The following is a 57,671-nucleotide window of genomic DNA, read 5'->3' as shown; positions in this document are numbered from 1 at the left end:
GCCGTGCGAAGAACCCCGGCAGCACGCTTCCGTAGTCCTCGATCGCGACCTCGCCGGTGACGGCGGCGGCATACGCGTTCTCCTCGTCGCCGGAGGGCCAGTCGTCGCCGAGACCCGACGGGACGGCCGGAAGGGTTGGCGTCGGGAGCGGCGCAATCCGGGTGGATGCGGCATTGTCGGCAGCCGAGGGCCTCGCCGGGCGCGGCGCTTCACGGCTCCGGAACACCTTCGCGACCGGGTTTCCACGCCACGGGGCGGCCAGCGTCTCGAGCAGGCGCATCGGGTCGATAACCCGGTACCTGGACAGCCCGGGGACCAGGGAGGGGACCGCGGCGCATGCGAGGAGCAGGACGACGGTCACCCAGCTTTTCGGAATCTTCGTCAACTTTGGCGTCCCTAGAAGTTGAAGTAGATGAATTGCGAGACGGAGGAGCCCGAGACGCGTGCGACCGCCACCGCCGTTCCCGCCAGCAGCGCGCACTGCACGGGCGATGGAAGGGCGATGAATCGTGCCTGGAGGCGGGGAAACACGGTCTCGGGAAGCCACTGGAGCACGATCCCCGCCAGCGTCAGCCCGGCGATCGGCCAGGTGATGTTGGCTGCGTTTCCGCTCAACCGGCCCAGCCCCTGGAGCACCCCGAAGGCCTGGTCGACCGAATCGCACCGGAAGAAGACCCACGTCAGGCAGACGAAATGGAAAGTGACGAACACGCCCGCGAACTGCCGCCAGCGGGGAACCGGCTTCGCGTTCCGGCCGCGCGGGCGGCGCACGTCGAAGAAGCGCGCCACGGCGAGGCCGGTGCCGTGCAGCGCCCCCCAGGCGAGGAAGGTCCAGGAGGCGCCGTGCCAGAGCCCCCCCAGTGCAAAGGTGACCAACGTGTTGAAGTAAGGCGCCCATTTCGACGAACGGTTCTTCGGAAGGGAGAAGAACAGGTAGTCGCGAAGCCAGGTCGAGAGCGAGATATGCCAACGGCGCCAGAACTCCGGCAGGTCCCTGGACCGGTAGGGCGCGTTGAAATTATCCTTCAGCCCGATCCCGAGCAGGAGCGCCGAGCCGATCGCGATGTCGCTGTACCCGGAGAAGTCGCAGTAGATCTGGGCCGCGTAGCCGTAGATGCCGGCGAGCAGCTCGGCGGACGAGTACATGCCGGGCAGCTCGAAGACCCGGTTGACCAGGTTGACGGCCAGGTAGTCGGCCACGACGATTTTCTTGATGAAGCCAAGCGCGATGAGGAAGAGGGCGCGCCCCCCTTGCTCGGCCGTGATGGGGGGGGCCGGCCGCTCGAGCTGCGGCAGCAGGACGGAGGCGCGCGTGATCGGCCCGGCGAGAAGCGTCGGGAAGAAGGCGACGAACGCCAAGTAGTCGGCGAAGCTGCGGGCGGGCTCGGCGTCGCCCCGGTGGACGTCGATGACATAGCTCATCGACTGGAAGGTGTAGAAGGAGATGCCGACCCCGAACACGACGCGGATCGGCACGGGCGGCAGGGAATAGCCGATGGCCGACGCCAGCGCGACCGCATTGTCGGCCATGAAGTTGAAATACTTGAAGGCCGCGAGAATGCACAGGTTGGCGGCGATGTCCGCGGCCAGGGCAACCCGGGCCGCGCGGCGGCCACGGCGGCGGGACACGTACCGGGCGGTGTTGAAGTCGAGCATCGCCGTGACGGCCAGCGGGACGCAGTAGACGGGATTCCAGGACGCGTAGAAGAGGAACGACAGGAGCAGGATCGTCGCCAGGTGGAAGCGGCGCACGCCCCCGGTCAGCCGGTAGGCCGCGACGGCGATCAGCAGGAACGCGAGGTAGACGGTGCCGGTCGGGCTCATCGAGCCGCGTAGGCCGACATCAGGCGGTCGAACAGCATCTTCCCTTGAAGCTCGTAGCCTTGCTGGGTCAGGTGGACGCCGTCGTTCCGGGCGAGCCCCGCCCGCATCCAGGACAGGATCGCCCCCTCCCCGCCCATCGCCTGCTGCGCGTCCCAGAAGGCGCAGCCCGTCTCGGCCGCCGCCTCCCGCAGCGCCCGGACGACCGGCCGCTCGGCGTCGGCCATCGATATCCGCGCCCTCTTCTTCCGGATCGCCCGGTCGATCGGCCCGGTCACGAGGACGGCCGTCCCCCCGGAATCCTCCCGAAGCGCCCGCAGCACGCGGACGCAGTCGGCCCGGAACGCCTCGAACGTGAAATGCGGTGTGGCGATCTCGTTGGTTCCGTACGACACGATGATGAGCGACGGCTTCGCTTCCTGGAGAAGCTGCTGACGCATCCGGGGGGACCACTTGTCGAGGGCGGTCATCCGCGCGCCGTTCAGCCCCAGCGTGTCCACCACGACCCCGCTGCGGCCGCTGAAGAACTCGGCTCCCAGGAGGCGGATACCGCTGTCGGGGGCCGCCACCACGGACAGTTTTCCATGGGCGTCGGGCAGCGGTTCCCGGTTGGAGATCGTCACGAGGGCGATATCGCTCCCCCCCGAGTTGAGCCAGCGCGTCCGGATTGAAACGTTGTCGAACGGGACGCCGTCCAGAAAGAGCCGGACGGCGGCGCGGTCGGTCTCGGAGGCCAGCAACACGTTGAAGCGGCGCCCGGGCGCCAGCACCGAGGCGGGCGCGTTCCCGCGCGGGGCCATCGCCACGCCCGACAGGCCGAGCACACCGTCCGCGGGCGCGTCCTTCAGCCCGGACGTGTGCCATCCGTCGCCGTCGAGCGACTTGGCCTGCGCGTGGCGGAAATATTTCCAGGGGCGTCCGGGCATGACGATGCCCGCCCCTCCATCGCCGAACCGCTCCTGGAGCCGTCGTCGGATTTCGCCGGTCCAGTAGTCGGCCGCCACGTGGGAATCCCCCAGGTGAAGGATGCGGACCACGCGCACCGCCCCGTTGTCTCCCGCCGGCGTCTCGAGGGCGGACAGGTCGCGGAAGAACGGGTCGAGCGCCCCCCGGGGCATCTCGAGATCCACGGGGGGGATCTTCTCCGCATCGAGCGGGACCAAGGCGATCGCCGGCTTCGGGCGCGGCGCTGTCCGCCGAACGCGGGAGGGCCTGGCCGAACGCTTTGGACGCGCAGGATGCGCGGGGCGTGCAGGGCGATTCGCCTTCCCCTTCTTCGGGTGGACCGCCCCATGGGGCGGCCTGGCCGGCTTCCTTTTCTTGACCGCACCGGCGGCATCCATCCAGAGGACCGGAAGCAGCAGGCACAGCAGAAGCGAAAAGCGGGCAATCGTCGCCCGGGAAAAGATCATGGCGTCTCCGCCTCCCCTTCCGGCAAGCCGGCATTGACGAACTTCCGGAACTCGGCGTCGCTCATCGGGCGCCCGCCCTCCTCGACGCCGCGCTTCGGGTCATCGGTGAGGAGCAGCGAGCCGTCCGGTTTGACGAAATAGAGAATGCGCTTCGCGGCCGGCGGCGGCACGGGCGCCTTCGCGGTCAGCGGCGGCCAGGCGACCCGATCCTCCGCGCGCAGCGACAAGAGCTCCCGGCCGACGATGCGGCCGAGCTGCGCATAGCCCGCTTTCGTGAAGTGCGTCCCGTCCGTCTGCGCCAGCGGCGGCGTAGCCAACCTCCACCGGTCGGCGGTCCCGGCGCCTCCCATCAGCGAAAAGAGGTCGATCAGCGGGAGACCCGCCCGCGCGGCCACGATCCGCTGGATCTCGACGACCTGCGACAGCGCTTGCCGGCTGCGGGCAGCCGTCGCCGGCTGCCGGTCCGACCGGTCGGGGGGCGTCAGGAGGATGACCGCCGCCCGGGGCGCCGCGGAGCGGATCCGGTCGACGACCCGCGCCAGCGTCGTTTCGTAAGCCGCCGGGTCGAATCCGGCGGAAGCGGCCTCGTTGGTTCCGAAGCCGAGGAGAACCAGGTCGGGCGATTCGGCCGCGAGCAGCCGGTCGAAGATCTCGGGACGAATCCTGAGCAGCGACTCGGCCCGGGCTCCCACCACCCCGAGCGGGCTGTAAACGACGCCGGGCGCGCCGTTCTCGGCCGAGACGCCGAGCAACCGCACCTTGCCGCCCCCCGCCGCCCGGATCGTCAGCCGATGGGGTGCGACACCGCCATCGGCGCGGAAGCGGGCGATGGACGCCTCCGGGGCGGCCGATGCCGTCGATTCGCGCCCCGCGAGCCTCCCGTCGACCAGGAAATCGATCGTCCCGCCGCCCGGCTGCCGCAGGAAAGCCACGCGGAAAACAACCGCGTCGGCCCGGATCCAGGCCTCTTCTCCCACGCCCTCCGCCTCGATGAAGCATCCCGAGAGCCCGGCATCCTCCAACCCGCCGGCGGAAGAAGGCACATGGCGCCGCCAGCCATCGGTCGCTCCGGCGGCGACGCCGGGGCGCCGGAATGTCTTCGGCGTCGCCCAAGGCATCATGACGCCCGGCCCGCCGTCCCCGAACGCGCCCGCGAGCGTCTCGCGCGCGGAAGCAGTCAGCGAATCGGAGGCCACATGGGAATCGCCGAAATGGAGGATGCGCAGGGGGGAATCCGAAGCGGGACAGCCGGGGGCAGGCACCAGCAGCGCCAGCACCAGGAGGGCGAAAAGCGCCTTCACCGGCCCGATGCGCCTTCTCCGGTATCGTCGTCGACCTGACGCTCGACAAAACGGGTGGGGCCCCAGTGGTCCTTGTAGCCCTGGCTCCACATCCAGGTCATGACGTGGATGGCATGCTCCGGATTGAACGGGGAAAAGCGGACATTCCGGGGGAGCAGCATCAGCTCCTTCATCTCGCGGACGTTCTGGTAGAAGGTGCTCGGCTTGAACTGGCACATGCCGAGGTACTCGCCCCCCTCGGAGCGCACGTCGTCGGTAAAGCGGCTTTCCTCGAAGATGACCTTGTAGATCTTGGCCGCCTGGTCGGGAATCCGGTATTTCAGGGTGTAGCGCTTGACCAGCTCCCAAAGGAGAACGGTGTCGGCCCCGGCCGCGGCCGGCTCGCGCAGCTCGGGCGGCGGCAGCGCGGTAAAGGGAACGGAGGGAAACACCGGCGCCGGGAGGTGGCTGCCTCCCTGGACCAACAGCAGCGTTCCGATCAGCAGCGTCCCTGATACGGCTTTGCGAACCCTGGTTGTCATGGCAATCTACTCTCCGTCGTCCTTCTGGTCGGGAACCAGGCGGCGTGCGCCGATGTAGCGGCGCAGGAAGTAGGGGGCGTCGAGGCTGTCGATCTTGACCTTGTGGTCGCCCGACGAGGCGTGGATGAACTTGTTGTCGCCCAGATAGATGCCGACGTGCGACGGGAAGCGGGCGTAGGTCTTGAAGAAGACCAGATCGCCGGTCGCAAGCTCCTCTTTCTCGATCTTTTCTCCCTTGGCGAACTGCTCGCGCGCGCTGCGCGGCAAGGGGATGTTGAGGAAGCCGAACACCTTCTGGACGTATCCGGAGCAATCGATGCCGGTCAGCGACGTGCCGCCGAACCGGTAAGGCAGGTCGAGCATGAGCTTGGCGATCTTGATGACGCGGCCGGTGAGGCCGACCGGCTGGTCTTCCTCGATGATGGGGCCCAACATGCCGTTGTCGACCGAGGCCGCGGACAATAGCTCGGGCGCCAGCTCGGCGACTTTTGCGGACGCCGCGGCAGCCCCCGCGGCCGTCATGGAGGCCTCGTTCTGCAGGATCTTCTCGAGCTCGCGCCGGCGATCGGCGGTGATGGAGCCGCCTCTCCCCCTCCCTCCCCCGCCGCCGCGGCGAACCAGCAATTGGCTGCCGGGCTTGAGCTTTTTGGCCTTCTTGACGTGGTTGAGCTGCTTGAGCGACTTGAGCGACAGGCCGTATTTCGAAGCGACCGAAGCGAGCGTATCGCCCTTGCGCACCTTGTGGTAGACCGGGGCTGCCGCGACATCGCAGGCGACAACCGGAGCCGCGACCGGTTCGGCCGGGTGCTTCTCGGCGACCGCGGTCTGGACGGGCGGCTTTGCTGCCATCTTTTCGGGCGTTTTCCCCGAGGCGTGCGCCACGGGCGCCTCGACGGCGGCCCTTGCAAGCGCCGGGGAAGCCGCAGCAGCCGTCTCGGAGGCGGGCTTGACGCGAAGCCGCATCCCGATCTTGAGCCGACGGGCATTTTTCCCGGGGTTGAGCTTTTTCAACGCTTCCAGGGAAAGGTCGTTGGCGTGGGCGATCGTCGCGAGGGTATCGCCCTTGGCGACGGTGTGGTAGCCCGCCCATTCGGTGGTCGAAGCCGACACCTGTGCGGAACGGACCGGTACGGCCGCGGCGGCAGGCGCGGGGACGGGTTCGGGCGCTTCGGCCTTTTCGACCTTGTCGACCTTGTCGACCTTGGCGACCTTCGCGGCCTTGCCCTTGGACGGAAGGGTCAGTTTCATGCCCGGCTTGAGGGCGTCGCCCTCCAGCCCGTTGGTCTCGCGGAGCGCCCCGACGCTGACATGCTGCCGCTTGGCGATGCGCGCAAGGCTGTCGCCCTTGCGGACCTTGTAGGTTGCGGCAGACGCAACTCCGGTTCCCAACGCGATCAGCGCAACGAGCAGCAGGATTATGTGTGATTGTTTTCGCATCGGATAATTGGCCGTGCCCCCCGAATGGCGGGTGCCTATGCTCCCCCACGGAGCGCACCCTCGTTCGGTCAGTTCGATTGGGGCATGATACCACGCGGGTCCATGTCAACCAAGAAAATAACGCCGTAAAATCATTAATAATATCAATTAGTTAGCAGGATATTCCCGTAACAAGCCGTAATATAACGGAAAATTGGGCGGGGCGCCTCCCCCCCCCAACCCTTCAGTCCTCGGCGCGGCGGTTCGGCCCCTTGCCGCGGACCACCCGGTCGATGTCGCGCTTGGCGTCGCGTTCGGCCATGTCCTGGCGCTTGTCGTAGAGTTTCTTGCCCTTGGCCAGCCCGATCTCGACCTTGACGTTGGGCCCCTTGAAATAGAGCTTGAGCGGGACGAGGGTGAGCCCCTGCTCGCGCATCTTCGCGTAGAGCTGATCGATCTGGCGCCGGTGGAGCAGCAGCTTGCGGCTGCGCAGCGGGTCGATCACCCGGGTATCGCCGTGGGAATAAGGGGTGATGTGGAGATTCTCGATGAACAGCTCGTTGCCGCGGACGGTCGCGTAGGCGTCGGACAGGTTGATCCGCCCCTGACGGATCGACTTGACCTCGTAGCCATGCAGCACGATCCCGCACTCGACCGTGTCGAGGATGAAGAACTCGTGCCGCGCGCGCCGGTTGAGCGCGACGGTCTTCTCGGTCATCGTCTTAGCGGGCTGTTCGGCCAAGCGTCTCTTCCTTCTTTAATGTCAGTCTATGGATCCAGTGCGCCGTGGCGGCAGATTCCGCCGACGACCGTCGCCCGGATCTCGCGTCCGCCGGTCGCCTCGATCAGGCGGGTAAGGAGCCCGGCGTCTGGCCCTCCGGGGTCGCCCGCCACGCAGAAATCCGCGGGCATGCCGGCGGCAAGCGCCCCGCCGGGAAGCCCGAGCGCGGCCGAACCGTTCACCGTCGCCGCACGGAAAAGCGCCGCGAGCAGCCCCGGCCCGCCCAGGTCACCCCGGTAGAGGTCGGCGGCCGCGCGGATCTCGTCCCACAGGGAAAGGCCCGGCACGGAGGCCCGGCTGTCGGTGCCCAGCGCGAACGGGATGCCCGAGTCGACGAAGTGCGTGACGTCGGGAGAACCGTTGCCGTGGGCGTCGTTGCTGCGGGGGCACAGGACGAACCGGCTGCCGGCCGCGCGGAGCGCGTCGATCTCGTCGCGCCGCAGCCGGACATTATGCACCATCAGCGCGCCCTCCCGCAAAATGCCCGTGCGTGCCAGGTATTCGGGGAGCGGCATTCCGATGCCGCGGAACCAGGAGACGTCCTGCCCCACCGCCGGAAACAGGGCGGAGGCGATCGGCCCGGTCCCGCTCCGGAGGAATTCGATCTCTTCGGGCGATTCCGCCAGGTGCAGCGCCAGCGGCACGCCTTCCCGCCCGGCCAGCGCGCCCAGCGCCCGCAGCAGCGACCCGCCGACCGTGTACGGGGTGTGGGGAGAGACCCCGGGCAATACGAGGGGATTTCGCCCCGCTGCCTCCCTCAACCGCGAAAGGGAGGCGACGGCCAATTCCCCGGCCCTCTCGGCCGCCTCGGGCGCGAAGCCGATGGACTCGGCGTATACGCGGGCGCGCAGCGGGCTTTGGTCGTAGACGGACAGGTCGGCGCCGGCGATCTCGCCCACGGCGGTCGTACCGAAGGACAGCGCCTCGGCGGCGGCGATCCGGAAATGCAGACCGAAATCGGCGGGGTTCGCGCCCCGCCGCCACGCGATCAGCCGCAGGAGCCAGGCGACGAACGGGGAGCCGGCCGCGGCAGCCTCTTCCTCGTCGGGAAAACCGACCGGCGGGATCTGCAGGTGCGTGTGGGCGTTGACGAGCCCGGGAAGAATGGCGCAGCCGGGCAGGTCGATCCGGCGGAAGCCGCCCGGAAGGGCGTCGGCCGCGTCGGCCGGGCGGCCGGCGGCCAGGACGCGCTCGCCGGAGACGGCGAGCGCCCCCGGCGAGAACACGGTATCGGCTTCGGCGACCAGGCGTGACGCGACGAGCAAAAGCGGTTCGGAGGCGGTCATTTCACGGACGACGAGCCGCGCCAGTTGCCGTGCCACCGCGCCAGGTAGTCCTCGAGCGGCTTCCCGGCCGGCGCCGGGCCGGAAGACTCGTCCTTGTCGGCGGCGGATTCGGGCGCGGCACCCGTTCCCGCCCGGGCCGCCTCGTCCCTTGCGCGCCGCGCCTGCTTTTCCTCCTCGACATCGAGGAGGAAAAGCCCCTTCATCGAAGGCATCCCGGCGGGCTAGTGCTGGCCGCAGCAGGCCGCGACGCGGGGACGCTGGCTTTCGGACTCGACCTTCCGCTTGACGTTCGTGATCGCGTTGTTCTTGTCGACGTAGACGAGCGTGGGCTGGAAGTCGGCCAGCTCCTTCTCGTCGTAACTGGCGTAGTTGGCGATGATGATGAGGTCGCCCTTGCTGACCTGCCGCGCCGCCGCGCCGTTGAGGCAGATGACCCCCGAGTCGCGCTCGCCCTTGATGGCGTAGGTCGAGAAGCGGTTGCCGTTGTCGATGTTGTAGATGTGAACCTGCTCGTACTCGACCAGGCCGGACGCTTCCATCAGCGTCTCGTCGATGGTGATGCTCCCTTCGTAATGCAGCACCGCCTCGGTGACGGTGGCCCGGTGGATCTTGCACTTGAGCATGGTACGGTTCATCTTTCATCCCCCCTGATGAAGCGTGGTGTTGTCGATCAGCCGCGCGGGACCCAACTGTGCGGCCACAAGCAAGGTGATCGCCCCCGACGGAACGGAGAGCGGCGCCAGTGTCTCGGGATCGCGCGCCTCGACGTACTCGAGCGCGGCGCGCGGCTCCCCTTCGATCTCGCGGCGGACGACGGCGACCAGCGCCTGCGGATCGCGCTCGCCCGCGGAATACAGCGCCTGCGCCCGGGACAGCCCGCGCGACAGGCAGAGCGCGGCGATCCGGTCGTCGCCCGCGAGGTACTTGTTCCGGGAGCTCATCGCCAGCCCGTCGGGCTCGCGAACGATGGGCGCCCCCACGACCTCGATGCCGAAGTCGAGGTCGCGCGCCATCCGGCGGAGGACGGCGAGCTGCTGGAAATCCTTCTCGCCGAAGGCGGCGACGTGCGGCCGGACGAGGTTGAACAGCTTGGCGACGATCGTAGCGACCCCCCGGAAATGGCCGGGGCGCCGCTCGCCGCACAGTCCTTGCGAGACGCCGGTCACCTCGACGAACGTCTGGCTGCTCTCGGGGTACATGTCGGCTACGCTCGGCAGGAACACCGCGTGGACCCCGGCCCCGCGCAGCGTTTCGAGGTCGCGCGCCTCGTCGCGCGGATACGTCTCGAAGTCCTCGCCGGGCCCGAACTGGATCGGGTTGACGAAGATCGAGGCGGCGATCGCGTTGCAGCCGTGCGCCCGCAGGACGTCGTAAAGGCTCGTGTGCCCCGCGTGCAGGAAGCCCATCGTGGGGGCGAAGCCGATCCGCCGCCCCAGGCTCCGGCGAACGTCGGTCCAGGCGCGCATCTCGCCCGGTGTGCGCAGGATCTCCATCAGAAAGAATGCTCCTTGTCGGGGAACGCCCCCGAACGCACCGCCTCGGCGTAGGCGGTCACCGCGTCCTTCACCGGGTCCTTAAGCTCGCCGAACCGCTTCACGAACTTCGGCCGGAACGCGTCGAACAGCCCGAGCAAATCGTGCATCACCAGAACCTGCCCGTCGCAGCCCGCTCCCGCGCCGATCCCGATGGTGGGAATCGACAACCGTTCGGTCACAACGGAAGCCAGCCCGGCCGGCATCCCCTCGAGCACGACCGCGAACGCGCCCGCGTCCTGCACGGCCATCGCATCGTCGAGCAAACGAGCCGCCTGGCCTTCGGACTTGCCCTGGACCTTGTAGCCCCCCATGCGGTGGACCGACTGGGGCGTCAGCCCGATGTGCCCCATGACCGGGATGTCGCATGACGCGATCGCACGGATCGTGGCCTCCATCGCACGCCCCCCCTCGAGCTTGACCGCCTCGGCGCCCGCCTGCAGCAGGCGTCCCGCGTTGCGCACAGCATCGGAAGCGCTCGCCTGGTAAGAAAGGAAGGGCATGTCGGCCACGAGGAAGGAACGCTTCCGGCCGCGGGCCGCGGCGCCGGTGTGCCGGATCATGTCGTCCATCGTGACGGAGAGCGTGTCGGGTTGCCCGTAGACGACGATGCCCAGCGAGTCGCCGACGAGGAGCATGTCGACGCCGGCCTCGTCGAAGATGCCGGCGAACGTGGCGTCGTACGCGGTGATCATGACGATCTTGCGCCCGTCGTCCTTCATCTTCGCGAAATCGAGAATAGTCAGCTTGTCGGCCACTTGCCCCTCCGATTCATCCCCAAAGAAAAACGGCCTTCCCGGAACCGAGTCCGGAAAGGCCGTGCGATAAGCGATGCACGGACCCGCAGCCGCTTGAGGGCATAAACCCCGAGGCGACGCGTCTCCATCTTGCGATTCCGTCTTGGTCCGGCTAGCCGGATCCCAGCGGTATGTAGTGTTGCGTGCCGCGCTTCATGCTTTTGACCTCTCTGACGAGATGGTCCAAGTCGCGCGGCTTCCCAACGAAATCGATCTCGCTCGTGTTGACCACCAGGAGCGGCGTCTCGTTGTAATGAAAGAAGTACTCGTTATAAGCATCGCTCAGCGTCTTGAGGTAGTCAAGCGAGATGTTCCGCTCGTAGCCGATGCCCCGCTTCCGAACCCGGTTGAGCAGCACCTCGGGGCGCGCGTTGAGGTAGATCACCAGGTCGGGCTTGGGCACGTTGGGCGAAAGGAGCTTGTAGATCGAATCATAGAGCGAGATCTCGTCCTCCTCGAGGTTGATGAGGGCGAAGATCTTGTCCTTTGCCAGGATGTAGTCGGAGACGACGCTCTGCTCGAACAGGTCGCCCTGGGCCAGCTCGACCTGCTGCTGGCGGTAGCGCGAGATCAGGAAGAACAGCTGCGTCTGGAACGCGAACGTGCGCGGGTCTTCGTAGAAGCGGTCGAGGAAGGGGTTGGACTCGGTCTTTTCCCGGACGAGACGGGCGTTGAACGCGGCCGCCAGGCTTTTGGCAAGCGAGGACTTTCCGACGCCGATGGGACCTTCGATGGCGATGTATCGCGGATGGGTGTTCGTCTCGGTCATCGAAATCTCATTCTATTCGGACGGGACGGCGGATTCCACCGATTTTTCGAACGGGCCCCGGGCGAGCAGTCCTTCGGCCAGTCGACGATAGCCTTCGGGCGGGACCGTTTCGGCGCGGGCCGACGGGTCGATCCCGGCCTCGACCAACAGATGGAGCCAGTCGGCGGCCTCCCCGGGAAGGAAGGTGGAGGGCGCATTGCGGAGCGTCTTGCGCCGCTGCGCGAATGCGGTGCGGACGACCGCCTGAAGCGCACGGACGAACAGGGCGGACGTGCCCGGGAGGAAGCGAAGCGTGAAGACGGCCGAATCGACTTCGGGCGCCGGAGTGAAGCATCCGCGCCTGACGACGAACGCCTGCCGCGCCGAGCCCAGCACGGCGACGTATACCGAAAGGATTCCGTACGCCTTGCACCCGGGCGGCGCGCACAGCCGCTCGACCATCTCCTTTTGCAGCATGAGGACCGCCCTCGGGAAGATCTCGCGCAGCGCGATCAACCGCAGCAGCATCTGGGAGGAGACCGAGTAGGGCAGGTTGCCGACCACCGTTCCGCCGGAAGGAAACCGGCGCCGCAACGCGTCCTCGGGAAGCGCGAGGAAATCGGATTCCAAAATCTCGACGTTACTTTCCGCAAAGCGGTTGCGCAGCCAGCCCGCCAAGCCGCGATCGAGTTCGACGGCCGTCACGGGCGCTCCCGTCTCGGCAAGGAGGTCGGTGAGTCCCGCCAGGCCGGGGCCGATCTCGAGATAGGGGGGCCCCAGCGTTTCGGCCTCGGCCACGATCTTCCGGCAGACGTTGCGGTCGTGCAGGAAATTCTGCCCGAACGCCTTGAGGGGGGCGAACCCCAGGTCGGCGAGCAGCTTGCCCGGATGCTCGGCGGAGCGGCCGGTCATGGGCTAGCTCGAAAATCGAGAGGAGGCATAAGCGGAAAGGTCGAGCCCCGACGCGTGGCCGGAAGCCAGGCGGTGCGCGCCCAGGAGCGCGACCATCGCCGCGTTGTCGGTGCAGAAGACCCGCGCGGGGAGGTAGACGCGGACACCCGCCTTTTCGCCCTCGGACGTCATCCGGTCGCGCAGCCTCGAATTCGCCGAGACGCCGCCCGCCAGCACCACGCGCGGGACCCCCTGGCTGCGCGCCGCTGCGATCGCCCTGGAGACAAGCGCGTCGACGATCGCCTCCTGGAAGGAAGCCGCGACGTCGACCCTGGGCGTCGCCTCGCCCTCGGGCGATTCGAGGAACAGGCGGAGGGCGGTCTTGAGGCCTGAGAAGGAGAAATCGAGCGGCGCGCCCGAAACGCGGGCGCGGGGAAAGCGGATGCGGGCCCGGTCGCCCTCGGACGCCATCCGGTCGATGAGGACGCCCCCGGGATATCCCAGCCCCATCATCTTGGCCGCCTTGTCGAACGCCTCGCCGGCCGCATCGTCGCGGGTGGCCCCGAGGCAGCGCGCCTCGTTCCACGACGAGACCAGGAACAGCGAGGTGTGGCCGCCCGAGACGAGCAGGGAGACGTAGGGGAAGGGGATGTCATGCTCGAGGAAGGCCGCGTAGATGTGCGCCTCGAGGTGATCGACGCCGTAAACCGGCTTTTGCCAGGCGTAGCCCAGCGCCCGCGCGAAGCTCAGCCCCACCAGCACCGCGCCGATGAGCCCGGGCCCTGCCGTGGCCGCAACGCCGTCGATCGAGGACCCCTCGCAGCCCGCCGCGTCGAGCGCCTGCCGGGCCGCGGGCCAGACCGTGCGGATGTGCTCCCGCGACGCGAGCTCGGGCACCACGCCGCCGTAGGGGGCGTGGACCGCGACCTGGGAAGAGACGACGTTCGAGCGGAGCCCCGCCTCGGAGTCGTAGACCGCCGCGGCCGTCTCGTCGCATGAGCTTTCGATGCCGAGGACACGCACGGGAAAACCTCGGCTTCAGCCGTTCACAGGAGGTTGGCCGCCAGCTCGGCGAGCGGGGAGCGCTCGCCCTTGACCAGGAGAACGTGGCCGGCCATCTGCTCGCCCTTGAACCGTTCGACGGCGCACGACAGCCCGTTGCTCGCCGAATCGACAAAAGGATTGTCGATCTGGTACGGGTCGCCGGTGAGGACGACCTTGCTGTTCTCGCCCGCGCGGGTCAGGATCGTCTTGACCTCGTGCAGGGTGAGGTTCTGAGCCTCGTCGATGATGATGAACTGGTTCGGGATCGACCGGCCGCGGATGTAGGTGAGCGCCTCGATCTCGAGGATGCCCATGTTGATCAGCTCCTGGTAGCCGCGGATTCCCTGCGCCTGGCCGCCCTGCCCCTGGCGCGACCGCTTGTCCTTGTTGGAACCGAACAGGTACTCGACGTTGTCGAAGATGGGCTGCATCCAGGGCTTGAGCTTCTCTTCGAGGTCGCCGGGGAGGAAGCCGATGTCCTTGCCCATCGGGAGCACCGGGCGCGAGACCAGCATCCGGGAATAGACTTCCTCGTCGGTGATCTTGCGCAGCCCCGCCGCGATCGCCAGCAGCGTCTTGCCGGTGCCCGCCTTGCCGGCAAGCGTGACCAGCTTGACCGAATCGTCGAGCAGGATGTCGAGCGCGAAGTGCTGTTCCTTGTTCTTGGGCCGGATGCCCCAGATCTCTTCCTTCATCGCCGGCAGAAGCTTGATGCGATTGTTCGGGCCGTCGTACCGCCCGAGCGCCGACGCCTGCGTGACGCTGTCGCGATAGACGACGTATTCGTTGGGAAAGAAGGCGGGCGGTTCGGCAGCAATCTCGCCGCTGGCGTAGAAGGCGTCGATCGTCGACTTGGAAGCCTCGCGCTCCTGGTAGCCCTTGTAGAGCTCCTCGATCTCGACGCGGTCGTTCTCGAAATCTTCGGCCGCCAGCCCGAGGGCGTCGGCCTTGATCCGCAGGTTGGTGTCCTTGGAGATGACCACCACGGGAACGTCCATCTCGAGGCCCCGGACGCTCAGCGCGACCGCGAGGATGTGGTTGTCCTCCTTGGTGCCGTGGAGCTCGGCCGGCAGCAGCGCCTCGCCATCCCCGCCGAACGCGACACGGAGGGTGCCTCCGTTCTCGAGCGGGACCCCGATCGCCAGATTCCCCTCGAGGCGCAGCCGGTCGATGATCTTGGAGACGGTGCGGGCGTTCCGCCCCAGCATGTTGAGATCTTTTTTGAAGTGATCGAGCTCTTCGATCACCATGATCGGAATGATGACCTGGTTATCCTGGAATTTGAAAATGGCGGTGGGGTCGTGCAGCAGGACATTGGTGTCCAGCACGAAATTCTTGATCATCCGGCCTCCCGGGTTATTTGATTTCGGACAGCTTCAGGCGCGCCTTTTCGGCGACGGGCGATTTCGGGTGCTTCGAGAGCAGCAGGTCGAACAGCGTCTTCGCGTTTTTCTTGTCGTTGAGAGCCAGGAATGAAAGCCCCTGCTTGTACATCGCATCGGCCGCCTTCTCGGAGGACGGGAACTTGTCGATGACGTCCTGGAAGGCGATGATCGCGTTCTCGTGGTCTTTCTCGGTGTAGTAGCTCTCGCCCCGCCAGTAATAGACGTTGGGCGTCAGCTTGTGGCCGGGATATTTCGAGAGGAAGGCTTCGAACACGGAACGCGCGCGCCCGGCGTCGCCCCCCTTGAGGGTCCCGAGGGCATAGTCGTACATATCCTCAGCGCTTTTCCATTCCTGCGGGGTCGCGGGCGCCGCCTGCGCCGCGCCGCGACTCGATGGCGGCAGCACCTTCTCGAGGCGCTCCTCGAGCGATGCCAGGCGACGGTCGACCTCACCGATCTTGCCGGCCTTCGCCTTGATCTCCTGGAGGACGATGGCGCCTTCGTCGGTCTTGCCGTTGAGGCGGCTGATCTCCTTTTGGACGTCGACCTTGTTCTCGTCGATCCGGGTGTCGGCGGCGCGCAACTCGGACTTGACGCCGTCGAGCGAGTTGGTGAGGTCGGCGAGGTCCTTGCGGAGCGCCAGGATCTCCTCGGGGTTGGCCCGAAGCACCGCCTGCCCCTCTGGAGGCTGGATGGCGGGAGCGGGCGCCGCTGCGGTCGCGCGCTTGGCGGCGGCCATCTCCTGCTTGAGCCCTTCGACCTCTTCCTGGAGACGGACAAATGAACCCGTGTCTGCGACGGCGCAACCGCCCGCTGCCGCGAAACCCGCAAGGCAGAGGATGGAAGCGATCTTCCGGAGCGTGATCATGGGATCGGTTGCCCCCCTAGGTTATTAGCGCACCAGGAAATGACCGCGGCGGTTCCTGGCCCACGCCTCTTCGGTCTCGCCCTGCACGGCCGGCTTTTCCTTGCCATAAGAGACCGTCTGCAGCGCGGTCGAATTGACCCCGAGCGCCGCGAGGTATTTCTTGGCCGATTCCGCACGCCGCTCGCCGAGCGCCATGTTGTATTCGGCGGTGCCGCGGGAGTCGCAATGCCCCTCGATGATGAGCATCCCCACTTTGTTCTTGGACATGTAGGCGGCGATTCCCGCCAGGATGGGCTTGGCGTCGTCGCGGATGGAGGACTGGTCGAACTCGAACAGGATGTCCTGGAACGGTGAGGCCTTTTCCTGGGTCGCGCCGACGCCGGCCTGGGCTTCGGCCATCGCCAGGCGGTTGTCGGAACCCACGGCGCCGGTGCCGTTCTTCCCGCCGCCGGCCCCGTTGCGCGCGGTCTTGGTGCCGGCCTCGCCCTTCAGCGTCTCGCTCGAGATGGCGTCGGACCCGCCGTTGGCGCCCTGCCCCGCCGCTCCGCCGACGCCCGCCGTGCCGGCCGCCCCGGACGCCTCGTCGCCTCCGCGAACGGTCTGCTTCTTCGCGCAACCGACGGACGCAGCCAGCAATAACGTCAAAAGCAGGATAACCCAGCTGTTTCTCATGACATGCCCTCCGTACGAAATGGTTTTATCTGATAAAAGATTATCGTCGTGGTGACCAGGAAGGTGAGCCGATCCCCGTGAGACCGGAGAACAATTTGCGTTCGTAACGACCATCCAGCGAAATGATTTTCAGGTCAGAGTAGTCTTTTTTCTGAAAGGAGTAAACAACGTAGCGGCCGTCCGGCGAGAAGCACGGGTCAAGGCAATCGCCCGACCCGGAAGCGAGCAGTTTCTGGTCGGATCCGTCGGGCCTGACGGTGTAGATCGAGTACCGCCCCCCGCTGAGCGAGGTGAAGGCGATCAGGTTGCCCTGGGCCGACCAGGAAGGCGAAGTCGAATAGGAGCCCACGTGGGAGACGCGCGTCTCGGCGCCGCCGCCGATATCCTTGACGTAGACCTGGGGAGATCCGCCCCGGTCGGAGACGAACGCCATCCGCTTGCCGTCGGGGGAGACAGAGGGGGAGACATCGATGCCGCCGCCGCCCACTTCCCGGTTCATGGTGCCCGTGGCAAGGTTCATGGAATAGATGTCGGAATCGCCGGAGGCGCTGGCGGAGAAGTAGAGGATGTCGCCCGCCGGAGAAAAGCAGCCCGGCGTCTTGGAGCTGCCGAACTTCACGGCGGTCATCTCCCGGCCGTCCATGAGATTGCGGATGTAGATCAGGGGGAGGCCGGACCGATAGGAGGTGAACGCGAGGCGCTGCCCGTCGGAGGCCCAGCGGGGAAACAGGTTGAAGCTCTTGTTGTCGGTGACCTTGCGCAGGTCCTCGCCGTCGATGCCGATGAGGTAAATCTCTTTGCCCTTGTCGGCGCTGCCCCGGCCCGGATGCGCCGAGAAGGCGATGTCGGTGTCGAAGACGCCCCGGACGCCGGTGAATGCGTTGAGGACTTCATTCGCGAACTTGTGCCCCATCATCCGGATGCGTCGCACCGGACCCGTGTAGCGCTTGCCGATCATCAGCGTGCCCAGCGTCGCGTCGTAGAGCCGCATCTCGAGCGTGACCTGGTCGCCGCGCACGTCGACCTTGCCGATGACGATGGCCTCGGCGCCGATCAGTTTCCAGGAGGGGAACGCAAGCGGCGCCCCGCCGCGCTCGAAATGGGTCGGCAGCACCCGCTCGAGGTAGGCCTCGGAGCCGATGACGTCGAAGATGGAGGTCATGGCGAGGTCGCCGGAGATGACCTTGGGGAGGACCTTGCCGAGCGCCGGGTCGCCCGACGCGACGACGAACGGGGGGATCGCAACCGGCATCCTCCGGCCACCCGACGCGTTGATGTCGATGGAGAGGATCGCCCGTGCGGGCCCGGCGAATGCGGTCATGACCACCAGCGCCACCAGGGCGGCTGCAAGACGGAGCTTCAATAGACCCCTCCTGAACCGTAAAAGTTGAAGGACACCTGAAAATGGGTCTCGCCGAGAATCAGCGCTTCGGGAGGACTGGGAAGCGGGCTCGCCTTCATGATCGCCCGCTTGACCGACTCGTCGAAATAGAAGTTGCCCGACCTCCGGATGATCTCGACGCCGGCCGAGGGAACATAGCCATCGCGCTGAATCATGATGACGACGGTGGCCACCAGCGCCTTCGCGTCGCCGACCGGCTGCGTCCAGTTGGCCCGGATCCTCTCGTCGAGCGCCCGCGCGTACTTGAGCTCCTCGGAATTGGCGTCGGGCTTTCGGCCCGAGACCGGCCCGTACCCCGTGACGGGCCCCATCGCGGCCAGGTTGACCTGGTGGGAGGCCCGGTCGCGCATCTTGCGGAGCATCTCGTTGAGCTCCACCTGTGCCCGCTTTTCCTCGATCGCCTTCCCGGCATTCGCCTCGGCCGTCTTCCGGGCGCGCAACGCATTGACCGCGTCGCGGACCTGGTGCACATCGGGCTTCGCGTCGTGCGTCGCCATGGCGGTGGGGCTGGCGGGCGATGCGGCTTTCTTCGGCGCGGATGCCTTCGGAGCGGCCTTCTTTCCGCGAGGAGGCTCGGCGGGCTTCGGAAGCGCCTCTTCGGCAGGCGCGGGTGCGGGCGCCGCGGGACCCGCAGGGACGAGCCCGACGAGATCGACGACCGTAACTGGCGTGAGGCTGAGGAGCGGGGACGCTCCCCACTTCATCCAGGCGGCGCCGAGGCCGGCCAATGCAAAATGCAGCACGACCGACAGCAGCACCATGAATCCCAGGTTCTGCTCGCGGAAAGGCCTGAATACGGGGGCTTGTACCCGGCGGCCCCTAACGCTCGAGCGGTTCTGTGACCATCCCAAGTTTTTCGATCCCGGAGTTCCGTATCTCGGCGATCACCTTGACCACGAAACCGTATGGCACGCTGCGATCGGCCCGGAAATAGACCTGGCGGTCGACGCGTCGGGATACGACCTCCTTGAGCACGGGACTGAGCCGGTTGAACTCGACCCCCTGCTTTCCGATGAAAATGCGGCTGTTGGCGTCGACGGTGACGACGAGCCGCTCTTCTTCCGCGTGCAACGCCTTGGCGTTGGCCTGCGGCAGGTTGACATCGACCCCCTGCGTCAGCATGGGGGCCGTGACCATGAAGATGATGAGAAGAACAAGCATGACGTCGACGAGCGGCGTCACGTTGATCTCGGACATCGCCCTCGGGATCCGGCGATGGTCGTCGCCGCCTCCTCCTATGCCCATGCCCATGGCGTCAGTTCCGCTCGATCTTGCGTTCGACCAGGTTGACGAAGTCGGCGGCCATGCCGTCGAGCGTCGTGGCGATCAGGCGGACGCGATTGACGAAATAGTTGTAGGCCATGACCGACGGGATAGCGGCCGCGAGGCCGGCCGCGGTGGCGACGAGCGCCTCGGCGATACCGGGGGCGACGGTGGACAGCGTGGCGTTACCGCTAGCGGCGATGCCGGTGAAGGCGTTCATGATGCCCCAGACGGTGCCGAAGAGGCCGATGAACGGGCTGGCGCTGCCGACAGTCGCCAGGAAAGGCAGGTAGCTTTCCATCTGCTCGATCTCTTCGTTGATGGCGATGCGCATGGTCCGGCCGATGTTCTCGAGCGGGAACGGCGACCCCGGCTCGGTGCGGCCTCGCTGAATGCGCGTCAGCTCGACATAGCCGCGGCGGAAAACCTCGCTCATCGGGGTGCGTTCGAACGAGTCGACCTGCTCGTAGAGGGACGACATCTTCGAGTCGTCGAAGCTCTTGCGGAACACGCGCTGCTGGACTTCGATCCCCTTGAACAGCTTGAACTTCATGAAAATGACGGCCCAGGAGACGACGGACGAGAGGACGAGCATCAAGAGGATCAGCTTGACGATAGGCCCCGCGAGCATGACGTGCTTGAACACTTCGGTGTCGAACATGCCGGCCGTCGTGACGGGCATCGCCGCCGCAGCCAAGGTGAAGGAAAACATCTGTCGAGAAACCTCCTCGAGTCGGTAGTAACACATCTGTATAACCGATTCCCGCGAGGGAATCAATGCCCGCCGAAATCATTGACAAGATCGCCAGTGTTTACATAGGATAGGGGCGTGGAACCGAATGCCCTGAAAAAATCACGCAACACTCGGCAGCGGACGGTCATTCTCGATATCCTTCGGCAGACCCGTTCCCATCCTTCCGCCGAGGCAATCTATCGCGAGGCGCGCAAGAAGCTTCCGAACATCAGCCTCGGCACGGTCTACCGCAACCTCGGCTTTCTGCGCGATCAGGGCATGGTCAAGGAGATCCGGGCGGCCATCTCCACCGGCTCCCGCTTCGAGGCGGCGATTCCCCCGCACGCCCATTTCCACTGCTGCCATTGCGACCTCGTGGTCGATATTCCCCTACCCGAAACGCTGTACGATTTCGGATGGGAATGCAGCGAGCACATCTCTTCGATCAACGAACTCGAGCTGCACGTAATCGGCGCCTGCGCCGGCTGCGCTCCCTCCCCGATGCACGCCGGGGCCTGACCCGCAACAGCAAGCTCCCCCGCCAATGCCCTCCTCGTATCCGTCCGTCATCTCGCCCGAATAAGGGGCGACTGGGCACGGGTCACCTCCCTCATCATTCCCCAGCGCGCAGCGGATCCGGGTGTCCCCGGACGGGGGCCTATGCCCCGAGCGGATTTAGCCGCCATGGAAGGCGGCGCGAGGGGTATGGAGTCGCAGGGAGGCCATGGATGGCCCAGCAAGACGTCCCCCGGGAGGGGATACCCGGAGCGCGTCAAGCGACGGGGATTCGCGGGAGAACACAAAACCACAAGTCGGGACAACTGGGCAGCGAACGCAAAAAAAGCCGGGAGCGGTTGCCCGCCCCCGGCTTGGATCGAACCAGATTGCGTGGTTGCTTGCCGGCTTACGCCAGCTTGCGGCCGCCTTCGGCAGCCCACTTCTCGAGCATCGGCGTGGTGACGGACTTCGGGCGCTCGATCGCGTAGCCGAGACCGCGGTCCCACGTGATGTTGGCCATGCAGCCCAACGCGCGGCCGACGCCGAACAGGACGGTGTAGAAGTCCCATTCCTTGAGGCCGTAGTAGTACTGGATGACGCCCGACTGCGCATCGACGTTCGGCCACGGGTTCTTGGTCTTGCCGTGCTCGGTGAGGACGCCCGGGGCGACTTCGAAGATCATGGAAACCAGCTTGAACAGCGCATCGTCCTTGAGGCCGGGGGTGCTGAGGCAGAACTCGCGCTGCGCCATGTAGCGGGGGTCGGTCTTGCGGAGCACGGCGTGGCCGTAGCCCGGGATGACCTGGCCGGCGTTGAGCGTATCCCACAGCGCCTTCGTGATGAGTTCCTTCGTGGGCTCGACGCCCTTGCAGTACTTCTCCTGGAACTTGATGGTCCAGTCGAGCACTTCCTGGTTGGCCAGGCCGTGGAGCGGACCCGCGAGACCGTTGAGGCCGGCCGAGTAGGAATAGTAGGGATCGGAAAGCGCCGAGTGGACCAGGTGGGTCGTGTGGGCGGAAACGTTGCCCGACTCGTGATCGGAGTGGAGGATGAAGTACATCCGGGCCACGTCCTTGTAGGTCTCGCTCTGGCCGATCATGTGGGCGAAGTTGGCGCCCATGTCAAGCGTCGGGTCGATCGCGATCTGCTTGTCGCCACGGTACTTCAGGTTGTAGATGAACGCCGCGAGGATCGGGATGCGGGCAACGATGTCGGTGGCGTCTTCATAGACGGATTCCCACGCGGTCATCTTGTTGAACTTGCCGGAGTTGTAGAAGGCGGCGAACTTGGAATCCTTCTGCATCATCAAGAGGCCGGCGGACAGCATGACCATCGGGTGGCTTTCGGCGGGCATCGCACGGACGGCCTTGAACACGTATTCGGGAACGACCTGGCGCGTCTTGAACTCGGCGACGACTTCTGCGACCTGCGCGGCGGTCGGGATCTCGCCCGTCAGCAGGAAGTACCAGAACGACTCGACGGTCGGGTACTTGGAGCCGGGCGCCTTCGGCAGCGCTTCGAACGTCTCGGGGATGGTCTTGCCGCGGAAGCGGATGCCTTCCTGCGGGTCGAGGTAGGAGATGTCGGTGACCAAACTGCGAATGTCGCGCGCACCACCGATGCACTGGTCGATCGTGACCTCGTCGATCTTGACCTTGCCGAACTCCTTCACCAGCTTCTGTGTGCGGGGACGCCAATCCGTGATCTTCTGTGCCAACGTTTCCTTCAGGCCCATACCGTTAGTACCCCCTTTTCATCCCTTTGGGATGTATATGGTGGAGACAACTGCGCGCAAAACAGGAACAAATCCCGTTTGATTCGAAACTGCGGATTGAATACGGTATACACTCTGTCCGTGGTTATAGCAAGAAAGTTTTGCAATCGTCAAGTGGGAAGAAATGGCGTTTGACTTGTGCCGATTTCCCTTGTAGGATTAGCGGCTTACCTCGATCATGATCGGAAAGGCCAAGACCGGAATGGAGACGTTCGAACAGAAAATAATCGCACGCCGATTCATCGTTACGCTCGAATGCAACCCCCCGAAAGGCGGCGATCTCTCGCCCGTTTTGACCCGACTCGCCCCCTTCGCCGGACGCATCGATGCGATCAACGTGACCGACAGCCCGATGGCGAAGGCCCGGATGAGCGCGATCGCGGCTTCTGCCGTCATCGAGCGCCGGACGGGCATCGAAACCATCTTCAACTTCACCTGCCGCGACCGGAACCTGATCGCGCTTCACGCCGACCTGCTCGGGGCGCATGCGCTTGACTTGCGCAACGTCCTGTGCGTCACGGGCGACCCCACTTCCCTCGGCGACTGGAAAGAGGCGCGGGGGGTGTTCGAGTTCAACTCCGGCGGACTGCTCAAGCTGGTGCGCGCGCTGAACGCCGGCACCGACCATGCGGGGAAGGCGCTACCGGCGGGCGGCTCGATGCTCTTCCCGGGGGCGGTCTGCTGCCCTTCCGCCCTGTCGGTCGAGACCGAGATCCGCGAAACGGTCCGGAAAGCGGAGGCAGGCGCCTGCTACTTCCTCTCTCAGCCCGTCTTCGACGCCCCGGAAGCGCGCGCCTTCCGCGAAGCGACGCTGGCCGCGGGTGTGACGGCCCCGATCGTGTTCGGCGTGATGCCGCTGAAAAGCCTCGCCTTCGCAAGATACCTCGACGAGAACGTCCCCGGGATCCGGATCCCGGCCCCGGTACTCGACCGCCTCTCCTCCGTCCCGGAATCCGAAGCGGCGGCCGAGGGGATCCGGATCGCCTCGGGGCTCGCGCGCGAGCTGGGCGAATTCGCCGCCGGCGTCCACATCATGCCCACCGGCCCCCTCGAATCCGCCGTCGCCATCCTAGACGCCCTGGCGCGCTAACGGAATTCCGCTCCGGACGTGCGGAAACCCTTGGTTGACATCGCCCCTTCCGGTCGTCGAGAATCAATCTCATGGATGATCAAAGCGTTCGGTTTTCCGAAGAGCATGTATGGGTGCTCGACATGGGTGATTGTGCCCGGGTCGGGCTTTCCGACTACGCCCAGGAGCAGTTGGGCGAGATCGTCGCTTTCACGGCGACCGAGGTCGGGCTTCTCCTCGAACCCGGCGATCCGCTGGGCGAGGTCGAGTCCCAGAAGACCGTCGTCGAGTTGCCCTGCCCCGTCACCGGCACGGTGCGGGCGATCAACGACGAAGTCGTCGAGGACCCGTCCATCATCAACGTCGATCCCTACGGCAAGGGATGGCTGATCGAGATCGAACTGAACGACCCCTCCGAGATCGACCACCTGATGACGTCCGAAGAGTACGACGAGTTCAACGAAGACTAGCGACCTCACCGACCGGCTCTCCCGTTCCCCGAACAACTTTTCCTCGGCGATACCCATCCCCGCGCCCGGATATCCCGCATGCCTGTCGACTGACGATTAATTGTCGGCGGGCCCGAAGATCCCCGTCTAGAGCCACGCGGGGGGCGCCCTTCCCGGGGGACGTCTTGCCGGCCCATCCATGGGCCGTCTGCGACTCCCTTCGGCGATCCTCCGCCGTCCATGGCTCCCGGATCGCCTCAGAGGCCCCCGTCCAGGGCCCCCCCGCTTAGGCTTACGCCGGGGATCGGGAGGCCTCGGTCACACCCCCGGACGCAGGGCAACCTGATACATCGTGCATCGTCGGCCTTCACCTTTATGGTTCGAATATTCCCCACCCTAACGGCATCCCACCCCGAGATTTTCGCCTTCGGTGAAACTATCCCTATCGGCGGCCATATGGCCCCGCGGAGACACGGATGTCGTGAGCGGGGACATGGCAGTGAGCCGGAATGGATTCCGGCGAAACGAAGGTTGCGGGAAAGGTTCACCGGAGGCGTCACGGCGGAAGGCGAACCCCGGCGGAGTCGAATCGCGGGGGTGCACTCCGATGGGGCGTATGGCCCGAGCGGTTTGAGCCGCCATGGATGGCGGCGCGAGGGTCATCCGAGGCGCATCCGGCGCATGGATGTGCCGGATGCGCCGTCCCCGAAGGAGAGCGCTCCCGCGATTCGGCGGCAGCGAGGTCAGGATGTCCGAGCGTGAGCCGGCTCTGATGCGGTCCGGGAAGGGAGCCCCCGCGTGGCGCTCGCCGGGAGTCGGCAAGAGATACGATCGCAGCTATCCCCAGGGCGTTCGCCCTCGGTCCCGACAGCGGAAGAAGGTAGGGGGTCTGAGCGAAATGCCCCCTCCGATGACGCCGAGGGACCGAGGGTCTCCGCCCGGCTGCACACTGTCGCATGTTCCCGTCACGAAAAAGGGGCGCCCCCTTACGGGAGCGCCCCTTTCGTTACTGGGCCGTATCAGGCCGGCGATCAGTGGTGCGAGGAGCCGGGCTTCTTGCCCTGGACCTCTTCGAGCTCGAGCGGGTGCTCGTGCTCCATCTGCTCCATCGACAGCTTCCCGTCGAGCCAGGTGAAGGCCATCGGCGAGAAGTCGGGGTTGATGAACACATAGTAGAAGTGCCAGACGATGATGGCCAGCGTGGCCAGGATCGCCTCGTAGTAGTGGATCAGCGTCGCGATGTCGAGTGCCCACATCGGCAGGTGCTTGAGCGCCGCGGTGGCGAACCAGAGCATGAAGCCGGTGACGATCATGACGATGGTGCCCCACAGCAGCGCGAGGTATTCCATCTTCTCGATGTAGCTGAAGCGGCCGCAGCGCGGACCGTGGTCCTTGATGCCGAGGTAGAACTGCATCATGTCGAAGATGTCGCGCAGATCCTTGGGCGCCGGCAGCATCTGGTAGAACTGCTTGCGGCCGCGCTCGGTCGTGATGATGTACCACACGTGCGAAAGCGAGGCGAAGATCATGATGACGGCGGCCGTCCTGTGAAGCAGGCCGCGGCCGATCGAGTTGACCGCGTCGGAGGCGAACGGCAGCGACCACTTGTATTTCAGGGCGAAGCCGGTGATGACCAGCGTGATGAACGTCGACAGCGTCAGGAAATGCTGCAGCCGCTCGGGCTTGTTGAGCCGCTCGAAGTAGCCGGGGGCGTTGCGCCGGGCCAGGTAGCGGATGCGCATCTTGCGGAAGAAGTCGAGGCCGTTGTGCGCCGCCATGCCGCCGATGGTGCCGAGGATCAGCACGAAGTAGAGCTTCTTGACGAAGTCCTTGATCCAGGCGCCGGTGCCGCCGGGGCCGACGTGGATGTTGCCCTGGGCGACGAAGTCGTTGACGCCGGGGTGGCACTTCCCGCAGGTGACCTTGAGGTTGTTGTCGTTGATCGAGGAACGGGCGTCGCTCTCGGGATAGACCTTGTGGCCGGTGTGGCAGTCGGCGCAGGTGGCGACGCGGGCGTCGCCGAGCGCTTCGGAAAGGCCGTGGAAGCTGTCCTGGTAGCCCTTGACCTTCTCGACCGATACGCCGTACTTGGCGGCCATCTTGTCGGCGCCGTGGCACGAGGGGCAAGCCTTCTCGGAGACGATGGCGGCGATGGTGACCTTGCCTTCCTTGCCCCTGATGTTGTGGTCGCCGTGGCAGTCGATGCAGCCCGGCGCGTCGGGAACGCCGCGTTCGAACGAGGTGCCGTGGATGCTCTGGGCCCAGTCGCCGGTGTCGTGGCACTGGCCGCACGTCTTGGGAACGTTGGAGCGGAAGACCGGCGAGGCCGGGTCGAGGCGGTCCTTCACGTCATGGGACCCGTGGCACGACACGCAGGTGGGAACCGAGGTGTCGCCCGCGAGCAGCTTCTTGTAATGGACACTCTGCGCGTACATCTTGCCGGCGCCCGGGATCGGGATGCCGGAGCGCCGCGCCGCCTCGGTGGCGCCGTGGCAACGCATGCAGGTCTTGGACACGTTCTTGAAGCTGACGTGCGAATTGTCGTCCTTGGCCTTGAGGATGTCGTGGGCGCCGTGGCAGTCGGCGCAGCGCGGCGGGTTGGCTGCGTTGACGCCGGCGTGCAGCACGACGTGACGGCTCTGGGAGAACACCTTCGCGGCTTCGGCATGGCAGCCGGAGCAGTCGACCTGCTTGAGGTGCGCCGTGTGGGGCAGCGCGCCGCCGATGTCGGTGTGGCAGTCGGTGCACGACATGCCGGCGTGGACGGACTTGGCGAACTTGTCCTTGTCGACCTGGAAGGTGATGACGGGGCTCTCGGGGACGTCGCGCTTGATCGCCGCGGGCCCGCCCTCCTTCAGCCCCGCATCGGAAGCCGACATGCTCTTTTCGCTGTGGCAGCCGAAACAATCGTCGTTGCTGACCGCCATCGCGACGGCGGGCAGCATGGCCAGGCCGAACGCGAGCAGGGCGGCCAGTCCGATGCGACGCGTTGCGCGCCTCGTGTTACTGGGGGACATTGCTTCTCCCTTCTCCTTAAGAATATGTTGGGTTAGGTATCGATGAGGATTTTCGAACAGTAATAAATACAGCACAATCACCGGGCGAATCAAGTCGAAATTTCCGCGGGCGCCGCAGGACGGCATCGGACAGGGGGGTCCGGCGAACTTTCCGTGGAGTTCCGTGCGGTTAACCGATCCGGCCCCTGCCGGTCCACAGGGATTTCCACCGCTCTCCACAGCCGTCGCACCCCGGGGCCTGCGTCAAAATAGGCGGGAATCCGCAGGGTTATAAATTTCCTCGGCGGGCGATTTCCTTTCCCTTGACAGCGCCGGACAGCCCCCATATCTTGTATCCCTGTCATCGAAGACCACAATATAGGCGATAATATCCAATATAATAAGATCAGGGGCCGGTTCCCGCAGGAACCGCCCGGATGGAGCGAACCATGGAGATGAACCTTTCCCTTTCCACGTCGCCGGTGTCCGTCGCCGGCGCGGAAATATCGCATCGCGCCGCCGGCTTGGGGGGGCACGACCAGCCGCCCGCCGAGTGGGTGGCGGCCATGGCCGCCAAGTACGGCCCCATGCCGATCAGCGACAACGCACGCACCGTGCTCGAGCGGCGCTACCTCAAGAAAGACAACCATGGCACGCCGGTCGAGACGCCCGAGGAGATGGTCGCCCGCGTCGCCTACAACATCGCGCTCGCCGACGGCCTCTATTACGGCGCCATCCCCGAGGTCGTGCTGCGCGGGGCCGAGACGTTCTATGCCATGATCTCGTCGCTCGCGTTCCTGCCCAACTCCCCCACGCTGATGAACGCCGGGCGCGAGCTGCAGCAGCTCTCGGCCTGCTTCGTCCTGCCGGTCGAAGACTCGATGGACTCGATCTTCGACGCGGTCAAGCACACCGCCCTCATCCACAAGAGCGGCGGGGGCACCGGCTTCTCGTTCTCGCGGCTGCGTCCCAAGAACGACGTCGTCAAGTCCACCAAGGGTATCTCCTCGGGCCCCATCTCGTTCATGACCGTCTTCGACGCGGCCACCGAGACCATCAAGCAGGGCGGCACGCGGCGCGGCGCCAACATGGGCATCCTGCGCGTCGACCATCCCGACGTCATGGAATTCATCTCCTGCAAGGCCAAGAACGACCGGCTCAACAACTTCAACATCTCGATCGCGCTGACCGAGGATTTCATGAAGGCGGTCGAGGCCGACAGCGAGTACAGCCTGGTCAACCCGCACTCGAAGCAGGCCGAGGGCACGCTCAAGGCGCGCGAGGTGTTCGAGAAGATGGTCGACTCGGCCTGGAAGAACGGCGAGCCGGGCATGATCTTCATCGACCGGATCAACCGCGACAACCCCACGCCCAAGATCGGCGCCATCGAGAGCACCAACCCGTGCGGCGAGCAGCCGCTGCTCCCCTACGAAAGCTGCAACCTGGGCTCGATCAACCTGCTCGCGATGCTGGCCGGCGAGAACGGCTCCACCCGCATCGACTACGACAAGCTGAAGAATACGGTCCACGATTCCGTCCATTTCCTCGACAACGTCATCGACATGAACAACTACCCCCTGCCCGAGATCCGGCAGATGACGGTGGGCAACCGCAAGATCGGCCTGGGCGTCATGGGCTTCGCCGACATGCTGATCCGGCTGGGCATCCCCTACGACTCCGACGAGGCGCTCGCCATCGGCCAGGAACTGATGAGCTTCATCCAGGAGGAATCGCAGGCCGCGTCGGCCAACCTCGCGCGCGAGCGGGGGGCGTTCCCCAACTACCCGGTCAGCGTCTTCCCCGAGCGGTCCGACGTGCCGCGCCGCAACGCCACCACGACGACGATCGCGCCGACCGGCACGATCAGCATCATCGCCGGCGTCTCCAGCGGCATCGAGCCGGTCTTCGCCCTGTCCTATATCCGCAACGTAATGGACAAGGACCACCTGGTCGAGGGGCACCCGCTCTTCGAGGCCGAGATGAAGCGGCGCGGGCTCTACACGCTCGACCTGATGCGCAAGGTGTCCGAGGCGGGCACGCTCCACGGCCTCGAAGACATCCCCGAGGAATTGCAGCGCGTCTACGTCACCGCGCACGACATCTCGCCCGAGGCGCACCTGCGGATGCAGGCGGCCTACCAGAAATACGTCGACAACGCCGTCTCCAAGACCGTCAACTTTCCTGCCGACGCCACGCGCGACGACATCCGCAAGGTGTTCGTCCTCGCCTACAAGCTGGGGTGCAAGGGCGTCACGGTCTACCGCGACAAGAGCCGCGACGAGCAGGTGCTCAACATCGGCGGCGTCAACAAGAAGGAAGCCGGCGAGGACGTCGCGGCAATCGCGCCCGCAACCGACGACGGAGGCATCTACGTCTCCCCCCGCCCCCGCCCCGACACGCTGATCGGGGTCACGCGCGAGATCGCCACGAGCTGCGGGAAGCTCTACGTCACGATCAACCGCGACGAAAAGGGCATCTTCGAGGTGTTCAACCAGATGGGCAAGGCGGGCGGCTGCGCGGCCTCCCAGTCCGAGGCGATCGGCCGGCTGGTGTCGCTGGCGCTGCGCTCCGGCGTCCAGCCCGACACGATCATCAAGCAGCTCAAGGGCATCTCGTGCCACCTGCCGTCGTGGGGCGGCAACGGCGACAAGATCCTCTCCTGCGCCGACGCGGTCGCCAAGGCCATCGAGTGGTACGTCGAAAGCGTCGACAAGCTGTTCGCGGGCGCCGCCGCGATGTCCCCCGGCGAAGTGGCCGCGGCCGCCGCGAGCGCCACGTCTCCCCGCAAGCGCAACGCCAGCGACGAGATCGCGCGCGGCGCCTGCCCCGACTGCGGCAGCCAGGTCGAGCGGCAGGAGGGCTGCCTCAAGTGCCGCTCCTGCGGCTTCTCCGAATGCTAATATAGGGAAAGCGCACCGATCGACCCGACGAAGCACCGGGGGGACGCCGCAGCGTCCCCCTTTTTTTATCCCCCGAAAGAGGACCCATTGGCCGACACGCCGTTCGTCACGTTCGAAGGAATCGAGGGCTCGGGAAAAAGCACGCAGTTGGCGCGCTTGTCGCAACACCTGACCCGTCGCGGCATCGTCCACCGGACCACGCGCGAACCGGGCGGCACCCCGCTCGCCGACCAGATCCGGTCGCTGCTGCTCTCCCCGCGCGAGGAAGAGGTCTGTTCCGAGACCGAGCTGTTGCTCTACGCCGCGTCGCGCGCCCAACACGTCCGCAGCGTCGTCCTGCCGGCGCTGGCAGGCCGGTTGCCCGTGCTGTGCGACCGCTTCCTCGATGCGACCTGCGCTTACCAGGGCGCGGCCCGGGGACTCGACCGCGCGGCGATCGACTGGCTCAACGCCTATGCGGCCGGCGAGGCGAAACCCGCGCTCACGCTGCTGTTCGACGTGCCGGTCGCGGTCGGCTTCGCCCGCGTCTCGGCACGCGGCGGCGCCCCCGACCGCCTCGAAAGCGAATCGCACCGATTCCACGAGCGGGTCCGCGAGGGCTATCTCGAGCTCGCAGCGCGCGAGCCCGGCCGCATCGTCGTCATCGACGCCACGCCCTCCCCCGACCGGGTGCATGACGCCGTGCTCGCCGTGGTCGCGGAGCGTTTCGCGTGGTGACGGCTTTTTCCGCAATCCTCGGGCAGGAGCGCGCAATGGGACTGCTGCGCCGATACGCCGCGGCCGACGGGAAAGCGGCCGGCTTCCTGTTCCACGGCGAGGAGGGGATCGGCAAGGAGATGGCCGCGCGCGCCTTCGCCGAGGCGCTGATCTGCCGGGAGCCCGGCGACGACGGCGCCTGCGGGCATTGCCGCGACTGCATGCTGCTCGCCGGCGGGGGGCATCCCAGCCTGTTCTTCGTCACACGCCCCGAGGACAAGGCCTCCATCCCGATCGACAGCATCCGGTCGCTTTGGGAAGAGCTGTCGCTCAAGGCGTTCTCCGACCGGCCCCGCGTCATCCTTTTCCTGCCCGCCGACGACCTGCAGCTTCCGGCCGCCAATGCACTGCTCAAGACGCTCGAGGAGCCGCCCCCCAACACCCACCTGCTGCTGGTCGCGCACCGGCTGTCCAAGGTGCCGGCGACGATCCTCTCGCGCTGCCAGAAGATCCCTTTCTCGCCGCTTTCGCCCGATATCGTCGAGCGAATCCTGCTCGCTTCCGGCGAGATCGAAGGGAAATACCCCGAGGAAGCGTTGCGCACCGCGGTGGCCTGCTCGGGCGGCAGCCCGGGACGCGCGCTCGCCATGCTTTCCGCCGGCGACGAAAACCGGAAGGACTGGCTTCGGCTGCTCTACAAGTTCGACCCGGCCGCCACTTTCAAGTTCACCGACCTCTGGAAGAAGGCCGAGGAGCGCGACGACGCCTTCGCCGTGCCGCTGTCGCTCCTGCGAGACCTGCTCCTCTTATCTTCCGGGGCGAACGGGGTTATAATGAATCAGGATCTGCTTGGTGAGCTCGACTCGGTCGCAAGGCGAAAGCCGGCCTCGGCTTGGGCGCGGGCCATGAAGATGCTGCTCGAAACATCCCGCATGCCCCCCAAACAGTTCCAGCGGCGGCTCGCCATCGAGTCGCTGATCTTTCGTTCCCACGGAAAGGAATGACCCAGTCTATGGAGCTCGCCGGAGTCAAGCTGCGCGGCGTTTGCAAGATATACCATTTCGACTGCACCGACGTTCCGCTCGAAAAGGGCGATTTCGCGGTGGTGTCGACCGAGCGGGGCGTCGCCTTGGGCGAAGTCGACCGGCGCCTCCGCGACTTCACCCCGACGGGGGAGAAAACCACGTGGCCCCGCGTCCTGCGCGTCGCCACGGCCGACGACCTGCGCATCCACAAGGAAAACGAGAAGCGCGAGAGCGACGCACACGACGTCTGCGTCGACCGGATCGCGGCCCGCGGTCTCGACATGAAGCTCGTACGCACCGAGATCCTGCTCGACCGGAGCAAGGCCATCTTCTACTTCACGGCCGACGGCCGGATCGACTTCCGGGAGCTGGTCAAGGATCTTGCCCACGAGCTCCGGACCCGCATCGAGATGCGGCAGATCGGCGTCCGCGACGAGGCGCGCGTCATCGGCGGTATCGGTCCGTGCGGCAAGGAGCTTTGCTGCGCCTCGTTTTTGACCGACTTCGAGCCGATCACGGTCAAGATGGCGAAGGACCAGCGGCTGTCGCTCAACCCCGCCAAGCTGTCGGGCGTGTGCGGCCGCCTCATGTGCTGCCTGATCTACGAACACGAATCGTACGGGTGCAAGGGCGGTGCTTGTGGCGGCAAGGGCGGACGCCGCGACACCGGCGGCAAGCCGGGCCCGCAGGGCCGGCCGCGGGAAGCCGCACCCGCCGACAAGGCGAATCCTTCCAGGACGGCTCCCCCGCAAGAGGCCGCGACGGCGACCGTTGCGGCGCCGGAAATTCCCCCCGACGCCGGCACGACTTCGGCACCGGCCACCCCCGGCCCCGAGGTGACGGAGTGAGCGACACGTTCTACATCACCACGCCCATCTACTACGTCAACGACGTGCCGCACATCGGTCACGCCTACACGACGGTCGCGGCCGATACGCTTGCGCGCTATAACCGGCTCAAAGGGCGCCAGGTGTTTTTCCTGACCGGCACCGACGAGCACGGCGAGAAGGTGCAGAAGAGCGCCGCGAAGCTGGGACTCCAGCCGCGGGAACTGGCCGACCGGGTCGTCACCCGCTTCCAGGGGCTCACTCCCGCACTCGAGATCACCAACGACGACTTCATCCGCACCTCCGAGCCCCGCCACTACGCGGCGGTTTCGAAGCTGTTCGAGATCTCCCTCGCGAACGGCGACATCTACCTCGGCGCCTACGAGGGCTGGTACTGCACGCCTTGCGAGTCGTTCTGGACCGAGCTCCAGCTGCTCGACGGGGGGCTATGCCCCGATTGCAAGCGGCCGGCCGAGAAGCGCTCCGAGCCGTCCTACTTCTTCCGCCTGTCGAAATACCAGGACCGGCTGCTCGCGTATTACAAGGCGAACCCGAAGTTCATCCGCCCCGAGGCGCGGCGCAACGAGATCGTCTCGTTCGTCGAGGGGGGCCTGAACGACCTGTCCATCTCGCGCACCTCGCTGTCCTGGGGCATCCCGGTGCCCGGCGACCCGGCGCACGTCATCTACGTCTGGTACGACGCGCTCACCAATTACCTTACAGGCCTGGGCTACCCCGACGCGAACCCCGCTCAGGTCGACACGTTCTGGCCGGCCGACATCCACCTCGTCGGCAAGGACATCATCAAGTTCCATTGCGTCTACTGGCCCGCGTTCCTGATGTCAGCGGGGATCGCACCGCCCAAGGGCGTCTTCGCCCACGGGTGGTGGACCGTCGAGGGCCAGAAGATGAGCAAGTCGCTGGGGAATGTCGTCGACCCCTACGAGATGGTCGAAGCCTACGGCGCCGACGCCTTCCGCTATTTCCTTTTGCGCGAGGTGCCGTTCGGCAAGGACGGCGACTTCTCGAAGAAGTCGATGGTGCACCGGATCAACGCCGACCTCTCGAACGCCTTCGGCAACCTGCTCAACCGGACGCTGGGCATGCTCGGCAAGAATTTCGGCGGCGTCGTGCAGGCGCCGGCGCCCGAGGGCGACCTCGACGCGGCGCTGGCCGCGAAGGCGGCCTCGGTCGTCTCGTCCGTCGACGCGCACATGAACGAGCTCGAGTTCAGCCGGGCGCTCGAGTCGATCTGGGAGCTGGTCGACGCCGCAAACAAGTATATCGACACGACCGAGCCATGGAAGCTGGCCAAGGACCCGGCCATGAAGGGGCGTCTCGGCACCGTGCTCTACAACGCGCTCGAGGCGGCGCGCATCTGCGTGCTGCTCACCTCCCCCGTCATCCCGGCCGCCGCGCAAAAGATGTGGGCCGCGCTGGGATGCGACACCCCCGTGGCCGGGACGACGCTTGCGGCCTCCGGCGCGTGGGGCGGCCTTGAAGCCGGCGTCACGCTCGAGAAGTCCGCGATCGCCTTCCCACGCATCGAAGAGGAGCCGGCGTAACGCCCCTTCCGCCCATGTTCTTCGACACGCACGCCCACCTCGACATCTCCCCGCTGCGCGAAACCGAAAGCGATGTGGTCGCCCGGGCCCGCGCCGCGGGCGTCGGACACATCCTCGCCGTCGGCATCGACCTCGAGAGCAGCGCAGCCGCCATCGAGATCGCCCACCGGCACGAGGGCGTCTACGCGGCCGTCGGCGTCCACCCGCACGACGCGGCGACGCTTACGCCCGACGCGCTCGTCGAGCTCGAACGACTCGCCTCGTGCGACAAGGTGGTGGCGATCGGCGAGATCGGGCTCGACTACTATCGGGACCGCTGCCCGCGCGACCTCCAGCAGGCCGCCTTCCGCGCGCAGATCCGGCTGGCGCGCCGCTGCGGCCTGCCCGTGCTCATCCACGACCGCGACGCCCACGACGATGTCCTCGCCATTCTGAAAGACGAGGGCGCACCCGAGGTCGGCGGCGTCCTCCACTGCTTCTCCGGCGACCTCGCGATGGCGTTCGAGGTCGTCTCGATGAACTTCCTCGTCTCGATCCCCGGCACCGTCACCTACAAGAACGCCGACACGCTGGCCGAAGTGGTCCGCAGCCTGCCGCTCGAGAAGCTGCTGATCGAGACCGACTCCCCCTACCTCGCACCTATCCCGCATCGGGGCAAGCCAAACGAGCCGTCGTATGTTCCCCTGGTCGCGGCCAAGATCGCCGCGCTCAAGAGCGTCACGGCCGAGGATGTCGGGCGGGTGACGAGCCTCAACGCGAAGCGGCTGTTTCGGCTGCCGGTCGACGAGGCGGTTCGCATCTCCTACAAGATCCGCAATTCGCTCTACCTCAACCTGACGAACCGCTGCACCAACGCCTGCGTCTTCTGCGCGAAACGGCACGATTTCCACGTCAAGGGGCACCTGCTGCAACTGGCCGACGAGCCGACGGTCCGGGCGGTCCTCGACGAAGTGGGCGATCCGACCCGCTATGACGAGGTGGTTTTCTGCGGTTTCGGCGAGCCGCTGCTTCGGCTCGAAGAGGTGAAGTCGATCGCGAAGGTTTTGAAGGAAAAGGGGGCGACGATCCGGATCAACACCGACGGGCTGGCGTCGCTCGTCCACGGGCGCAACGTGCTGCCTGAGTTGTCGGGCCTCGTCGATGCCCTGTCGGTCTCGATGAACGCGGGCGACGCCGAGACCTACGCGAAGATCTGCCCCAACCGGTACGGCGCCGCCTCGTTCCCCGCGCTGATCGACTTCCTGCGCGAGGCCCCGAAACACGTCCCTTCGGTCACGGCGACCGTCGTCGCGCTGCCCGGCCTCGACACCGACGCGGCCCGCCGCCTGGCCGAATCGATCCCCGGCGTCACCTACCGTCTCCGCCCCTACGACGAAGTGGGGTAAAACCGCATCCTTCGGGATGGAAAGGTCTCCCTATGACCTCCCGGGAACGCAGGATCCTTGTCGTGGCCCTGGTTCTGCCCGTTGTCGCCTTCGGGGCCGGCTACCTTGCCGGAAACCGGTCTCATCCTCTGAACAAACGCCCCGCCTACCACGACATGCAGGTCAATCACACCCGGGATCTCATGGCCCTCGTCGATCCGTCGGACAAGCAGATCCGCGCACTCGCCGCGCAGCTTGGAACCCCGGAAGCCGCCTACAATTGCGTCCGGGACCGGATCCGCTTCGTCCCCTCCTCCCCCAATGCCTCCGCGGCCAGGGTCTTGCGGGACGGCGAGGGAAGCTGCCTCGGGAAGGCCGCCCTCCTCTGCAGCCTTTACCGGGCGATGAAACTTCCCCATACCGCGGTCCGCGTCGTCACCGGGAACGTCGCCATCTCCGATTACATGACCGACCACGCTTGGATCGACCTGGAATACAAGGGAAGGTGTTTCCAGCAGGATCCCTCGGGGATGCTGGGCAAGTTCGAGTTCGATCAATTCCCCGGTCTCGAGTACAGCCGGGCCTTCGTGCGGGAAGAGGATTTCTGCTTCAACGACAAGGGATTCGCCGTCGTCTCGCAGCTGAATCTGTTCCGGGACGGCACCGTCGGGGCCATGCACCAGTCCGTGAGATAAGCAGAGCGGCTAGGGATGTCGGAAGCAGTCGGCCAGGTGGTCGTTCACCATGCCCGTGGCCTGCATGAAGGCGTAGCAGATCGTGGGGCCCACGAACCAGAGAAAATCCGATAGCGAACCCCGCTCCTCGACCAGCGCCAGCGTCGCGCGCGCGTTGCGGACCGCACCTTTGACCTTGAGGCGATTGCGCACGATGCCGGGATCGGCAAGCAGCCGAAGCATATCGGCGTCCGCGTACCGGGCGATTTTCTCCGGGTCGAACCCCGAGAACGCGCGGCGGTAGGCCTCGCGCTTGCGCAGGATCGTGGACCAGGAAAGCCCGGTTCCGTCGCCGTCCCTACGACGAAGTGGGGTAAGCGCGGAGGGCGGGTTGACTTCCCGCCTGGAAACTGCCTGATATAGACCGTCAGCTGTCATTCCCCCGGAGGCCTATATCATGAAACCGGCCGCCGCACCCCATCCTGCCTTCACCGACCCGATCGCCGAAAACAGCGGCGACCCGCTGGTGGTCATATCCCCGGATCGGAAACTCGTCTACGCCAACCAGGCCGCCCGCACTCTTTTCGAACTCGACGAATGGCCGGACCACGATCCGCCCCGCTGCTGCGACAAGTTGAAAATGAGCATCTGCGCCAGCCGCTGCGCGGATCGGGTGATTCCAGAGGGCAACCCGGTCGTTCATGACTATTTCGTCAAGCGCGAGGGGCACGACGCCGCGGTCTACTGCGTCAGCACGAGCTCCCTCTACGACGAACAGGGGGCACGCTCGGGAACGATCCATTCGATCAAGGATATGGCGATGGTCCAGCGGATCATCGACGAACAGAAGCGGACGCAGACGGCGCTTCAGCAAGGCAAGGAGAAGTTGCGGGCCGTCCTCGATGCAATGGCGGACGGGGTTTTCACCGTAGACAGGGAAGGGCGGATCGGCCACTTCAGTCCCAGCATGGAACGGATTACGGGCTGGCGCGCCGACGAGGCCGACGGGAAGCCGTGCCGGGAGGTGCTGAGAGGGAGCGGCTGCGATGCCGACTGCCCGATCGCCTGGACATTCCGTGAAAAGAAGCGGGTCGAACGGTTTTCGGAAACGCTGATTTCCCGAACCGGGACCGCCGTCCCGGTCTTCGTCACGACCGCCGTCATCCGGGGGAAGGATGAAGACGAAATCGAGGGCGCCGTCTGCTCGGTTATCGACCGGACCGAGGTTGAGGCGCTACGGAAGGCGCTTTCGGAGAAGCTACCCTTCCCTGAATTCGTGGGAAGAAGCCCGGCCATGCTGAAGCTGTTCGACCTGATCGCGAGCGTCTGCGACACGGACGCCACGGTATTGATTCAGGGGGAGACGGGCACCGGCAAGGAGCTGGTCGCCCGCGCGATCCACCAGCGCAGCGAGCGGAGGGCGAAACCGTTCATCGCCGTCAACTGCTCGGCACTGACGTCCACGCTTCTCGAGAGCGAGCTGTTCGGCCACGCGCGCGGCTCCTTTACCGGGGCGATCAAGGACAAGAAGGGAAAGTTCGAGGCGGCCGAAGGGGGCACCCTCTTTCTCGACGAGATCTCCGAGATCCCCCTCGATATGCAGGTCAAGCTTCTACGCTTCCTCCAATCGAGGGAATTCGAGCGGGTGGGAGAAACGACGTCGCGGCAGGTCGATGTGAGGATCGTCGCGGCGACCAACCGGCTGCTCGAGGCGATGGTGCGAAGCGGGGCATTCCGCGAGGACCTTTTCTACCGCCTCCACGTGATCCCGGTTCACGTGCCGCCCCTGCGGGAGCGCCGGGAGGACATTCCGCTGCTCGTGGAGCACTTCATCGCAAAGCACGCAGGCGTCCGGAAAAACGTCGAGGGGATATCGACGCGCGCGCTCCAGTGTTTCATCGCGTACGCCTGGCCCGGCAACGTCCGGGAGCTCGAAAACGCCGTGCTCTGCGCCACGGCCTCCTGCGCAGGCCGTCGGATCGAACGGAGCGGGCTTCCACCCGGAATCAGGGATGGCGTCTCCCACACCACCAAAAGAAGCGGAACGAGGATCGAGGACACGGACCTCCGGTCCATCGAACGCACCCGGATCGTGCGCCGGCTCGAGGCGAACAACTGGCATGTCGGCGCGACCGCGAGCGACCTCGGGTACAGCCGAAGCACCCTGTGGCGCCGGATGAAACAGCTCGCGATCCGCCTGCCCGGACGAGGTGATTGACCCGGATCGCTTCCCTCTCCCGGCCGCCCGGAGCAGCTTGTTTCATCCGGTTTCAATCCCCGTCCCATCCGTGGGGCGGGCATCTGCCCGTTTTCCCTTGAAGCACGGCGGCACGCGCCGCTTTCCTGACGACCGGCCCGCCCGGGACCAGGGACTTCCGGTTCCCACCCGCGTCTCCTTGAACCATCCTGAAACATCGGCCGGCACGATACTTTCAAAATACCCAAATAGAATCGACAACTTGCGAATATACACGCGGGAACGGAAATTGCGACATGCGGAGTAACCATTCCAGGAGGTGTTGCATGCGTAAAGGCAAGTACAAGCTCCAGTCGTGCCTCGCCGTACCGCTCCTGATCACCGTTCTGCTGTTCCCGGCCCTGGCATCGGCCGGGGGGAAGACGGCCCCGCCCAGTTACGGGGGAGTCGATCACACGAGGAAGTTCTCCGTGTACAACGGCCCCTCGACCTGCCTCGGTTGCCACACCACGTCGAAGATGGGCTCCAACCTCGCTACAGACGTCTACAACTCGGCCCACTTCCAGTTCCGCACCTTCAGCACGTTCATCGACATGCCCGGCGGGGGTGCCCACGGGATGGTCGACCGCGCCTGCGGCCTGCCCGGCAGCACGATGATGGCGAACAACTATGCCTACATTGCCGTCGGCCCGACCGGCTACACGCAGGAAGACGGCTGCGGCAAGTGCCACATCGCCTACAAGCTTCCTATCATGTACCCGACGGCCGACAGCGCCATTCCCGACATCGACTGCCTACGCTGCCACGCCGAATACTACGGCGCCGAGTGGGACAACGCCGTTGTCATCGCCACCTACGGCGCCAACACAGAAGCGCACGTCCGGAAGGTTGTCCCGCTGCCCGACAATTCAGGCCTCACCTGGTCGCAGGACCGCAGCCTCAAGACCGCCGGGTCGGTCGGCAACCTGCCGAAGACCAAGTACTGCCTGCGCTGCCACGAGCACGGCTACACCGGCTACAAACGCGCCACGCCGTTCGAACCCGAGTATGACGCCCATGCCAAGGCCGCCGTCAACTGCAGCCAGTGCCACCAAATGCAGCAGCACAAGATCGCCCGCGGCAACTTCGTCACCGACATGGTGGCCAACGACCTGCCCAACGTCGACCTCTCCTGCGCTTCGGCGACGTGCCACGGCACGGTGCCCCACACGCTGACCAACGCCGCGGATCTCAACAAGCACACCACCAACGTCCGTTGCGAGGCGTGCCACATGCCGGTCCTGCCGGCCGACAACAACATCGCCGCCCGCGCTTGGGCGCCGTTTACCATGAACCCGGTGACGGGCGCCTGGGACATCACCCCGGCCACCACGACCGGCACCCAGTACCCCGGCCTGTGGGATGCCTACGTAGAGCTTTACGATCATCGCGACACGACCTTCAAATACTCCCAGATCCTCGACAACGTGCCGGCGATCCGCTGGTTCGACGGAAAAGCGTCCATGCTGGCGCAGCCTTCCGGCGCGTACGGCGCCCGGAAGAGCGTCGGCGGCTGCTCCATGCTCTTCGCCCTCAAGCCGTTCATCAGCGGCATGCTGTTCGACGGCGGCTGGCTCGCAAACGCGAAAGACAACGTCACCGGCACGCGCATGTACTCGATGAAGTGGTTCTACGAGAAAAACTGGAAGATATTCCAGAGCATGAACTTCAACGACCCGCAGTACGCCGATGCGGCAGCCTACTGGGTCGCGCGCCCGGACATGGCGGCCATGCTCGACAACTTCCCGATGATGCTGATGTTCGACCGGAAGATCTACCTGTCCGAGGCCGGCACCGTCGTCGGCACCCCGATTCCCGGCCCGCAGACCGGCGCCACTTACCCCGGCATCAAAAAGGCCATCGACTCCGGGATGGCGGCAATGGGCGCGGCATGGTCCGGGGAAAGCTTCTTCGGAATGTGGGTGCCTCCCAACATGGTGGACCCGGCAGATCCGGGCAAGGGCGCCGACCCGCGCTTTCCTGTCGGTTCCTTCATCACTCCGAGCCACGCCATCAAGGGCGGAGCGGAAATGGGCGAGCCGTGCTACACCTGCCACATGACGGATGACGAGTACGCGGGCCGAGTTCCCGTCGGACCGAAGCGGGTCGACTTCGGCTACCTCGGCTATCCCGACAAGGACGGCAACGGTCGCGTCGATCCCAAGCACGGCGACATCGAGGCGCCGGTGGTCACGCCGGGCCTCGGCAATATCGCCATGACGTTCACGAGCACGCGGAAAAACCAGACGCTCACGACCGTCGTGACGGCCGTGAACTCGACCACGCAGGCAGTACTTCCAAACGTGACCGTCACCGGGTCGCTGACAATCCCGGGTACCGCCACTCCGGTGGCCTTCTCCGGCACGACCGGCAACGCCGGAACCGTCTCGTTCCCGTACACGAAGACGTCGCTGCCCACGGGCACCTACGTCTTCAAGGTCACGCAGTTGACGTACAACGGCACGACCTATCCCCAGAACTGCAGCAAGAGCATCGTGAAATAAGCAGCCGCACAAACGAGAAGGGGGGCTGCGACACGCGTCGCAGCCCCCCTTGCTTTTATTCTCCCTCGCGAAGCTTATGGACCTACGGGTATCCGCCTAACGGCTCGGCGGATGGCGGAAGCAGTCGACCAGGTGGTCGTTCACCATGCCCGTGGCCTGCATGAAGGCATAGCAGATCGTGGGGCCCACGAAGGTGAAGTTGCGGCGCAAAAGTTCGCGGCTCATCGCCCGGGATGCGTCGGTCTGGGCGGGCACCTCGCTCATCGACCGCCATGCGTTGACGACCGGCTCCCCCCCGACGAATTCCCAGAGAAAATCCGATAGCGAACCCCGCTCCTCGACCAGCGACAGCGTCGCGCGCGCGTTGCGGACCGCCCCCTTGACCTTGAGACGATTGCGCACGATGCCGGGATCGGCAAGCAGCCGAAGCATATCGGCGTCCGCATACCGGGCGATCTTCTCCGGGTCGAACCCCAAGAACGCCCGGCGGTAGGCCTCGCGCTTGCGCAGGATCGTGGACCAGGAAAGCCCGGCCTGCGCCCCCTCGAGAATCAGGAACTCGAACAGCGCCCGGTCGTCGCGCTGGGGCGTCCCCCACTCCTCGTCGTGATAGCGGACCATCCCCGGATCTTCGCCCGCCCAGGGGCAGCGGATCAACGCCCCTCCAGGGAGGCCCGGACGTTCTCGAGAAAATCCCCGACCGTGAACGGCTTCTTCAGGAAGCGGACCCCCCTCCCGAGCTGGGCGTCCGGGATCGAGGCGTCCTGGGTATAGCCGGAGATGAAGAGCGCCGGCAGCGACGGGCGGGTTGCCCGGATCAGGTCATACACCTGCCGGCCGTTCATCTCGGGCATGATCATGTCGGAGATCAGCAGGTCGATCTTCCGGCCCGTCTCTCCGGCGATCCGGATCGCATCCCGGGGCGACCCGGTTTCGGTCACCTTGTAGCCGAACGTGCCCAGCATGCCGACGATCAACGCCCGGACCATCTCGTTGTCCTCGACGACAAGCACCTCGCAGTTCCCGGGAAGCGCCTTCGGCGGCTCGTTTTGGGCCGCTGCAGCGGGTCGGCGATCCTCCTCCGCGCTGCACGCCGGGAAATAGATCACAAAGGTCGTGCCCTCGCCCAAACGGCTATCGACGCGGACGTAGCCCTCGTGCTGCTTCACGATCCCGTAGACGGTCGCCAGCCCCAAGCCCGTGCCCTGGCCGACCGCTTTCGTGGTGAAGAACGGCTCGAACACATGCGCCACCACGTCCGCTTCCATGCCGCAACCGGTGTCGGAGAAGGAGAGGAAGACGTGGGGACCCGTCCGCATTCCGGGATTGCGCTCCGCTAACGCGTCGTCGATCGTCACCCGGCCGGTCTCGATGGCGATGCGGCCGTGCCCCGCGATGGCGTCCTGCGCATTGACCGCCAGGTTCAGCAGGATCTGCTCGATCTGCCCTTGATCGCCCAGGATGGAGGCCGTCCCCGGAGACAGGCGCATGTCGATTTCGATCTCCTCCCGGATCGTGCGCCGGAGGATCTCTCGGAGATCGGACACCACACGGTTAAGGTCGATCGGCGCCATGGAGAGCATCTGGCGGCGGGCGACGGAGAGCAGTTTCTGCGTCAGATCCTTCGCCTTGTGGGCAGCGGAGAGGATGCCCTCCATCCGCCCATTCAGCGGATCGCCCGGGGAAATCGCGCTGCGGGCCAGCTCGGCGGAAACGATGATCGGCGTCAACAGGTTGTTGAAGTCGTGCGCCACCCCGCCGGCCAACTGCCCGACCGCCTCGATTTTCTGGATGTGGCGGAGCTGCTCCTCGAGCCGGTGCTGCCGCTCCTGCTGCTCCGCGAGCGTCGCCTGCGCCTCCCGCAACCGGTCGAGGTGCTGAAACATGATGCGGGTCAGGAGCAGGATGACGAGGCACAGGCCGATCGTCAGCGCGCCCTGGGTCAACGCTCGTTTCCGCCAGGGGGCGAGCACGTCCTCCTCGGCGAGCGAGATCATCGCGACTACGGGGAAGCGGGCGACCCGTTGCCAGGAGACGATCCGGGCGGAGTTGTCCGACAGGCCTCGGGCCACCCGGTAGGTACCGCTAAGAACTCCCGGCGGCAACGCCCGGAAAAACATCGAGTCGCGGAAATTCCGCTGGTACGCGTTGTCGACGTAGGGCGTGAAGACCAGCGGCGCGCCGTCGTTGCGGACGAGAATCACGCGCCCGTGCGGCCCGAGACTGTCGGCGTCGAAGAACTTCTTGAAATAGTCGACTTCGAAGGCGACCGCGGCCAGGCCGTCGAACGGCGCCCCGGGCGCGTTGAGCGGCCGCATCAGGTTGAAACGCCACCGCCCGACCAGCCGGCTCATCACCGGCTTCCCGAGCGTCAGGTCGGCGCCCGGGGTATCGACGTAATGGCGGAAGTAGTCCCGATCCCCGACGTTGACCGGCTTCGGGGGATATTCGCCCGAGTTGGAGAACATCACCCCATGCCGGTCGGCAAGAAATATGACGCCCACCTGGGACGCGCCGGCGGCCTCGGCCCCCATCTCCTGAAACAGCGTCCGCGGGTTTATCCGGTCCGCGCCGCCCTCCCGGCGGATCTCCCGCAGCAGGTCGCGCAGCAGCCGGTCGGACTCGGCGAACGCACTCTCGCTGTGCTCCGCCAGCGCCCGGGCATAACCGGACGCCCGTCGTTCGGCCCGGTCGATCGTGTCCAGCCGCTCGGTGACGACGGTCCAGGACGACACCGCGACGACGCCGGCGAGGATCAGCCCGACGAAGACGCCGAGACGCGCCTTGAGCTGTTCGACACTTACCCCCGTCATCGGGCCCTATTCGAACTTTCCGGAGAACAGGTACCGCTCGAACATCCGCTGGTAGTCGGTCCAGCGGGCGCCCTCGCGCATCTCTTCCATCGCGTCGGAGAAGGCCGCAGCCTTCGCGTCCATGTTCTCGACGTAGTGGAGCAGGATCGCCTCGAGCGTCTTGGGCCGCTTGGGCGAGCCGTATTCCAGCTCGCCGTGGTGGGAGAGGATCATGTGCTTGAGGAGGATCCGCTTGTCCTGGGGGAACCCGGGGATGGCGTCGCACTGCCGGGAAACCCACTCGGCGCCCATGTAGAGGTGCCCGAGCAGCCGCCCCTCGTCGGTGTAGTCGAACGCGCCCGCGTACGAGAGCTCCTCGACCTTGCCGATGTCGTGGAGCAGCGCGCCCGCGACGAGCAGGTCGCCGTTCAACCCCTCGTAGTGGCCGGTGAGGAAGCGGCAGATCGTCGCCGCCGAGACCGTGTGCTCCATCAGCCCGCCGATATAGTCGTGGTGCATCGTCTTCCCGCCGGGCGCCTGCCGGAAGCGGCGCGCCATGTCGGTCTCGGGCGGATCGGGGAAAACCGCACGGAGCAGCGTCGACAGGTCCGGGTCCGTGACGCCCGCGACCAGCTCCTGGAGCTTCGTCCACAACGGCTCGATCCCCTGCCGCGTCACCGGGAGGAATTCGCCCAGGTCGACCTTCTCGAGGTCGGCCTTGCGGACGTCGTTCACCTTCATCTGCATGCGCCCCTGGTAGACGATCGCCATGCCGGACGCCTCGACGATGTCGTCGCGCTCGAAGCGCTTCGAGATCTCGTCGGCGCGGTCCCACACGCGGCACTCGAGCTGTCCCGTCCGGTCGCGCAGCGTCAGGCTCATGTACGGTTTCCCGTTGCTGCTGGACAACAGCGCCTTGTTCCCGACCAGGAACAGGTCCTTGACGTATTCGCCTTCCTTGATGTCCTTGACGTACTTCTCCTTCAATGCCATTTCCTTCGTTGCCCCTTGTCGCATTATTTGTTTGAGAGTGTTTCGAGGATGCGAAGCGCGGCGCGGATCCCGTCGACGGCCGACGAAACGATGCCCCCCGCGTGTCCGGCGCCTTCCCCTACAGGATACAACCCTTTGATCGTGATCGACTCGTAATTTTCCCGCGCAAACCGGACCGGGGCGGACGTGCGCGACTCGACGGCGTAGAGCGTGGCCCCTTCCGTGGCGAAGCCGCGCACCGACTGGCCGAATTTCCGGAGGCCGGCGCGCAGGTCGTCCTCGATCGGCGCCGGGAGGATGCCGCGCAGATCGGAGGGCACGACGGATGCCGCCTGCGCGCCCGTGCGCGTCAGGGGGATGTCGCGCCCATGGATGAACGCCATCAGGTTGGCTGCCGGGATGCCGTAGCCCCCGCCGCCCGCCCGGAAAGCCGCCTGTTCGATCCGTTCCTGGAATGCGAGGCCCGCAAGCGCCCCCCCGTCGACGCCGAAATCCTCGGGGCCGACCGAGGCCACGATGCCGCTGTTGGCGAACCCGGAATCGCGTCGGTTCGCGCTCATCCCGTTGATCGGCAGCCCCCCCGCTTCCGAGGACGCCGCGATCACCCGGCCGCCCGGACACATGCAGAACGAGTAGACGCTGCGGCCCGATGGGGCGGTGGCGGCCAGCCGGTAGTCCGCCGGCGGGAGCGCCGGGTGCCCCGCGGAATCGCCGTACTGGATCCGGTCGATCAGCGGCTGCTTGTGCTCGACCCGGAATCCCACCGCGAAGGGCTTGGCGGCCATCGCGATGCCATGCCCGTGCAGCATCCGGAGGGTGTCGCGCGCCGAATGGCCTACCGCCAGCACGAGCGCCTCGCACGGGATCTCCTCCCCCGAGGCGAGACGGACCGCGCGCACCCGCCCGCCGTCCGCCAGCAGGTCGTCGACCCGCGCCCCGAAACGGATCTCGGCGCCCAGCTCCGAAAGCTCGGCGCGCATCTTTCCGCAGAAGCGGAGCAGCCGGTCGGTGCCCACGTGCGGCTTCGCGTCGATCGACAACCCGGGCAACCCGGCCATGTCCTCGAACGTGTCGAGGACGTGCCCGACCAGCGGATCACCGATGCGCGTGGTCAGCTTCCCGTCCGAGAAGGTCCCCGCTCCCCCCTCGCCGAACTGGACGTTGCTCTCGGGATCGAGCGCCCCGGAGGACCAGAAGGCGCTGACGTCGCGCGAGCGCTGCCCGACGGCGCGCCCCCGCTCGAGCAGCAGCGGACGCGCCCCGAACCGGGCGAGCGTCAGCGCCGCAAAAAGGCCGGCGGGGCCGGCGCCGACGACCACGGGCCGGACGGCCGGCGGCGGTACGGACCGGGCGGGGAACGGGTCGGGCTCAGGCTCGAACCGGCGGGCGGCGGGAACCGCGGCGCACACCCGCGCCTCGAGCGCCTCGGAGGCCAGCTCGCACTCGACCGCGTAGACGCGGCGCACGCCCCCTTTCCCGCGCGCGTCGAATCCGCGGCGGACGATGGAAAATCGCGTCAACTCGTGCATGGGAACGCTTATAATCGTGAGGAAGCGCGACGCCAGCGCCTTTTCCGAAAAATCCAGCGGTACCCGGATGTCAGACATGCGAATGGCCAAATCAGTAGTCCTCCTGTGGATCCTGCTGCTCGTCATCCTGCCGGCAACGGGCTGCCGCCAGATGGTGAAGCAAGTGTTCGAGACGCCCAAGGTCGAGCTGGTCGACGTCACGCTCGACTCCGACCCCACGAAGAATCCCCTGTCGGCTTGGCGCTTCATGGTCACGCTGAAGGTCGACAACCCCAATCCCTACGCGCTCAACGCCGCGCGCATCGCTTATTCCGGCATGATCGGCAACGAGGTGGTGGCCGAGGGGGAGAATGCCGAGGACATCCATATCGCCTCGTCCGGCGTCACGACCGTCCGGGTGCCCATCTCGCTGAAGCCCGGAGCGTTCGAGGCGGCTGCGCGGCAGGTACTCACGAAGAAATCGCTCTCGTGGGGATTCGACGGCTCGGTCGGGCTGCGTACGCCGATCGGGAGCGTGATCCGCATCCCCTTCTCGAAAACCGGCAGCTACGACCTGTTCTACATCCTGAAGCGGATGGGGATCGGCCTAAATTGACCTTCATGTTATTATAAGAGTATAATTTCGTCTTTTCGACTCAATATCCATTCAGCGGGGGAATCTCGTCATGGCTCTCAAAATGGCAATCAACGGCTTCGGCCGCATCGGGCGCAACCTGTTCCGCGCGGCGTGCATCGATCCTTCGATCGACATCGTCGCCATCAACGACCTGACCGATGCCAAAACGCTGGCGCACCTCCTGAAATACGATTCCGTCCACGGCCGCTTCCAGGGCACGGTGACGCCCGCCGACGGCGCGATCGTCGTCAACGGCAAGACCATCAAGGTGTTCGCCCTCCGCGACCCGGCCGAGCTCCCCTGGAGCGCGCTGGGCGTCGACGTCGTCATCGAGTCCACCGGCCATTTCGTCGACCGGGCCGGCGCGGGCAAGCACATCGCGGCGGGCGCCAAGCGGGTCATCATCTCGGCCCCGGCCAAAGATCCCGACGCCACCTTCGTCATGGGCGTCAACGAGAAGTCGTTCGACCCGTCGAAGCACTTCATCCTGTCCAACGCTTCCTGCACCACCAACTGCCTCGCGCCGGTGGCCAAGGTGCTGCTCGATTCGTTCGGCATCGAGAGCGGGCTGATGACCACGGTCCACTCCTACACCAACGACCAGGTGATCCTCGACTTCCCGCACAAGGACCTGCGCCGGGCGCGTGCGGCCGCCATGTCGATGATCCCGACCACGACGGGCGCCGCCAAGGCGGTCGCCCTGGTCCTCCCCGAACTCAAGGGCAAGCTCGACGGCGGCGCCATCCGCGTCCCGACCCCCAACGTCTCGGTGGTCGACCTGACCGTCATCCTGTCGAAGGACGCCACTGCCGATGCGGTCAACGCAGCCATGAAGGCAGCGGCCGAGGGGCCGCTCAAGGGAATCCTCGACTACGTCGACGAGCCGCTCGTCTCCACCGACTTCAACCACACGTCGGTTTCCTCCTCGTTCGACGCGCTGTCCACCAAGGTGATCGGCGGGAAGCTGCTGAAGATCCTCTCCTGGTACGACAACGAGTGGGGCTACTCCTGCCGCCTGCTCGACCTCGCGAGATACACCGCGTCGAAGAGCTAGGAAAGGGACCGTCTTGCGCACGCCCGTCATCGCCGGCAACTGGAAGATGTACAAGACTGCGGCCGAGGCCGTGGCCTTCGTCCGCGCCTTCCTGCCGATGATCGTCGATGCCGCCGGCGTCGAGGTCGTCCTCGCGCCGACGTTCACCTCGCTGTCCACCGTCGCCGCGCTGACGTCCGGCACGCGCATCGCCGTCGCGGCCCAGAATCTCCACTTCGAGGCCGAGGGTGCGTTCACCGGCGAGGTGTCCGCGAAGATGCTCCGCGAGGCTGGCGCCACTCACGCCATCATCGGCCACTCCGAGCGGCGCCAGTACTTCGCCGAGACCGACGCCTCGGTCAACCGCAAGGTCAAGACGGCGCTCGCCGCCCCGCTCACCCCCATCCTGTGCCTCGGCGAGACGCTGGCCGAGCGCGAGGGTGGCCAGACGTTTGAAGTCGTCGAGCGGCAGCTTTACGGCGGGCTCGACGGCATTCCCGCCTCCGAAGCTTCCCGCATCATCGTCGCCTACGAACCGGTGTGGGCCATCGGCACCGGCCGGACCGCGACCCCCGAGCAGGCCCAGGAAGTGCATGCCCGGCTCCGCACCCTGCTTTCCGGGTTGTGGGGCGCCGAAGCCGCGGCATCCGTCCGCATCATTTACGGCGGCTCGGTCAATCCCGGCAACATCCGGGCGCTCATGTCGCAGCCCGACATCGACGGCGGCCTGGTCGGAGGCGCCAGCCTCAAACCCGATTCGTTCGCAGACATCGTGAAGTTCATATAACGGAGGATCCGCCAAGCCCATGCCTTCTTTCATCTATCCGATCGTCGTCACGTTCCACGTCATCGTATCGATCGCCCTCATCCTGATCATCCTTCTCCAGACCGGGAAGGGCGCCGACATCGGCGCAGTCTTCGGCGGCGGCAGCTCCAACACGCTCTTCGGCTCGAGCGGCCCCACAAGCTTCCTCAGTCGGCTGACCGCGGGCGCGGCCGTCATCTTCATGTTCACGTCGCTCTTCCTCGCCTACTCCACGGGCAACCGCCCCTCGAGCAGCCTCATGAAGGGCGCCGTCCCGATGCGCCAGCAGATGCCCCAGGGCATGCCGGGCGGGATGCCTCCGGGGGCGGCGGGCGGCCAGCCCGGCGGCCCGGTTCCCAACCCGTTCCAGAAGGGCGGCGCGGCGCCCTCCGCGCCTGCACAGCCCGCGGGAACGCCCGCTCCGGCGGCCCCCGCGAAATAGAGCGTCGCACCTTTTTCGTGCCCCTTTCGGGCGGCTCGCGCATTCGCCGCGGGCCGCCCTTTTTTCGCCCCGGGAAACCATGCCTGAACAACCGCCCATGACCCCTCGCAGATATTCGCTCCGCCCGGTTCCGGATCCCGGGGCGGGCATCGACTACGCGAAGGCGCTCAACGAGCGCCAGCTCGAGGCCGTGATGCACGGCGACGGGCCGCTGCTGATCGTCGCCGGGGCGGGCACGGGCAAGACGCGAACGCTCATCTACCGGGTGGCCCGCCTCGTCGAGCAGGGCGTCGCACCCTCTTCGATCCTGCTCCTCACCTTCACGCGCCGCTCCGCCTCCGAGATGCTGCAGCGCGCCGCCGTGCTGCTCGATCGCCGCTGCGAGAAGGTGTCCGGGGGCACCTTCCACTCCTTCGCCAACCTCATGCTCCGGCGGCACGCTGCCGCGATCGGGTTCGGCGATAATTTCACGATCCTCGACCGGGCCGATTCCAGCGAGCTTGTCGGGCTGATGCGTCACGAGATCGACGTCTCCCACAAGACGCTGCGCTTCCCGAAGAAGGAGACGCTGGCCGACCTGTTCAGCCGAGCCGCCAACCGTGAGGAATCGGTCGGGGAGGTCGTGACTCGGGATGCCCCCCACTTTCTCTATTGCGTTGACGACATCGTCCGGATCGCCGAGCTGTACCGCGTTGCCAAGCGCGAGCGGAACCTGATGGACTACGATGACCTTCTTCTGCACCTGGCGACGCTCTTGCGGGAAAATCCCGGAATCCGGCGGACGATCTCCGGGACGTATCGCCATATCCTGGTCGACGAATACCAGGACACCAACCGGATCCAGGCCGAGATCCTCCGGCTTCTGGCCGACGCGCACGACAACATCACCGTGGTCGGCGACGACGCCCAGAGCATCTATTCCTTCCGGGGCGCCCGCTTCCGCAACATCATGGACTTCACCTCCGACTTCCCCGGCGCCCGCACGATCTGGCTCGAGGAGAACTATCGCAGCCGGCAGCCGATCCTCGACGTCACGAACGAAGTCATCGCGCACGCGTCCGAGAAATTCCCTAAGCGCCTGTTCTCCAACCGCGTCGACGGCGACCGGCCCGCCCTCATCTCCGCCCCCAACGAGCGGACGCAGTCGCTCTTCGTCGCCGACCGGATCGTCGAGCTGATCGAGGACCAGGGCCTCGCGCTCTCCGAGATCGCCGTGCTGTTCCGCGCCGCCTACCTGTCCTTCGACCTCGAGGTCGAGCTCGCGAAGCGGCACATCCCCTACCGGAAGTTCGGCGGATTCAAATTCCTCGAGACCGCACACGTCAAGGATGTCGTGGCCCACCTGCGCGCCATCGACAACCCGCGCGACTCGCTGAGCGTGTCGCGCATCCTGTCGCTGTTGCCGGGGATCGGGAAGAAGAAGAGCGCCGATCTGGCGCGGGCGGCATACGAGCAGGCGTCGCTCGCGCCGGTGATCGAGGGGTTGTCCCGGATGAGCAAGTCCGAGGAGGCGGCGAAGCTGGCGGCGCTGCTATCGGGACTCTCGGGGGAGCACGGGATCGCGGTGACCGAGGTGGTAGCGCGCGTGCTGGCGCATTACCGGCCGATCCTCGAGGCGCGCTTCGACGATTTTCCGCGCCGGCTCAAGGACCTGGAGCACATGGAATCGCTGTGCGCCCGGCACGGGTCGCTGCCCGAGTTCCTCGCCGAGATCACCCTCGAGCCGCCAACGGCCTCGGTAGGCGACATGGCGGCACCCGATACCGAGGAGGAATACCTGACGCTTTCGACGATCCACTCGGCCAAGGGGCTCGAATGGAAGGCGGTCTTCATCATCTGGGTGCTCGATGGGAAGCTGCCGTCGATGCGGGCTGCGGAGAATGAGGACGAGATGGAGGAGGAACGGCGGCTGTTCTATGTCGCCGCGACGCGAGCCAAGGACATCCTGGCGATGACCTACCCCGTGAACATCTTCGAGCGCGCGACGGGCACGGTACTCTCGCTGCCCTCCCGCTTCGCCGACGAGGTCCCCGCGCAGCTGCTTCCGCGCTACGCGCTGTTCGACTAGCCCCGGCGGGGCGGCTCCTTCTTCTCGGGGAACGGACGGCAGCACCAGGCGCAGTAGGGCGCGTCGGAAGGGACGTAACGCTGGCAGTTCGGGCATTGCCGCTCGGCCGGCTCGGGCTTGCTGCCCTCTTCTTCGGCTTCGTCCAGCGAATCCTCGTCGTACATCCAGTCGTCGCGTCCCACGGTTCCCACCCCATGCCTGCCGGCTAATGGTTCTTTTTCTATCGTAGCACGGCGGGAATCGAAAACCGGATCGCTCAGCGGAAAAGCGTTTCGACCCGCTTCCGCTCGACATAGATCCGGCCCGGCGTCCCGAACGCCGCCTGGACGCGGTCGCCCTCGTCGATGTTGAACATCCGGAGGCCGCCATCGGCCGAGCCGACGAAGAGTTTCCGGCCGTCGGCGCCGAACCCCAGCGACCGGATCGGATTGCCGATCTGCGCCGACCAGACGGAATCGCCTCCCGAGGCGGGAAACACCCGGGCCGTGTAGCCTGCGCCTCCCGCGGCCAACAGCCGTCCGGAGGGGTCGAAGCGGACCGCTCGCACCTCGCCCTCGGTCTTTGCGTTCCAGAGTTCGGTCCCGTCGGCTTCGCGCAGCATCAGGAGCTCTTTCCCGCCGCCCCCCACGACGACGAGGCCTCCCGAAGGACTCGCCGCGACCGCGTAGGCAGGCCACTCGATCTTCTTTCGCCAGGCGAAACGCTCGGTTCCCATGTCCCACAGCAGGACGTGCTCCCCCTCGCCCCCGACGACGATCCCCCGGCCCCCCTTCGTGAAATCGACCGCGCGGACGGGCATGCCCGCTTCGGCCTTGATTCGCTCCTCCCCCGTTTCGGCGTTCCGGATGCGCAGGAAGCCGGCGTCGTCTCCCGTGGCGATGTAGCGGCCATCCGGGCTGTACGCCACCGCCATGATCATCCCTTTCTGCTGCACCTTCCAGATCTCGCGGCCGTCCGTCGCGCTTCGGACGCGCAGCGCCGAGTCGGCGCCGCCGGTTGCGAACGTCATGCCGTCGGGGCTATAGGCGAGCGCCAGCGCCATCTCCACCTTCACGAGTTGGAACAGCGGGTTCCCGCTTTCGGCATCGCGGCAATCGATCAGGCCGTCGGCACCCGCCGAAAGCACCTGCGACCCGTCGGCCCGGACCGCGACCGCCGTCACCCAGGAGGCATGCGCCGCCTGCCAGGCCAGGCGAGGCCCCGGCGGGGCGACATAGACCTCCTGGGCATCGGTATCCCACCGTCTCTCGATCGACAGGAGCTGAACCTCGCCCTGCTCGTTGACCCGGAACGTGGCGGGAAGCGTCGCGGGAAATTGCGCCTCGAACGCCGCCCGCTCCCGTTCGGGAATCCGCAGGTTGACCGACAGGCCGGACGGCCAGCCGAAGCCGAGCAGCAGCGGAAACAGCTTCCGGTCGCCGTCGTACGGCCCCAGCTTCACCGCCAGCGGCTCTTCGATCTCGGCGGCCAGGGCGCGATCCCATTCTTTCGCGAGCCACTCCTTGCGATCCGTGCGCAGCCTGGACTTCACGTCGGACATCGCCATCCGCACCTTCATCTGCCGTTCCTTGAACGCCTCCGGCGTCTCGTTCGCCCCCTTTTCCGGAGCGCGCGACAACTCGGGGTTGCTCCGGTCGAATTCGGTCCCCCAGTTCCACTCGACCCAGGCGTCGACCGTTACGAGCGATTCCCGGAGGAAGCGGATTCTTTGCCTCGCATCCTCGATCTCGGCGGGTGGCGGCAAGGGAGCATCCTTGGCGGCGAAGGACGGGAGTGAAAGTGCGAGGAAGAGGATTATCGCGGTCAGGCCCTTGCGGTCGGCAATCGGCATCATGGTTCCCGGCTCCGGTTATCAGGTGTAATTCAACCCCGTAAGGTAGCACACGAAAAGGGTATTCGGGAACGAATCCGTAGCGGGCCTAGCGGCACCTAATGGGCGGATATGCAGATAACCGGGAGGGAAGGATAATGAAGGTCCGAATGGCGATCCTGATGGCTTTAGTGGCGATGCTCGCCGTCAACCATTACGCCTGGAGCGCGGATACGCTTCAGGATGTACGAAGCCGGGGCGTCCTGATCGTCGGAGTCCGCGACGACGCGCCTCCGTTCGGCTTCATCAACCGGGACACGGGCGAAACGGTCGGCGTGGATATCGACTTGGCGACGGCGATCGCGAAGCGGCTCGACGTCAAGTTGCGCCTGAAGACCGTCACCTCCACCAGTTGGATTCCTGAGTTGCTCGACGGAAACGTCGACCTCGTCGCCGCCACGGTCACCGCGACACCGGACCGTGGAAAGCTCGCCGACTTCAGCCAGCCCTATTTCCGCATGTCGCAACGGGTCCTCGCGAAGACCGGGACGGTTTCGACGATCAAGGCGCTGGAAGGCAAGAAGGTCGGCGTCGGCCCGGGATCGGCAGCCGAGCGCGAGATCAAGGCGCAGGTTCCGGGCGCGGTCTGCTATTTCTTTACCGATTCCAGAAAGGCGACGGAAGCGCTTCAGAAGGGAGAGGTCGATGCACTGTCCGCTTCCGGATCCAACCTGTACGGGTGCCTGTCCGGCCTGCCGAAAGGGGAGTACGAGATCCCCGAAGCGGTCAAGCTTTCCGAGGAAGGCTACCGGATGGCGGTCCGGCGTGGGGATGCCCGCCTCCTCGAGTTCGTGAACGCGACGCTGACCGAACTGAACGGCAACGACGGGCTCCGCAAGATCCTCGACAGATGGTTCCAGGGCAAGGGGAACGAGCAGGGTACGATCGCCGCATCCCGTTCGGTCCAGTCTGCCGGCGTGGTGACGCGGGTGGCCCAGACCAACAAGCGGTTCCTGGTCCTTCCGATCAGCGGGCGTTTCCGCCCGGCGGCCGAGGTCTCGATCTTCGACCCCAGCGGCAACCTCGTGGGGCACGGGAAAGTTAGCGGAATCTATGAGGAAGAGACCTATATCGACGCCGGCGACGTCGGCAACGGCGTGATACAGCCCGGATTCGTCGTAGCCATGAACATCTCGGACGACGAGGTGAATAAGGTCATCGCGAGCCACAAGGGCGTGATCGACCAGATTCGCATCGACGCCAAGGCGGAGGAAGAACGGATCACCCGGGAAGCCGGAAACGAGTTCGAGCGCGCCAAGAAGGAGCGCGAGCAATACCAGACCGACATCACCAAAACGAAGATGATGCTCGACTACCAGTATTCGGATCAGTACTACGGATATTACGGGTATCCGTTCCGGTAGAAAAGCGCCGGTCGTCTCTCGAACGCCATCGCTCGCCGTGGCCGGATACCGGTTGCGGCGAGCATTTCATGTCGGGTTCCCTCCTGTCGAGTTTCCCCCTTGCTCCCCGGGGGAAGACCTGCAATGCTACATCATTCGGGATATTTCAATCGTATACGTTTCGGCGGAAGGAGGCGGAGCATGGTCATGTACGCCTGGAAAGAAAGCTTTCGCATGGGGATCGACCACATCGACAACCAGCATCGACAATTCTTCTACCTCCTCAACGAGCTCGACCAGGCGATCGAGCAACGCCGTGAAGAAGACTTCCTGGACCCGCTGCTGCGCGAGCTCGACCGCTATATCCGGATCCACTTCGCCGACGAGGAAAAGTTGATGGAGGGCATCGGCTTTCCCGAGATCGCCCGACAGCGCAGCGAACACGCGTATTTCGCCTCGCAGCTCGGTCTCCTGCAGTCCCGCCATAAGAGCGGGGACGCCCGCATCGGCGCCAGCGCCCTCGAATTCATGCGGGACTGGTTCATGAACCACATCATCACCGAAGACAAGCAATACGCCGAGTTCCTGTTCGCGGGGCGGACGCTCCTCGCCTGACCGCAGCACCGGCTCCAACGGAAACGGCCCGCCGAGATCGATCTCGGCGGGCCGTTTCCGTTGCGAAGGGATGCCTATTTGTACTCGGGCATCTCGTCGAACTGCAGGTACTTGTAGATCTTGTCGCTGTTGGGCGCGATCTTTTCCTTGTAGACGGCCAGGTACTCGGCCGGCTTGGGCAGCTTGCCCATTAGCGCGGTCACCGCGCCGAGCTCGGCGGACCCCAGATAGACTCGGGCGCCGTCGCCGATGCGATCGTCGAAGTTGCGGGTCGAGGTCGAGAACATGTTGACCCCGGCCGGAACGCGCGCCTGGTTGCCCATGCAGAGCGAGCAGCCGGCGATCTCGATGCGGGCGCCGAAGGCGCTGTAGACCGAGAAGACGGCCTCTTCCTTGAGCTGCTTCTGGTCCATCCGGGTCGGCGGGCAGATCCAGGTGCGGACATCGGCGTTGAACTTCTGTCCCTTCCAGATCTCGGCCGCGGCGCGGAAGTGGCCGATGTTGGTCATGCAGGAGCCGAGGAACACGTCCTGGATCTTCTCGCCGGCGACCTGCGACAGCAGCTTGACGTCGTCGGGGTCGTTGGGGCACGCCAGGATCGGCTCCTTGATGTCCTTCAGGTCGATCTCGAGCACGGCCGCATACTCGACGTTCTTCGTGTCGGCCTTGAGCAGCTCGGGCTTCTTGAGCCACTTCTCGACGGCCTTGATCCGGTTCGCGAGCGTCTGCGGGTCGGAGTAGCCGTCCTTGATCATCTTCTTCATCAGGGCGACGTTGGAGCGCAGGTAAGTCGAGACCGACTTCTCGGAGAGCTGGATGCAGCCGGCAGCCGCGGAGCGCTCGGCCGCCGCGTCGGTGAGCTCGAACGCCTGCTCGACGGTGAGGTCGGGGAGCCCTTCCATCTCGAGGATGCGGCCGTTGAAGATGTTGACCTTGTTCTTCTTGGGGACCGTCAGCAGCTTCTTCTTGATGGCGAAGTAGGGGATGGCGTTGACGACGTCACGCAGCGTCATGCCGGGGTTGAGCTTGCCCTTGAAGCGGACGAGCACGGACTCGGGCATGTCGAGCGGCATGAAGCCCATGGCGCCCGCGAAGGCGACGAGGCCGGACCCGGCCGGGAAGGAGATGCCCATCGGGAAGCGGGTGTGCGAGTCGCCGCCGGTACCGACCGTGTCGGGGAGCAGCAGGCGGTTGAGCCACGAGTGGATGACGCCGTCGCCGGGCTTGAGCGCAACGCCGCCACGCTCGGAGACGAAGCCGGGCAGGTTCTTGTGCATCTTGACGTCGGCCGCCTTGGGATAGGCCGCCGTGTGGCAGAACGACTGCATGAACATGGGCGCCTGGAACTTGAGGCACGCCAGCTCCTTCAGCTCGTCGGCGGTCATCGGGCCGGTCGTGTCCTGGGAGCCGACCGTGGTCATCCTGGGGTCGCAGGCGGTGCCGGGCAGGACGCCCGCGCCTTTCTTCAGGCCGCACGCCGCGCCGACCATCTTCTGGGCAAGCGAGTAGCCCTGGCCGGCCTTGGCCTTCGGGTTGACGGGCAGCGTGAAGACGGTGGTGGGCTTGAGGCCCAGCGCCTTCCTCGCCTTGTCGGTGACGGCGCGGCCGATGATGAGCGGGATGCGGCCGCCGGCGCGGAATTCGTCGGCCAGCGTGTTGGGGGCGATCTTGAACTTCGAGAGTTCCTTCCCCTTCTCGTCGGTGATGACACCCTTCTTCGTGTCGATCACGATGACGTCGCCGGTCTTCATGTTGCCGACGTCGGCCTTCAGGGGAAGCGCGCCCGAGTCCTGAGCCGTATTGAAGAAGATCGGGGCGATGACGCCGCCGATGATGACGCCGCGCGTCTTCTTGTTGGGAACGCACGGGATCTCTTCGCCGATGTGCCACAGCACGCTGTTGCACGCCGACTTGCGGGAGGAGCCGGTGCCGACGACGTCGCCGACGAAGGCGACCCGGTAGCCGTCCTTGCGGAACTTGGCGATCGTCTCGAGGCCGCCCTTGAAGCGCGTCTTGCCCATGGCCAGCGCGTGGAGCGGGATGTCGGGACGGCTGAACGCGTCGCCCGCCGGGGAGAAGTCGTCGGTATTGATCTCGCCGTCGACCTTGAAGACCTTGACCTTGATCGTCTCGGGGACGCCGGGGCGGTTCGTGAACCACTCGGCTTCGGCCCACGACTTGAGCACGACCGCGGCGGCGGCGTTCTTGGCCTTGGCCAACGCTAAAACCTCGTCGAACGCGTCGTAGACGAGCGTGATGCCGGACAGCGCCTTCGCTGCGTCATCGGCCAGTTTCTTGTCCTTGAGGGCAGCGACGAGCGGCGCCACGTTGTATCCGCCGATCATGGTGCCGAGCATCGCGATCGCGGCCTTCGCGTCGACCAGCGGAGACTTGACCTTGCCGGAAACGATGCCCGCGAGGAACTCGGCCTTGACCTTGGCGGCAGGATCGACGCCGGGGGAGACGCGGTCCTTGAGGAGCGAGAGCAGGAACTTCTCTTTCCCCTTGGGCGGCTTCTGGAGCAGCTTGCACAGGTCGGCGGTCTGGTCGGGCGTCAGCGGCAGGGCGGGAATGCCCAGCTTGGCACGTTCTTTCTCATGCTGCAGGTACGCTTCGATCATCGGAGTTCCTCCTGAGTAAGTGGGTGGCAATGCGTATGCGGTTCCAACGATGAGGACGATCGGGCTGCGGTCACGTAAATCCTCCATATCATACGTGCAATCGCCGGCGTTGGCAAAGAATGATGGGCCGCCTTCCGGGCGCCGCCGAGACCGTTCTCGACTTGCGCCGAAAATAGGACTGAATATTTCAGGCCGAAATGCCGATAGGTAGCAAACGCATTTCGGCACATGTATACTGTGTGCGAACAATGATTCCTGTTACCTGTAAGGCCCAAGCACTTTTTCGCACGTGACCGTCAATTCAAGAGAAAGGAGGCACTATGCAATGAAGAGGTCCACAGCAGTACTTTTGTCGGCCCTCCTCGTCCTGTGCGGTCTTTCGTCGACCGCCGGCGCCATGACGCTCTCGGGGCGCAGTTCGTCCCAGGCGTCCTGGTTCAAGGATGAGGCCGGCGCCGGCCATTTCGACCTCGCCGAATACCTGCGCGTCAGCA

At 65.9% G+C, this 57,671-nt stretch carries 51 protein-coding genes (1 of these 51 running past the window's edge); 19 read left to right on the top strand and 32 right to left on the bottom strand.

What is annotated here, in order from left to right; all coding sequences use genetic code 11:
• The 22 genes from VGK27_04950 to tolQ all read right to left on the bottom strand — a co-directional run.
• Positions 1-385: the start of a GDSL-type esterase/lipase family protein gene (locus VGK27_04950; GenBank protein HEY3489456.1), read on the bottom strand. It extends 1,118 nt beyond the left edge of the window; the window shows 385 of its 1,503 coding nt (coding positions 1-385); its start codon is at positions 383-385; its stop codon lies off the left edge, out of view.
• Positions 386-396: 11 nt separating this feature from the next.
• Complete coding sequence (locus VGK27_04945) at positions 397-1,824, bottom strand: MBOAT family O-acyltransferase (protein ID HEY3489455.1); 1,428 nt, start codon at positions 1,822-1,824, stop codon at positions 397-399.
• Complete coding sequence (locus tag VGK27_04940) at positions 1,821-3,233, bottom strand: GDSL-type esterase/lipase family protein (protein ID HEY3489454.1); 1,413 nt, start codon at positions 3,231-3,233, stop codon at positions 1,821-1,823. Before VGK27_04940 ends, VGK27_04945 begins: the two co-directional genes overlap by 4 nt.
• A complete protein-coding gene (locus VGK27_04935; GenBank protein ID HEY3489453.1) occupies positions 3,230-4,534 on the bottom strand; it encodes a GDSL-type esterase/lipase family protein in 1,305 nt (434 codons plus the stop codon). Before VGK27_04935 ends, VGK27_04940 begins: the two co-directional genes overlap by 4 nt.
• A complete protein-coding gene (locus VGK27_04930) occupies positions 4,531-5,055 on the bottom strand; it encodes a transglycosylase SLT domain-containing protein (GenBank protein HEY3489452.1) in 525 nt (174 codons plus the stop codon). The genes VGK27_04935 and VGK27_04930 overlap by 4 nt, the downstream gene beginning before the upstream one ends.
• A gap of 6 nt (positions 5,056-5,061) precedes the next feature.
• Positions 5,062-6,492 (bottom strand): LysM peptidoglycan-binding domain-containing protein, encoded by a 1,431-nt coding sequence (locus VGK27_04925; GenBank protein HEY3489451.1) that lies wholly within the window; start codon positions 6,490-6,492, stop codon positions 5,062-5,064.
• Between the two features lie 223 nt (positions 6,493-6,715).
• The gene (gene smpB, locus VGK27_04920) at positions 6,716-7,213 is read right to left on the bottom strand and encodes an SsrA-binding protein SmpB (GenBank protein ID HEY3489450.1); all 498 of its coding nucleotides are present in this window, start codon (positions 7,211-7,213) and stop codon (positions 6,716-6,718) included.
• A 26-nt stretch (positions 7,214-7,239) separates the two neighbouring features.
• Positions 7,240-8,574 (bottom strand): amidohydrolase family protein, encoded by a 1,335-nt coding sequence (locus tag VGK27_04915; protein HEY3489449.1) that lies wholly within the window; start codon positions 8,572-8,574, stop codon positions 7,240-7,242.
• Entirely contained in the window at positions 8,535-8,741 is a 207-nt protein-coding gene (locus VGK27_04910) for a hypothetical protein (protein HEY3489448.1), read from the bottom strand. Before VGK27_04910 ends, VGK27_04915 begins: the two co-directional genes overlap by 40 nt.
• 18 nt (positions 8,742-8,759) lie before the next feature.
• Positions 8,760-9,173, bottom strand: coding sequence for an aspartate 1-decarboxylase (gene panD, locus VGK27_04905; GenBank protein ID HEY3489447.1), 414 nt, complete (start codon positions 9,171-9,173; stop codon positions 8,760-8,762).
• Positions 9,174-9,176: 3 nt separating this feature from the next.
• On the bottom strand, positions 9,177-10,031 hold the full coding sequence (gene panC / locus VGK27_04900; protein HEY3489446.1) for a pantoate--beta-alanine ligase: 855 nt from the start codon (positions 10,029-10,031) through the stop codon (positions 9,177-9,179).
• On the bottom strand, positions 10,031-10,828 hold the full coding sequence (gene panB / locus VGK27_04895; protein ID HEY3489445.1) for a 3-methyl-2-oxobutanoate hydroxymethyltransferase: 798 nt from the start codon (positions 10,826-10,828) through the stop codon (positions 10,031-10,033). Before panB ends, panC begins: the two co-directional genes overlap by 1 nt.
• A gap of 151 nt (positions 10,829-10,979) precedes the next feature.
• Positions 10,980-11,636, bottom strand: coding sequence for a deoxynucleoside kinase (locus tag VGK27_04890; GenBank protein ID HEY3489444.1), 657 nt, complete (start codon positions 11,634-11,636; stop codon positions 10,980-10,982).
• A 12-nt stretch (positions 11,637-11,648) separates the two neighbouring features.
• Positions 11,649-12,527, bottom strand: coding sequence for a 16S rRNA (adenine(1518)-N(6)/adenine(1519)-N(6))-dimethyltransferase RsmA (rsmA, locus tag VGK27_04885; protein HEY3489443.1), 879 nt, complete (start codon positions 12,525-12,527; stop codon positions 11,649-11,651).
• Positions 12,528-12,530: 3 nt separating this feature from the next.
• Complete coding sequence (tsaD, locus tag VGK27_04880) at positions 12,531-13,529, bottom strand: tRNA (adenosine(37)-N6)-threonylcarbamoyltransferase complex transferase subunit TsaD (protein ID HEY3489442.1); 999 nt, start codon at positions 13,527-13,529, stop codon at positions 12,531-12,533.
• A gap of 23 nt (positions 13,530-13,552) precedes the next feature.
• Positions 13,553-14,893: a PhoH family protein gene (locus tag VGK27_04875; GenBank protein ID HEY3489441.1), complete on the bottom strand. Its 1,341-nt coding sequence runs from the start codon at positions 14,891-14,893 to the stop codon at positions 13,553-13,555.
• A 13-nt stretch (positions 14,894-14,906) separates the two neighbouring features.
• Positions 14,907-15,803, bottom strand: a complete 897-nt coding sequence (gene ybgF, locus VGK27_04870) for a tol-pal system protein YbgF (protein HEY3489440.1) — start codon at positions 15,801-15,803, stop codon at positions 14,907-14,909.
• 24 nt (positions 15,804-15,827) lie between these two features.
• Positions 15,828-16,475: a peptidoglycan-associated lipoprotein Pal gene (gene pal, locus VGK27_04865; protein ID HEY3489439.1), complete on the bottom strand. Its 648-nt coding sequence runs from the start codon at positions 16,473-16,475 to the stop codon at positions 15,828-15,830.
• Between the two features lie 40 nt (positions 16,476-16,515).
• On the bottom strand, positions 16,516-17,838 hold the full coding sequence (locus VGK27_04860) for a hypothetical protein (GenBank protein HEY3489438.1): 1,323 nt from the start codon (positions 17,836-17,838) through the stop codon (positions 16,516-16,518).
• Entirely contained in the window at positions 17,835-18,638 is an 804-nt protein-coding gene (locus VGK27_04855; protein HEY3489437.1) for a cell envelope integrity protein TolA, read from the bottom strand. Before VGK27_04855 ends, VGK27_04860 begins: the two co-directional genes overlap by 4 nt.
• 58 nt (positions 18,639-18,696) lie before the next feature.
• Positions 18,697-19,128: a protein TolR gene (gene tolR / locus VGK27_04850; GenBank protein HEY3489436.1), complete on the bottom strand. Its 432-nt coding sequence runs from the start codon at positions 19,126-19,128 to the stop codon at positions 18,697-18,699.
• A gap of 4 nt (positions 19,129-19,132) precedes the next feature.
• Entirely contained in the window at positions 19,133-19,852 is a 720-nt protein-coding gene (tolQ, locus tag VGK27_04845) for a protein TolQ (protein HEY3489435.1), read from the bottom strand.
• 117 nt (positions 19,853-19,969) lie between these two features.
• Between tolQ and VGK27_04840 the strand changes: the two genes are divergently transcribed.
• Positions 19,970-20,392 carry a transcriptional repressor gene (locus VGK27_04840; GenBank protein HEY3489434.1) on the top strand — a complete coding sequence of 141 codons (423 nt, stop codon included), beginning with the start codon at positions 19,970-19,972 and terminating at the stop codon, positions 20,390-20,392.
• A 385-nt stretch (positions 20,393-20,777) separates the two neighbouring features.
• On the opposite strand, the gene VGK27_04835 is transcribed toward VGK27_04840, so the two are convergent.
• Entirely contained in the window at positions 20,778-22,106 is a 1,329-nt protein-coding gene (locus VGK27_04835) for a citrate (Si)-synthase (GenBank protein HEY3489433.1), read from the bottom strand.
• A gap of 217 nt (positions 22,107-22,323) precedes the next feature.
• Here VGK27_04835 and VGK27_04830 point away from each other — a divergent pair, with 217 nt between their 5' ends.
• Positions 22,324-23,235: a methylenetetrahydrofolate reductase gene (locus VGK27_04830; GenBank protein ID HEY3489432.1), complete on the top strand. Its 912-nt coding sequence runs from the start codon at positions 22,324-22,326 to the stop codon at positions 23,233-23,235.
• Positions 23,236-23,306: 71 nt separating this feature from the next.
• Positions 23,307-23,684 carry a glycine cleavage system protein GcvH gene (gcvH, locus tag VGK27_04825; protein HEY3489431.1) on the top strand — a complete coding sequence of 126 codons (378 nt, stop codon included), beginning with the start codon at positions 23,307-23,309 and terminating at the stop codon, positions 23,682-23,684.
• A 1,010-nt stretch (positions 23,685-24,694) separates the two neighbouring features.
• Here gcvH and VGK27_04820 read toward each other — a convergent pair.
• Complete coding sequence (locus tag VGK27_04820; GenBank protein ID HEY3489430.1) at positions 24,695-26,680, bottom strand: cytochrome c3 family protein; 1,986 nt, start codon at positions 26,678-26,680, stop codon at positions 24,695-24,697.
• Between the two features lie 416 nt (positions 26,681-27,096).
• Between VGK27_04820 and VGK27_04815 the strand changes: the two genes are divergently transcribed.
• From VGK27_04815 to VGK27_04785, 7 genes are all read left to right on the top strand, one after another.
• Positions 27,097-29,559, top strand: coding sequence for a vitamin B12-dependent ribonucleotide reductase (locus tag VGK27_04815; GenBank protein ID HEY3489429.1), 2,463 nt, complete (start codon positions 27,097-27,099; stop codon positions 29,557-29,559).
• Between the two features lie 87 nt (positions 29,560-29,646).
• Complete coding sequence (gene tmk, locus VGK27_04810) at positions 29,647-30,276, top strand: dTMP kinase (GenBank protein HEY3489428.1); 630 nt, start codon at positions 29,647-29,649, stop codon at positions 30,274-30,276.
• Positions 30,270-31,259, top strand: coding sequence for a DNA polymerase III subunit (locus VGK27_04805; protein ID HEY3489427.1), 990 nt, complete (start codon positions 30,270-30,272; stop codon positions 31,257-31,259). The genes tmk and VGK27_04805 overlap by 7 nt, the downstream gene beginning before the upstream one ends.
• A gap of 8 nt (positions 31,260-31,267) precedes the next feature.
• Positions 31,268-32,128, top strand: coding sequence for a stage 0 sporulation family protein (locus VGK27_04800; GenBank protein HEY3489426.1), 861 nt, complete (start codon positions 31,268-31,270; stop codon positions 32,126-32,128).
• Positions 32,125-33,672, top strand: coding sequence for a methionine--tRNA ligase (gene metG / locus VGK27_04795; protein HEY3489425.1), 1,548 nt, complete (start codon positions 32,125-32,127; stop codon positions 33,670-33,672). The genes VGK27_04800 and metG overlap by 4 nt, the downstream gene beginning before the upstream one ends.
• Before the next feature lie 14 nt (positions 33,673-33,686).
• A complete protein-coding gene (locus tag VGK27_04790) occupies positions 33,687-35,057 on the top strand; it encodes a TatD family hydrolase (GenBank protein HEY3489424.1) in 1,371 nt (456 codons plus the stop codon).
• A gap of 62 nt (positions 35,058-35,119) precedes the next feature.
• A complete protein-coding gene (locus tag VGK27_04785; protein ID HEY3489423.1) occupies positions 35,120-35,731 on the top strand; it encodes a transglutaminase family protein in 612 nt (203 codons plus the stop codon).
• A gap of 9 nt (positions 35,732-35,740) precedes the next feature.
• On the opposite strand, the gene VGK27_04780 is transcribed toward VGK27_04785, so the two are convergent.
• Positions 35,741-36,148: a DNA-3-methyladenine glycosylase I gene (locus VGK27_04780; protein ID HEY3489422.1), complete on the bottom strand. Its 408-nt coding sequence runs from the start codon at positions 36,146-36,148 to the stop codon at positions 35,741-35,743.
• A 19-nt stretch (positions 36,149-36,167) separates the two neighbouring features.
• Between VGK27_04780 and VGK27_04775 the strand changes: the two genes are divergently transcribed.
• Positions 36,168-37,928 (top strand): sigma 54-interacting transcriptional regulator, encoded by a 1,761-nt coding sequence (locus tag VGK27_04775; protein ID HEY3489421.1) that lies wholly within the window; start codon positions 36,168-36,170, stop codon positions 37,926-37,928.
• Between the two features lie 305 nt (positions 37,929-38,233).
• The gene (locus tag VGK27_04770) at positions 38,234-40,450 is read left to right on the top strand and encodes a multiheme c-type cytochrome (protein ID HEY3489420.1); all 2,217 of its coding nucleotides are present in this window, start codon (positions 38,234-38,236) and stop codon (positions 40,448-40,450) included.
• A 96-nt stretch (positions 40,451-40,546) separates the two neighbouring features.
• Here the strand turns inward: VGK27_04770 and VGK27_04765 are convergent, their stop codons facing one another.
• From VGK27_04765 to VGK27_04750, 4 genes are read right to left on the bottom strand one after another with little or no spacing between them, the layout of a single operon-like run.
• Positions 40,547-41,107, bottom strand: coding sequence for a DNA-3-methyladenine glycosylase I (locus tag VGK27_04765; GenBank protein HEY3489419.1), 561 nt, complete (start codon positions 41,105-41,107; stop codon positions 40,547-40,549).
• The gene (locus VGK27_04760) at positions 41,104-43,263 is read right to left on the bottom strand and encodes an ATP-binding protein (GenBank protein HEY3489418.1); all 2,160 of its coding nucleotides are present in this window, start codon (positions 43,261-43,263) and stop codon (positions 41,104-41,106) included. The genes VGK27_04765 and VGK27_04760 overlap by 4 nt, the downstream gene beginning before the upstream one ends.
• Before the next feature lie 6 nt (positions 43,264-43,269).
• Positions 43,270-44,235: an OB-fold nucleic acid binding domain-containing protein gene (locus tag VGK27_04755; protein HEY3489417.1), complete on the bottom strand. Its 966-nt coding sequence runs from the start codon at positions 44,233-44,235 to the stop codon at positions 43,270-43,272.
• A 23-nt stretch (positions 44,236-44,258) separates the two neighbouring features.
• The gene (locus tag VGK27_04750; GenBank protein HEY3489416.1) at positions 44,259-45,854 is read right to left on the bottom strand and encodes an FAD-dependent oxidoreductase; all 1,596 of its coding nucleotides are present in this window, start codon (positions 45,852-45,854) and stop codon (positions 44,259-44,261) included.
• Here VGK27_04750 and VGK27_04745 point away from each other — a divergent pair.
• The 5 genes from VGK27_04745 (at position 45,847) to VGK27_04725 (ending at position 50,728) form a co-directional block, all read left to right on the top strand.
• Entirely contained in the window at positions 45,847-46,359 is a 513-nt protein-coding gene (locus tag VGK27_04745) for an LEA type 2 family protein (GenBank protein ID HEY3489415.1), read from the top strand. The two genes, VGK27_04750 and VGK27_04745, sit on opposite strands and share 8 nt — an antisense overlap.
• A gap of 70 nt (positions 46,360-46,429) precedes the next feature.
• On the top strand, positions 46,430-47,434 hold the full coding sequence (gene gap, locus VGK27_04740) for a type I glyceraldehyde-3-phosphate dehydrogenase (GenBank protein ID HEY3489414.1): 1,005 nt from the start codon (positions 46,430-46,432) through the stop codon (positions 47,432-47,434).
• Between the two features lie 13 nt (positions 47,435-47,447).
• Positions 47,448-48,200: a triose-phosphate isomerase gene (tpiA, locus tag VGK27_04735; GenBank protein ID HEY3489413.1), complete on the top strand. Its 753-nt coding sequence runs from the start codon at positions 47,448-47,450 to the stop codon at positions 48,198-48,200.
• A 19-nt stretch (positions 48,201-48,219) separates the two neighbouring features.
• On the top strand, positions 48,220-48,660 hold the full coding sequence (secG, locus tag VGK27_04730) for a preprotein translocase subunit SecG (protein HEY3489412.1): 441 nt from the start codon (positions 48,220-48,222) through the stop codon (positions 48,658-48,660).
• Between the two features lie 97 nt (positions 48,661-48,757).
• Entirely contained in the window at positions 48,758-50,728 is a 1,971-nt protein-coding gene (locus VGK27_04725; protein ID HEY3489411.1) for an ATP-dependent helicase, read from the top strand.
• Here VGK27_04725 and VGK27_04720 read toward each other — a convergent pair.
• Both VGK27_04720 and VGK27_04715 read right to left on the bottom strand, forming a co-directional pair.
• Complete coding sequence (locus tag VGK27_04720; GenBank protein ID HEY3489410.1) at positions 50,725-50,910, bottom strand: hypothetical protein; 186 nt, start codon at positions 50,908-50,910, stop codon at positions 50,725-50,727. The genes VGK27_04725 and VGK27_04720 overlap by 4 nt on opposite strands.
• A 74-nt stretch (positions 50,911-50,984) precedes the next feature.
• Positions 50,985-52,562 (bottom strand): PQQ-binding-like beta-propeller repeat protein, encoded by a 1,578-nt coding sequence (locus VGK27_04715; GenBank protein HEY3489409.1) that lies wholly within the window; start codon positions 52,560-52,562, stop codon positions 50,985-50,987.
• 134 nt (positions 52,563-52,696) lie between these two features.
• Between VGK27_04715 and VGK27_04710 the strand changes: the two genes are divergently transcribed.
• Positions 52,697-53,962, top strand: coding sequence for a transporter substrate-binding domain-containing protein (locus VGK27_04710; GenBank protein HEY3489408.1), 1,266 nt, complete (start codon positions 52,697-52,699; stop codon positions 53,960-53,962).
• A 180-nt stretch (positions 53,963-54,142) separates the two neighbouring features.
• Positions 54,143-54,556, top strand: coding sequence for a bacteriohemerythrin (locus tag VGK27_04705; GenBank protein ID HEY3489407.1), 414 nt, complete (start codon positions 54,143-54,145; stop codon positions 54,554-54,556).
• Positions 54,557-54,630: 74 nt separating this feature from the next.
• Here VGK27_04705 and VGK27_04700 read toward each other — a convergent pair whose 3' ends face one another.
• Positions 54,631-57,177, bottom strand: coding sequence for a bifunctional aconitate hydratase 2/2-methylisocitrate dehydratase (locus VGK27_04700; protein ID HEY3489406.1), 2,547 nt, complete (start codon positions 57,175-57,177; stop codon positions 54,631-54,633).
• Between the last annotated feature and the right edge of the window lie 494 nt (positions 57,178-57,671).

The organism is Candidatus Deferrimicrobiaceae bacterium (assembly GCA_036504035.1).
GTDB lineage: Bacteria > Desulfobacterota > Deferrimicrobia > Deferrimicrobiales > Deferrimicrobiaceae > JANXPS01.
Note: the sequence above shows the minus strand (reverse complement) of the source record. Positions and strands in the feature narration are given on the sequence as shown.

What these genes read in the sequence shown, in the direction of transcription:
- VGK27_04945 (HEY3489455.1), bottom strand. Translation starts at nt 1,824, where the DNA reads ATGAGCCCGACCGGCACCGTCTACCTCGCGTTCCTGCTGATCGCCGTC.
- VGK27_04940 (HEY3489454.1), bottom strand. Translation starts at nt 3,233, where the DNA reads ATGATCTTTTCCCGGGCGACGATTGCCCGCTTTTCGCTTCTGCTGTGC.
- VGK27_04930 (HEY3489452.1), bottom strand. Translation starts at nt 5,055, where the DNA reads ATGACAACCAGGGTTCGCAAAGCCGTATCAGGGACGCTGCTGATCGGA.
- VGK27_04925 (HEY3489451.1), bottom strand. Translation starts at nt 6,492, where the DNA reads ATGCGAAAACAATCACACATAATCCTGCTGCTCGTTGCGCTGATCGCG.
- VGK27_04910 (HEY3489448.1), bottom strand. Translation starts at nt 8,741, where the DNA reads ATGAAGGGGCTTTTCCTCCTCGATGTCGAGGAGGAAAAGCAGGCGCGG.
- panD (HEY3489447.1), bottom strand. Translation starts at nt 9,173, where the DNA reads ATGAACCGTACCATGCTCAAGTGCAAGATCCACCGGGCCACCGTCACC.
- panC (HEY3489446.1), bottom strand. Translation starts at nt 10,031, where the DNA reads ATGGAGATCCTGCGCACACCGGGCGAGATGCGCGCCTGGACCGACGTT.
- VGK27_04890 (HEY3489444.1), bottom strand. Translation starts at nt 11,636, where the DNA reads ATGACCGAGACGAACACCCATCCGCGATACATCGCCATCGAAGGTCCC.
- rsmA (HEY3489443.1), bottom strand. Translation starts at nt 12,527, where the DNA reads ATGACCGGCCGCTCCGCCGAGCATCCGGGCAAGCTGCTCGCCGACCTG.
- VGK27_04875 (HEY3489441.1), bottom strand. Translation starts at nt 14,893, where the DNA reads ATGATCAAGAATTTCGTGCTGGACACCAATGTCCTGCTGCACGACCCC.
- ybgF (HEY3489440.1), bottom strand. Translation starts at nt 15,803, where the DNA reads ATGATCACGCTCCGGAAGATCGCTTCCATCCTCTGCCTTGCGGGTTTC.
- pal (HEY3489439.1), bottom strand. Translation starts at nt 16,475, where the DNA reads ATGAGAAACAGCTGGGTTATCCTGCTTTTGACGTTATTGCTGGCTGCG.
- VGK27_04855 (HEY3489437.1), bottom strand. Translation starts at nt 18,638, where the DNA reads ATGGTGCTGCTGTCGGTCGTGCTGCATTTTGCATTGGCCGGCCTCGGC.
- tolR (HEY3489436.1), bottom strand. Translation starts at nt 19,128, where the DNA reads ATGGGCATGGGCATAGGAGGAGGCGGCGACGACCATCGCCGGATCCCG.
- tolQ (HEY3489435.1), bottom strand. Translation starts at nt 19,852, where the DNA reads ATGTTTTCCTTCACCTTGGCTGCGGCGGCGATGCCCGTCACGACGGCC.
- VGK27_04835 (HEY3489433.1), bottom strand. Translation starts at nt 22,106, where the DNA reads ATGGGCCTGAAGGAAACGTTGGCACAGAAGATCACGGATTGGCGTCCC.
- VGK27_04830 (HEY3489432.1), top strand. Translation starts at nt 22,324, where the DNA reads ATGATCGGAAAGGCCAAGACCGGAATGGAGACGTTCGAACAGAAAATA.
- gcvH (HEY3489431.1), top strand. Translation starts at nt 23,307, where the DNA reads ATGGATGATCAAAGCGTTCGGTTTTCCGAAGAGCATGTATGGGTGCTC.
- VGK27_04820 (HEY3489430.1), bottom strand. Translation starts at nt 26,680, where the DNA reads ATGTCCCCCAGTAACACGAGGCGCGCAACGCGTCGCATCGGACTGGCC.
- VGK27_04815 (HEY3489429.1), top strand. Translation starts at nt 27,097, where the DNA reads ATGGAGCGAACCATGGAGATGAACCTTTCCCTTTCCACGTCGCCGGTG.
- VGK27_04800 (HEY3489426.1), top strand. Translation starts at nt 31,268, where the DNA reads ATGGAGCTCGCCGGAGTCAAGCTGCGCGGCGTTTGCAAGATATACCAT.
- VGK27_04790 (HEY3489424.1), top strand. Translation starts at nt 33,687, where the DNA reads ATGTTCTTCGACACGCACGCCCACCTCGACATCTCCCCGCTGCGCGAA.
- VGK27_04780 (HEY3489422.1), bottom strand. Translation starts at nt 36,148, where the DNA reads ATGACAGCTGACGGTCTATATCAGGCAGTTTCCAGGCGGGAAGTCAAC.
- VGK27_04775 (HEY3489421.1), top strand. Translation starts at nt 36,168, where the DNA reads ATGAAACCGGCCGCCGCACCCCATCCTGCCTTCACCGACCCGATCGCC.
- VGK27_04770 (HEY3489420.1), top strand. Translation starts at nt 38,234, where the DNA reads ATGCGTAAAGGCAAGTACAAGCTCCAGTCGTGCCTCGCCGTACCGCTC.
- VGK27_04760 (HEY3489418.1), bottom strand. Translation starts at nt 43,263, where the DNA reads ATGACGGGGGTAAGTGTCGAACAGCTCAAGGCGCGTCTCGGCGTCTTC.
- VGK27_04755 (HEY3489417.1), bottom strand. Translation starts at nt 44,235, where the DNA reads ATGGCATTGAAGGAGAAGTACGTCAAGGACATCAAGGAAGGCGAATAC.
- VGK27_04745 (HEY3489415.1), top strand. Translation starts at nt 45,847, where the DNA reads ATGGCCAAATCAGTAGTCCTCCTGTGGATCCTGCTGCTCGTCATCCTG.
- gap (HEY3489414.1), top strand. Translation starts at nt 46,430, where the DNA reads ATGGCTCTCAAAATGGCAATCAACGGCTTCGGCCGCATCGGGCGCAAC.
- secG (HEY3489412.1), top strand. Translation starts at nt 48,220, where the DNA reads ATGCCTTCTTTCATCTATCCGATCGTCGTCACGTTCCACGTCATCGTA.
- VGK27_04725 (HEY3489411.1), top strand. Translation starts at nt 48,758, where the DNA reads ATGACCCCTCGCAGATATTCGCTCCGCCCGGTTCCGGATCCCGGGGCG.
- VGK27_04715 (HEY3489409.1), bottom strand. Translation starts at nt 52,562, where the DNA reads ATGATGCCGATTGCCGACCGCAAGGGCCTGACCGCGATAATCCTCTTC.
- VGK27_04710 (HEY3489408.1), top strand. Translation starts at nt 52,697, where the DNA reads ATGAAGGTCCGAATGGCGATCCTGATGGCTTTAGTGGCGATGCTCGCC.
- VGK27_04705 (HEY3489407.1), top strand. Translation starts at nt 54,143, where the DNA reads ATGGTCATGTACGCCTGGAAAGAAAGCTTTCGCATGGGGATCGACCAC.
- VGK27_04700 (HEY3489406.1), bottom strand. Translation starts at nt 57,177, where the DNA reads ATGATCGAAGCGTACCTGCAGCATGAGAAAGAACGTGCCAAGCTGGGC.